This is a genomic window from Flavobacterium sp. CFBP9031 (assembly GCF_034044945.1).
Lineage (GTDB): Bacteria > Bacteroidota > Bacteroidia > Flavobacteriales > Flavobacteriaceae > Flavobacterium.
Genome location: NZ_JAXCWF010000007.1, coordinates 173,014 through 230,684, shown reverse-complemented (window position 1 = coordinate 230,684; position 57,671 = coordinate 173,014). Strand labels below are relative to the sequence as shown.

Annotated in this window: 29 protein-coding genes (2 of these 29 only partly in view); all 29 read right to left on the bottom strand. The window is 35.5% G+C overall.

What is annotated here, in order from left to right; genetic code table 11:
* Positions 1–375, bottom strand: partial view of a DUF4272 domain-containing protein gene (locus SOM12_RS13720; RefSeq protein WP_320493832.1) — the 5' end (the start) only. Its footprint begins 837 nt before the window's first position; 375 of the gene's 1,212 nt are visible here — the first part of the coding sequence; it begins with the start codon at positions 373–375; the stop codon falls past the left edge of the window.
* Between the two features lie 301 nt (positions 376–676).
* Positions 677–3,097: a sugar-binding domain-containing protein gene (locus SOM12_RS13715; protein ID WP_320493831.1), complete on the bottom strand. Its 2,421-nt coding sequence runs from the start codon at positions 3,095–3,097 to the stop codon at positions 677–679.
* A gap of 245 nt (positions 3,098–3,342) precedes the next feature.
* On the bottom strand, positions 3,343–6,870 hold the full coding sequence (locus SOM12_RS13710; RefSeq protein WP_320493830.1) for a malectin domain-containing carbohydrate-binding protein: 3,528 nt from the start codon (positions 6,868–6,870) through the stop codon (positions 3,343–3,345).
* 251 nt (positions 6,871–7,121) lie between these two features.
* Positions 7,122–9,851: an alpha-d-galacturonidase gene (locus SOM12_RS13705; RefSeq protein ID WP_320493829.1), complete on the bottom strand. Its 2,730-nt coding sequence runs from the start codon at positions 9,849–9,851 to the stop codon at positions 7,122–7,124.
* Positions 9,852–10,003: 152 nt separating this feature from the next.
* Entirely contained in the window at positions 10,004–10,888 is an 885-nt protein-coding gene (locus tag SOM12_RS13700; RefSeq protein WP_320493828.1) for a sugar phosphate isomerase/epimerase family protein, read from the bottom strand.
* 249 nt (positions 10,889–11,137) lie between these two features.
* Positions 11,138–12,283, bottom strand: coding sequence for a sialidase family protein (locus SOM12_RS13695; protein WP_320493827.1), 1,146 nt, complete (start codon positions 12,281–12,283; stop codon positions 11,138–11,140).
* A gap of 143 nt (positions 12,284–12,426) precedes the next feature.
* On the bottom strand, positions 12,427–15,174 hold the full coding sequence (locus SOM12_RS13690; RefSeq protein ID WP_320493826.1) for a glycoside hydrolase family 78 protein: 2,748 nt from the start codon (positions 15,172–15,174) through the stop codon (positions 12,427–12,429).
* A gap of 258 nt (positions 15,175–15,432) precedes the next feature.
* Positions 15,433–16,521 (bottom strand): hypothetical protein, encoded by a 1,089-nt coding sequence (locus SOM12_RS13685; RefSeq protein ID WP_320493825.1) that lies wholly within the window; start codon positions 16,519–16,521, stop codon positions 15,433–15,435.
* Positions 16,522–16,594: 73 nt separating this feature from the next.
* A complete protein-coding gene (locus SOM12_RS13680; RefSeq protein WP_320493824.1) occupies positions 16,595–18,163 on the bottom strand; it encodes an MGH1-like glycoside hydrolase domain-containing protein in 1,569 nt (522 codons plus the stop codon).
* 102 nt (positions 18,164–18,265) lie between these two features.
* A complete protein-coding gene (locus SOM12_RS13675; RefSeq protein ID WP_320493823.1) occupies positions 18,266–20,716 on the bottom strand; it encodes a glycoside hydrolase family 95 protein in 2,451 nt (816 codons plus the stop codon).
* Positions 20,717–20,951: 235 nt separating this feature from the next.
* Positions 20,952–22,370, bottom strand: coding sequence for an acetylxylan esterase (locus SOM12_RS13670; protein ID WP_320493822.1), 1,419 nt, complete (start codon positions 22,368–22,370; stop codon positions 20,952–20,954).
* A gap of 198 nt (positions 22,371–22,568) precedes the next feature.
* Positions 22,569–25,349 (bottom strand): glycoside hydrolase family 78 protein, encoded by a 2,781-nt coding sequence (locus SOM12_RS13665; protein ID WP_320493821.1) that lies wholly within the window; start codon positions 25,347–25,349, stop codon positions 22,569–22,571.
* A gap of 86 nt (positions 25,350–25,435) precedes the next feature.
* Positions 25,436–27,301 (bottom strand): six-hairpin glycosidase, encoded by a 1,866-nt coding sequence (locus SOM12_RS13660; protein WP_320493820.1) that lies wholly within the window; start codon positions 27,299–27,301, stop codon positions 25,436–25,438.
* Positions 27,302–27,443: 142 nt separating this feature from the next.
* Positions 27,444–28,361 (bottom strand): glycoside hydrolase family 43 protein, encoded by a 918-nt coding sequence (locus SOM12_RS13655; RefSeq protein WP_320493819.1) that lies wholly within the window; start codon positions 28,359–28,361, stop codon positions 27,444–27,446.
* A 61-nt stretch (positions 28,362–28,422) separates the two neighbouring features.
* Positions 28,423–29,991: a glycoside hydrolase family 28 protein gene (locus tag SOM12_RS13650; protein ID WP_320493818.1), complete on the bottom strand. Its 1,569-nt coding sequence runs from the start codon at positions 29,989–29,991 to the stop codon at positions 28,423–28,425.
* A 325-nt stretch (positions 29,992–30,316) separates the two neighbouring features.
* On the bottom strand, positions 30,317–31,723 hold the full coding sequence (locus SOM12_RS13645) for a glycoside hydrolase family 140 protein (RefSeq protein ID WP_320493817.1): 1,407 nt from the start codon (positions 31,721–31,723) through the stop codon (positions 30,317–30,319).
* A 265-nt stretch (positions 31,724–31,988) separates the two neighbouring features.
* Positions 31,989–35,141 (bottom strand): DUF6298 domain-containing protein, encoded by a 3,153-nt coding sequence (locus SOM12_RS13640; RefSeq protein ID WP_320493816.1) that lies wholly within the window; start codon positions 35,139–35,141, stop codon positions 31,989–31,991.
* 121 nt (positions 35,142–35,262) lie between these two features.
* Positions 35,263–36,969: a polysaccharide lyase gene (locus SOM12_RS13635; protein ID WP_320493815.1), complete on the bottom strand. Its 1,707-nt coding sequence runs from the start codon at positions 36,967–36,969 to the stop codon at positions 35,263–35,265.
* Positions 36,970–37,210: 241 nt separating this feature from the next.
* Complete coding sequence (locus SOM12_RS13630; RefSeq protein ID WP_320493814.1) at positions 37,211–37,879, bottom strand: DUF3826 domain-containing protein; 669 nt, start codon at positions 37,877–37,879, stop codon at positions 37,211–37,213.
* Between the two features lie 284 nt (positions 37,880–38,163).
* Entirely contained in the window at positions 38,164–39,876 is a 1,713-nt protein-coding gene (locus tag SOM12_RS13625; RefSeq protein WP_095930348.1) for a polysaccharide lyase, read from the bottom strand.
* Between the two features lie 102 nt (positions 39,877–39,978).
* A complete protein-coding gene (locus SOM12_RS13620; RefSeq protein ID WP_320493813.1) occupies positions 39,979–41,955 on the bottom strand; it encodes a RagB/SusD family nutrient uptake outer membrane protein in 1,977 nt (658 codons plus the stop codon).
* Positions 41,956–41,973: 18 nt separating this feature from the next.
* On the bottom strand, positions 41,974–45,366 hold the full coding sequence (locus tag SOM12_RS13615) for a SusC/RagA family TonB-linked outer membrane protein (protein WP_320493812.1): 3,393 nt from the start codon (positions 45,364–45,366) through the stop codon (positions 41,974–41,976).
* 666 nt (positions 45,367–46,032) lie between these two features.
* Positions 46,033–46,815, bottom strand: a complete 783-nt coding sequence (locus tag SOM12_RS13610) for a rhamnogalacturonan acetylesterase (RefSeq protein ID WP_320493811.1) — start codon at positions 46,813–46,815, stop codon at positions 46,033–46,035.
* 4 nt (positions 46,816–46,819) lie between these two features.
* Entirely contained in the window at positions 46,820–47,806 is a 987-nt protein-coding gene (locus SOM12_RS13605) for a pectinesterase family protein (RefSeq protein ID WP_320493810.1), read from the bottom strand.
* Between the two features lie 210 nt (positions 47,807–48,016).
* The gene (locus SOM12_RS13600; RefSeq protein WP_320493809.1) at positions 48,017–50,035 is read right to left on the bottom strand and encodes an aceric acid hydrolase; all 2,019 of its coding nucleotides are present in this window, start codon (positions 50,033–50,035) and stop codon (positions 48,017–48,019) included.
* A 231-nt stretch (positions 50,036–50,266) separates the two neighbouring features.
* On the bottom strand, positions 50,267–52,726 hold the full coding sequence (locus SOM12_RS13595; RefSeq protein WP_320493808.1) for a T9SS C-terminal target domain-containing protein: 2,460 nt from the start codon (positions 52,724–52,726) through the stop codon (positions 50,267–50,269).
* A 16-nt stretch (positions 52,727–52,742) separates the two neighbouring features.
* Positions 52,743–55,070, bottom strand: a complete 2,328-nt coding sequence (locus SOM12_RS13590; RefSeq protein ID WP_320493807.1) for a DUF5703 domain-containing protein — start codon at positions 55,068–55,070, stop codon at positions 52,743–52,745.
* A gap of 162 nt (positions 55,071–55,232) precedes the next feature.
* Entirely contained in the window at positions 55,233–56,657 is a 1,425-nt protein-coding gene (locus tag SOM12_RS13585) for a sialate O-acetylesterase (RefSeq protein WP_320493806.1), read from the bottom strand.
* Between the two features lie 149 nt (positions 56,658–56,806).
* Positions 56,807–57,671 carry the 3' end of a glycosyl hydrolase gene (locus SOM12_RS13580; protein WP_320493805.1) on the bottom strand. It continues 2,531 nt past the right edge of the window, so the window shows 865 of its 3,396 coding nt (coding positions 2,532–3,396); the start codon falls outside the window, past its right edge; the stop codon is at positions 56,807–56,809.

Sequence of the window (57,671 nt, the reverse complement as noted above, 5' to 3'; positions counted from 1 at the left end):
GGCTATAATAATGTCTAATTCTTTCAATTCTCCCTTGTCTTCACGAATCGAAAATTCAGAATTTAGTGTTTGTATTTTATGAAGAAATAATTCTTTTACCTTTTCATTTTCAGTAGGTAACGAATCTACAAAACCATACAAACCTTTCAAATTTGCAGTTAATTCAGAATCGTCTATTTGTGGAATTTGATAAGAAGGAATAGCTCTTTCTCTGTAAAAAATAGTTACTTTTTTTGATGGACTTAAAATTCCACCTTTCACTTCAAATTCAAGGTTTTCACCATTAGTAGAAAAAACACCTTTAGGTACATGAGAAAGAAATATTTGTTTGATTTTTTCCAGTCCTAAATGATGCGAATAAATTGTACAAATCATTTTTCGGCTTTTATGTTATTAGGGCAAATATAAGTTTAATTCTACAAGAATAATAAATATTCTAAATGAGCAAAAAACAAAAAATCCGCATCTATTTTGAAACGGATTTTGATTGTTTGTATTATTTCGCTCCTCTGGAGCTTTATTCTTATGTGAGACTCATTTTTCTATAAATATTTCGCTCTCCCAGAGCTAAAATTGAAATCGAATAATTATCTAAAACAAAGCTTCGGAGAAGCTTAATATTTATAGAAATCCACCTCATTACAGAATAAAAGCTCCAGCGGAGCGACATATAAAATTAATTAACATTTATCTGAATCGTTGAAACCGAAATTCCATTCCCTGCTGTCGCTTTCAACTTAATATTCTCTTTCTTCCCATTAGACTGGATAATCGCAATACATTTCCCATTAAACAATTTACAAAAATTAGCTTTAAACGAATCCAAATTGGCTTGATAACCATTATCAACACCAACTAATTTTCCTCCGCCAGAAACTTCAAAATTGATTAAATCCATGGCATTTGGAACTAAATTTCCGTCTTTATCAGTCATAGAGACGGTTACGTAAACCAAATCGTAAGTATCATTTTTGATTGCAGTTTTATCAGCTTGCAAATCTAATTTAGAAGCTTCTCCTGCAGTTCGGATTACTTTCTCTAAAACTACTTTTCCGTTCTTTCTTGAAACAGCTTTTAATGTTCCTGGTTCAAATTTTACACGCCAAAAAATATGCAAATCATCATTTTGTTTGGTTTTTTTTCCTAAAGATTTTCCGTTTAAGAATAATTCTACTTCATCAGCATTATTGTAATAGGCCCAAACTTCTACTTCTTGATCTTTTTTCCAGTTCCAATGCGGTAAAATATGCAGAACTGTTTTATTCGACCACTCGCTTTGATACATATAATAAACATCTTTTGGAAGTCCGGCTAAATCGACGATTCCGAAATAAGAACTTCTTGCAGGAAAAGGATACGGATCTGGTTCTCCGATATAATCAAAACCCGTCCAGATAAAAGTCCCTGCCATGAAATCCTGTTTTTTGATTGTTTTCCAGTTCTCTTCGTGGGTTGCTCCCCAATACGATTTTACCTGATCGTAAGCCGAAACGGTCCAATCTGCATTTCCGTCAAACGGAGCACCATGTTTTGTTGGCCAAGCTTTAATTCCGTCAGGAAAATCATAATGTCCACGCGTTTCTAAAGCCGAAACACTTTCGGATGCTAATATCTTTTGCCCTTTAAATTTCGTTGGAAAATCTTTATAATCTTCATGTTTGTAATTGAATCCCAAAAGATCCAAAGCTCCCGATTGGTAAATGAAGTTTTTCTCAATTACATTTTCCGTCAAAGCCGAAGTTACGGGACGAGTTGCGTCTAATGATTTTACTATTTTAGCCAATTCTCTGGTAATTGCAATTCCAGTCGAATCAAATTGTTCTCTGATTTCGTTTCCAATACTCCACATCATAACCGACGGATTATTACGGTCTCTTTTGATAAAATCTTCTAAATCCTGTTTGTGCCAAGCATCCCAATCTTTGTGGTAATCGTTGGTTACTTTTTTCTTTTTCCAAACGTCAAAAGCTTCGTCCTGAACGATGAACCCCATTTCGTCGCACAATTGCATCATTTCCAAAGAATGCGGATTATGAGACATTCTGATAGCGTTTGCTCCCATTTCTTTCATTAAAGCTAGTTTTCTGCGAACCGCATGAATGTTTTCTACCGCACCCAAAGCGCCATTATCGTGATGCAGACACACGCCGTAAATTTTAGTTGGAACTCCATTTAATGAAAATCCTTTTTCGGAATCAAAATTGAAATATCTAAATCCAAGCGGTGTTTCATAATTGTCAACCAATTTCGATTTCTCATACACTTTAGTGATAACTTTATACAAATACGGATTCTCTGTACTCCACAATTTTGGCTGTTTTACTTCTAAATCATGAAACTTTTTTTCTGATGTTTTAGCACCGATTTTTTCTGTTGAAGTATAATTGGCAACTTCTTTATTTTCTGCATTTACAATCGAAGTAACGAGTTTAAATTCTTTTTCCGAAGCATTATCATTATCAATGGTAACTTCTAAATGTATTTTTGATTTAACTGTCGAAACTTCAGGCGTAGTAACATAAGTTCCCCACTTTCCTACGTGAAGTTTTTCGCTTGCAACCAAACGTACATTTCTATAAATCCCTGAACCCGTGTACCATCTGGAATTGGGTTGAGCATCATTATCAACTTTTACTACAATAATATTTTCTTTTCCGAAGTTTAAATACTGCGTTAAATCATAACCAAAAGAAATATAACCATTTGGACGAATTCCTAAAGATTTTCCATTTATGAAAACTTCACTGTTTTTAAAAACACCGTCAAATTCAATCGAAACTGTTTTGTTTTTCCAATTCGCAGGAATTTTAAAAACTTTGCGATACCAGCCTTTTCCTGCCGGTAAAAATCCTTGTGCTTGTTTGGTTTTACTGTCTTTATCAAAAGTTCCTTCAATACTCCAATCGTGAGGTAATTGAAGGGTTCTCCAATCAGAAGCATTAAAATTGGCATTTATTGCTTCGGGATAATCTCCTAATTTGAAGTTCCAGTTTTTGTTAAAGTCTTCGACAATTCTGGCTTGTTTTTGTGCAAAAACTGATACCGAAAACAATAAGACAATTGTAATTTTTTGAAATATGTTTTTATGTTTTATCATAAATATGTTTTTTATTCTATCTTAATTTCTACTTCGTTTTTGTCAGGCTGAGCGAAGTCGAAGCCCACGCAAACTAAGTCGACAGTCTTTGTCGAGCTTCTTGTGGAGATTTCTCCTTCGTCGAAATGACAAACTAAACTTGGTATAAACTTTATGCGGGCTTCAATTTCGCTCAGCCTGACAAACCTACTAAACCTTTGTCACTTTGTTACTTTGTCACTTTACCTCTTTGAACTTCAAAAAACCTATTGAAATTCAAAATTATCCAACATTAATCCCTTCAAATCATCACCTTCCAACGTAATTTTATACGTTCCTGCATTAATATATCCTCCAGACGTTGTGTTTAAAATCTTCCATTTTTCTGGCGATGGAACAAACTCAATCGTATCGTTTCGCATTAAAATTCCGTATGCATCTTCCATTTTGAATTTAACTTTTAACGGCATTTCATTTCGATTCATAAAACGGAAACGCATTAAATAAATTCCAGCAACTCCTGGTTTAACTTCAAACTCGATGCTGTTGCTTGTCTTTTTTGTGAACTCAATATAATCGGCTTTTTTGAAATTTCCTTTTTCTATTCCGGTTCCTGTTGTTTTTGCTTTTTCGGCTTCAATGATTACGACAGGTCTTGAATCGTCTTTTTCGCCCATATCATAAGTTGGAACAACGACAATTGTAGAAATTGTTTCAGCATTATGAAAAAGAATTTTCTCGCCTTTCTTTATTTTTTTAGTGAAAACATCAAACGAAATTCCGTTGCTGTTCTTCGCTTTTTCTTCTATTTTTTTATAATCTGAAAGCTCTTTTAATGTCTTTGTTTTATCTTCAACTAAAAAATAAATAGTCGATTCTTCTTTAGCGGTAAACGATCCTTTATTTTTAGAATGAGATGAAAACTGTAAATAATCTGCTCCAAAAATTTCCGAAGGCAATTCGGTAAAAACAACATCAGAATCTGAATATTGTTTTGAATTAATATCCAGCCATGAAGCTATTCTGTTGATTTTTTCATAAGAATCTAAAACTAGATTTTGAATGTTTTTTGGAGATTCTGATGCTGGTCTTGCGTGAATATCCTTTGTCGCAATTGCAATTGCCGAGATAATCGCCTGCGAAGCTTTTACATTCGGGAACGAAATCACAATTTTTCCGTTTGTGCTTTTTACTTTGAATGTTTTCTTCAATGCATTGTCATGTCCTGCTTCTGCCCAAATATCAAAATCTTTTAAAACAACATTATCGTTGATGGCCACATCAAACAAACGCCAGCCTTTGCAGTCCATTCCGCCTCCAGTTCCGTACCAAGGTTCTGTAAAATACAATTCTACCAAATATTCTCCGCTTGGCACAGGAAATTCATAACGTAGTTTATCAACTCCGTATCTAAAACTTTGAAATAATTCAGGATCTTTTGTTCCGTTTATCGGATCGAAAGTCGTTCTTTGACTAGCAAAAAAGTCTGGAAGTTTTTCAAAATTATCGGTCCATGATAGCGAACCCCAAGTATTTTGTCCGTTTTTGTGCGTATCCGTAAACCACGTATTTCCAGCAGAATCAATTAGTTCAGAACCTCCGCAATTAACTCTATAAATATAATTATAACCGCTTTTAGCTTTTGTAATATCTGCTTTATTTGTTGTTAAAGCATCGAAATTTGGCGCTTTTGGCAGATTATTTAAAATGATATAATCTTTGGCAACCGCTTTTCCGTTTACATACCCAACGGCATATAAAACATTGTATTTAATGTCGACATTATTAAACTGAAAATGCTGTCCGATTCCTGGATTTTTTAGTTTTCCTAAAGAAGATTTATTTACATCGTTGAACAATTCTACTTCATCGCAATTTGAGTAAATATCGATTCCGTTTTTGATTCCAGTTGTTTCCCAACGACTTGGCCAGGTATGCGAAACGATATATACCATCGGATTAGTTTTGTTCGAAACATAATTGGCTCGGTACATATAAAAAGCATCCAGAGGTTCGCCCCAAATCGTAAAAAGTCCTTTATAATTGACTGGCCCAACTTTGTCAATATCTCTAAATCCTTCTCCGTTTTGTACACGTCCCGGATTTTCGTGCGAAGCAAAAAGCCAGTTGAATTGTCCTGCAATTTTATCTTTTACCGATTCTGCTTCACGAACTTTAATTTCCATTAATTGAGAAAAACGGTTTTCGCTTAAAATTCCTTTTTGGTCGAATTCGCCTTCTGTATGTAAATCGGCTGAACGCCATGCGCCGTATTCGCCGTTTAATAACTGAGTCGTCATTTCTAAATGGTATTTTAACGGATCTCCGCCATACGTTCCTGACCAGTTTTGAACGACATTCCAATCTGTTCCTTCTCCACCGTTACAAGTTGTTACGATTCTTTGCGAAGCTGATAACGGATCCATTTCGCGAATAATCTGTGTGCATTCTTCAGCAAATTCTTTCGGAATAGTGCTTTCATTCTGCAACCCCCACATGACAACTGATGGGCTGTTTCTGCGTTCTTTAATCCATTCTTTTAATAAGGATTTAAAGTTTTCTTTAAACTCAGGCGTATCGTACCAAATATGTGCCGAAAACTGACTCCAAAACAAGATTCCATTTTCGTCTAATTCTTTTTGATACAATAAATTATGAGGCTGGTGCGCTTCTCTAAAAGCATTAAATCCACCTGCTTTAATTTGCTCGATTCGAGAATGAATCATTTCATCTGAAAACGAATGGCTTTTTCCAATTAAGTGTTCGTATTCGCAAACGCCGTTTATGAAAACAGGTTCATCATTAATAAAAAAACGATTGTCTTTTCCGTCACGACTAACCGGCCAGCTTACCCAGCGAATTCCATAAGACGTTGCTAACTGATCGATTATTTTTCCGTTTTCGTAAACTGAAGTTACCAATTTATACAAATACGGATTGGATGGCGACCATAATTTCGGATTCTGAATCTCAGGAAGTGTCTGAGCTATTTCTTTTGTTTCTCCTGAATTGATTTTGTTATCGCTTTTTGTAATGACAACTTTCTTTCCTGAAGCATCCAAAAGAATATTTTCGATGGTTAAATTTCGCGGTGAAGTACTGTAATTCTTGATTTCGGTTGTAGTATGAAGAATTGCTTTTTGTTTTGAAACCGATTTATCATTCCAAATATGAACACCAAACGGCTGAATTCTAACATCGTTTGTAATTACCAAAGAAACTGGCCTGAAAATCCCCATTGGCTGAGAACCTTCTGAAAATCCCCATTCTCCAGAACAGCCACCGCAAACCCAAGGTAAATCGGCAATAAAGGATGGATGCGCTGCTTTTACTAAAATGATATTTTCTTTATCGAAAGAAACCGATTTTGTAATATCTAAGGTGAAAGTAGTTCTTCCGCCTTTGTGTTCGCCCACTTTTTTACCGTTTACCCAAACTGTGGCATACGAACTTACACCTTCAAAATAGAGAAAATGTTGTTTTGAACTCTCTTTTTTATCAAGTTTTAGCGTTTTTTTGTACCATGCAGTACCATGTAAATTTCCATGTTTTGTTCTTCTGAAACCATAATACTGATCCCAATTGTGAGGCACACTAACCTTTTGCCAATTGGAATCAGTTTTTGGATTTTCTACAAAATCTTCTTCTTTCAGCGGAAGATTATCCAGTATTACGGTTTCCCAAGACGAATTCAGCGAAATTTCTTTACGAAACTTCCCCGAATCTTTGCTCTGACTCCAAACAAAGCAAAGGCTTGAAAAAAAACAAAAAATAAAAAAAACTATTCTATTCATATTTTTAAAACCATATAAGTGATTATAAGGCTGTTTAAGTTATCTTGATAACAGACCTAACATGTTTTAAAAACCTGTTAGGTCTAATCACGTTTACTTCGAGCAAACCTGACGGGTTTTAAAAACCCGTCAGGTTTAACTTTACGTTTATTCGCGTGAGGGATTGAGGCGGTATCCTTTTATGAAGCGGAGCGGAATAAAAGATATAGCCGAAAGCCCGATTCGCCAAGGCGAACACGCCCAAATCATTCTTAATAAAACAACCAGTCAATAGCTGCTTTTTCTCCTGCATCAATATACCCAACATCACGTGGTGTTATGGTTTGATCTGCATCGATAAAACCTAAAATCAATACTTTTCCTTTTCCTAAATCTAATTTATTCTCTCCTGGCTGAAAAGTATAAGTATGAATGTTTACACGTGGTAAATCTTTTAAATTCATTGCACTTGCCAGAATCACTTCGGCTTGACCGTGCGCATTTCCTGCAGCATCGGTTTCTAAACTTGGCGGTAATAAAAATCTCTTCTGATCTGAATTGAAATACCCAACCACTAATTTAACCGCTTTTGTATTTCTAAACTTCAAATGTGTTCCTTTTTCGTTTTGATCATTTTCTACGAACGAGAATCCTTTTAGGTTTTGAAGTTCAGGAGCAATTTTAGTTAACTCAGAAATATCTGTTCCGTAGACTTTTGTTCCCGGTTTTACTAAATACGTTCCCGGTTTTTCGTCGATGAAAGTTACTTCAGCTGTTTTCCAAGGTTTCCCTTCTTTGGTTTCGATCTTACCATCTTTTGAAGATTTTAGCTTCTCAAGATTTCTTTTAAAATTAGCCAATTCACGCTCGTAATGCGGTAATAATTCAGCCCAAGTTTTGTTGTTTCCGTCGTCTCCTCCAATCGGAATTCGACGTTGAGCCGTCTGCATACTGTTGGCATAGTAATAGGTATCTTTTGTTAGTTTTACCAATAACTCATAGTATTCGATACTTTTTTCTAAATGAGGCATCGCTTTGTCTAAATCGGCAATATCGTTTGAATAACTGTATCTTAAAACCAATAGAGCAGCTTTTACTTTTTCTGAGAAGAAATCAGCAAACGCTTTATACGCATGAATATCATTTCTAAGGCGTTCAAATTCTTCTTTATCCTTGGTTACGCTGGCTTCAGCTTTGTCAATTGCTTCGACAGCCAATCTTCCGTGTTCGGTAATTTCGGCAATAATCTGAGTTGGAAGTTCGCCAGAATGTGGTTCTTTGTTCCATTCTTTTTTAGCATATTCCAAAAGCAATTCTCCTGCTGGTCCACAAGATTCATGGAATCCTGGATAAACTCTCCATTTTGACGGATTCACCAATTGGCTTTCGAACATTCCTAGCAATAAGGTTTGACGGTTTCCTTCTGTGATTCCGAAACGTCTTAAGGTTTTTGGCGCAATTTCTCCCGTTTCTTCGTAAGCTTTTAAAATATTATTTGCTGCTTCCTGAGTCGTTCCGAATTTCGCAGCTAAATCATTATCCCAAAATTTAACTTCTTCGTTTCGATCTCTTTTGCTGTCCCAAGCGTATCTTGCCCAAGCTTTGTACCAAATCCAGTCACGATCCATTTCTAATAAACGTTCTCCTGATTTTGTTTTATCTGCTGAATATGGCCAATCCCAATAAGATGCCTGCGGATATAAGTGTAATGCATTTGCTCCGTGAACGCTGTGCATCGCTTTTACTGTTTTTTGGATAAAATCTGGCGAACCATATCTAAAAGGTTCTAAATTGGCCAAAATATGAACATTCTCAATATGAATTGATTTAAGAGAACTCAACTGTTTATGCGTTTCTCCCCAAGGTCCGCCCGGCGTATAAGTCGTTAACGATTCTCCTGTATATTTACTTTCTGTGTAAAGGTTTTTGTATAATGGCAATGACTTTTCCATTACCAAAGGCCCATCTGTATCATGAGAACGAAGAATAATTGGCGGCTCGTCTGTTCTTCCCAATGCTTTTAATCCGTCCTGAACTCCTGGAATAATCGTTTTGGTAAACCATTCTACATCATCATCAATCGTGTTGATAGCTTCTCCTAAACAAACTAACAATCCCACGTTTGGATATTTTTCGATAAATGCAGCAATAGATTTTCTGGTGTAATCAGATAATAACGGTGTTATCGGTCTTGAACGATCCTGAGTTTTAATGTTATAGTGCTCTGCAAAAGGCTTAGAAACAATAATATTGTAAAACATCTGAATGACCCAAATTCCTCTTTTGTTCGCTTCGACCGTTAAGAATTTATAGATTTCTTCGTTCTTTTTGAAATCTTCGTCGCTTACCTCAACCGCAAATGGATATTCTTTCAATTTTACCAAAGAAGCAAAAGGGTGTCCGTTCCATAAATACAGCGAGTTCATGCGGTTTTCAACCAGCATATCTAAATATTTTACCCATAAAGCTTTATCGTAAAACCATGGAAAAGTTTCTGGCGTGTACGGATATTCATAAACATCGCGTCCTGGAAGATAAACCGGTTTTTGCATTCCGATGCAGGCTCCACGCAAAACCATTTCCGGACTGTCTTCAATATTAATTTCTGAAGGAAGTTTTCCTGAAGCTTTAATTTTATCTGTTAATTCCAAAGCTCCGTATAAAGTACCAGAAGCATCTGTTCCTTCAACATAAATTACATTATTTTGAGTACGAATCTGAAAACCTTCTTTCTTAGTTAATTTGCTATCATCGATTTTAACGCTTTTTGCATTTTTCTTCCAGAAATCAGTTCCTTTTTCTCCAATTACAATTATTTTATCTTTTGACTTTTTGAATTTATCAGAAGAAGTTACACTGAATCCTTTTGCTGAAAGTGTTTCAGATAATTTCTCTGCTCCAAATTTTGCTCGTGGCGAACTCGGATCACTAACAACAGTGATGTTTTGCGCTGTCGCGAAAGAGACATAAAAACATAAAAAAAGTAATTGTAAATATTTCATAGTATGCTGTTTTTGGGTATTCATTCTAAAAATAATCTGCTAAATCTGCCCGATCTGCGTGAAGAATATCTCTCGCAGATTTAGCAGACTCGGCAGATTTATAGTGAAAAAATGTGTTGTTTAACGATTACATATTGATCACTGTTTATTGTTTAATTCTGGAAAATCTTCTTCAAATAAGCTACGTTTGCGCCGTAATTGGCTTTTACATTATGCACTTGTGTCACGTCTCGAGAACGCTCTACAATTAGCCATCCACTCCATTTCATTTCATCCAAAGTTTGTTTGATTTTTGGCATATCGATCGCCTTGTCATTTTCCAACCAAAACTGATCCGTATTTGAAGCGTGAATCTGCGCTAAATATTTCTTACCTAATATTTTTAGCTCTGATGAAATATCTCTTTTATTATCTAAAGCATTAGCAAAGTTGAAAGAGCTTTTAATATATTTTGAACCTACTTCTTCTAAAAGTTTTTTCTCTTCAGTAGCACTTAAAGAAGTTTCAATTGCGATAACACCACCAATCTTCCCTACTTCCTTTCCTGCCCATTGCAATCTTTTAATCACTTCGGGACGTAATTCAGGATTCTTAACCAAATCGGTTTGAGTTCCTAATGGCAAATAAGCCACTTTTACTTTCAAGTTTTTCATAGCTTGAATGCAATCCGCAATCATTGGTGTAATTTCTCTGGTGGCAAAAGACTGTGCATAAAATCCAGACATTGCAATCGAGCTGATTCCAACTCCGGTTTCTTTCGATTTATCTAAGAATTTTTGTCTTTCAACTGGATCACCCAATTTGCTGTCAAAAGTGGGACGATTTCCTAAACCTCCCATATCCAGTTCGATTCCGTCAGCTTTTATTTCAGCAGCCAAACCAAAAGCCCCTAATTTTTGTCTTTTTAAAATCATCCAATCGCAAACTGCCACTTTATATTTTTGCTTTTTATTGGAAGACTGAGCCGTTGCACAGCTATTAAATGTTGTCGACATAACAACAAGCATTGCAATAAGTAAATTTCTTTTAGATTTCATGCTTATATTTTTTTTGCCACAGATTATAAAGGTTAAATAGATTAAAAAAAATCTGCTCGATCTGTTAAATCTGCGAGAAAAATTTAACTCTCGCAGATTGAGCAGATTTTGGAGATTAATTAGAAGAAAATCTTTCTAATCATTTTAATCTGTGGCTTTATATTTTTTTGCCACGAATTCCACGAATTTTCACGAATTAGTATTTTAAAAAATTTGTGGAAATTAGTGAAATTCGTGGCGAACTTTATTTTACTCTTCTTCAGCTTTTACTGCTGTTACCACTTTTCCTTCTTCGCCTGGCCAGATTCCGTTTTTAATTGGAAGTGCAACCAATTTACTTGGATCTACTTTTACATATTTCAGTTTTTCTCTTCTCCAAGTATACACAATATGCACCATTCCATCTGAACCTTGAATCATCGATGGATAAGAATATTGACTAATTTTTGAATCTTCTAAAACCAAAGCCGCGTTCCAGTGAATTCCGTCTTTAGAAACCGAAACGTTTAAAGGCGTTCTTGGTCCTTTTGCTTCTTTTCCCGGAGGAAGAACGTGATTGTAAACTAACAAATGTCTACCATCTTTTAACGTTACAGCATCGGTTCCTGAGTTGTTATTTGGAAGTCCGATTAACTCTACATCCGACCACGTTTTTCCGTTATCTTTAGAGAATGTGCTGAAAATAGCTCTATTTCTAGTTCTTCCAATAGCTTGGATGCTTCCGTCTTTATGAAATAAAATACTTGGCTGAATCGCATTGATTTTTTGTTTTCCTCTTGGAAGCGTATCGCCCATTACCCAAGTTTTTCCGAAATCTGGAGTAGATTCCATACGAAGTCTCCAACCGTCACCTTCAATACTTGACGGACATAATAAAGTTCCGTTGCTTAATAAAACTGGTTTATTTTTGATTGGCCCTAAGAAACCGTCTGGCATCTTTTGTGCTTCAGACCACGTTTTTCCGCCATCAGATGAAGTTCTGATTACACCCCACCATTCTGATGGTTTTGGTCCTATTTTGTAGAATAACATTAAATCGCCACCCGGAATTTGATATAAAACTGGGTTCCAAGTTGGTAATCTCGGCCCTTCTTTCATCACACCATCAGCCACTTTTACTCCTTCGTTCCAAGTGTCGCTTCCTTTTGGTTTAATGGCTACGTAGATACAAACATCAGGATTTCTTTCGTGCGTTCCGCCAAACCATGAGGCAACTAAATCACCATTTGTAGCTTCGACAATTGTAATGGCATGACAAGACGGATAAGGCGCTTTATCGTAAACAAATTGATCTACTAAAATTCCTTCTTTCCAAGTCTTTTTCTCTAAAGCCGATTTACAACTTCCTAAAAGGAAAAGTCCAAACAAGACAAATGCTAATTTTGTTATTTTCATTCTTAATTAAATTATGAATTATTTTTTTTGACTATAAATACATACCCCACATTTTTTTAGGTAAAAATATTTAATAAGTGTAAAAATAACACCAAAAAATTAACAATGTATCCTGTACTGTCCCGAATTATTAAAAATGTAGATTATTTAACGCTTATCGCAAAATTTCCTGACGAAAGTGTGACAATTATTTGATTTTTTTCTACAGAATAAGCGTAAGAAGTCTTATCCAGCTTCTGTTTATTGATTGAAACAGCTGAAATATCGCTTGCAGGAAGATACACAACTGCAGATGTATTTGCGGGAACGGTAATATTCCAAACTAAAGCCTTTTTATCTTTTTTCCAATCGCTTTTTATCAATCCGTAAATCGATTCATAAGAAGCATTTACATAAGTCAATCCAGCATTAAAATCTGGTTTCATAATAATTTCTTTGAAGCCTGGGGTTTCAGGATTGCTTTTGATTCCTGCCATATTTTCGTAATACCAAATCAGTAAATCGCCTAAAAGCATAACGTGATTTTGTGAATTCATTGCTGGATCTGCAGTGTTTCCGTTCCAAAGTTCCCAAATGGTTGTGGCTCCGTTTTCGACCATATAACCCCAGCTTGGATAGGTTTTGTTTGAGGCAAGTTTGAAAGCCAAATCGCCACGACCAAAATTAGTCAGCGTTCGCATCAAAAACTGTGTTCCGATAACGCCCGTACTTACATGACCGTTTTTAGTCACTTCCACTTCATGAACTAAATTTTCAAAAACTTTTTGCTGGAATTCTTCTGGAACCATTCCGAAAGTCAAAGGCAGTAAATTGGCTGTTACGGTATTATTAGCATAGTTGTTTTTGGCTGAATTAAAGTATTTAGCGTTAAATGCTTTTTTTATTCTCAAAGCTAATTCGTCATAATATTTGATATCATTTTGCGCATTGGCGATTACAGCAAATTTCTTCATGATATTTAAAAGCTGGTAATAAAACGCACTCGAAATCAATTCGCCGTCTGTTAAACGAGAAGGATCTTTCGAACGGATTAATTCCAACGATTCTGGCGGAACGCACCAATCGCCATATTTGTCTTTGGTCATGATATCATCAACCAAATAGTTTTCTTTCATATAATCCATCCATTTTTTCATCGACGGATATTGGTTTTCTACTACTTTTTTGTCTCCAAACTGCTGATACAACATATCCGCAACTGTAATATAAGTTCCCGGCCAAGTAACATTATCGCCATAATAACGCCAGAAAGCAGGCGCTACATCCGGAATTCCGCCATCAATGGTTTGTGAGTTTTTAATATCGTCCAACCATTTTGCGTATAATGTCTGATTATCAAACAAGAAACTTTCGCCGTAAGCTCCCGTTGTTCTATCTCCCAACCAAGGCTGACGCTCATTTCTCTGTGGGCAATCTATTGGCATTCCTTTATAATTACCGCTGATTCCCCACCACGCATTTTTAAAAATCTGATTCATAATTGGGTTCGAAGAATCAAAAGTTCCTGTTGTGGCAATGTCATCATAAACAACTTTTCCAACAAAGTTTTCTAAAGTCGGTTTTGTTTTGAAACCCGAAATTTCAACAAATCGAAATCCGTGAAAAATAAAACGAGGTTCCCAAACTTCTTCCCCTTCTCCTTTTAACGTATAAATATCAGTTGTTTTGGCATCACGCAGATTGGCGATGTATAATGAACCATCTGGCTGTAAAGATTCAGCAAATTTCATGGTGATTTTGTCTCCCGCATTTCCTTTTACTTTCAATTGTAACCAGCCCACCATATTTTGTCCCATATCTAAGATATAAGTTCCTTTTGATGTCTGTTTAATCGAAATAGGTTTTACTTCGCGTTTCACCTTCATATTCGCCGACATCTGTCCTTCGTAGAATCCGCCTGGTTCTTGAACATATTCTGCTGAAAGCCATTTTTTATCATTAAAATTAATGGCATTCCAGCCTTTCATTTCTTTGCGGGCGTCGTATTCTTCGCCGTCGTATTCGTTGTTGGATAAGATTGGTCCGTCAGTTGTAATTTTCCAAGTATCGTCAGTTCTAATAACATCTTTACTTCCATCAGTATATTCTACAAACAACTGCAAAGCCATTTTAGGGTAACCAAAAGTTTTGATTTTATAAGGTTTATAATCCTGACGCATCGTAAAAAAACGTCCGTTTCCTAAAATTGTTCCCAATGCATTTTTTCCTTCTTTCAATTGCGAAGTCACATCAAAAACATTGTATTTTACATTCTTCGTATAATCTGTCGGAACAGGTGCTAAGACTTGATCACCAATTTTATTTCCGTTAATGTATAACTCGTACAAGCCCATCCCCATGATATAAACCTTGGCACTTTTGACTTTCTTTTTTAAGTCAATTTCTTTTCTTAGATATCTCGCTGATAATCGAGAATATTGCGAGATACTATCTCCCGGAGAAGTTTTTTCATAGCCAATCCAGCGAGTTGATTTCCAATCGGCATACGTTAAAATCCCGATACTGAAATGTGCCTCTTTTGATTGAACTTCGCCTTTATTTGTAAAAACCGTTACTTTCCAATAAACATCTTGTCTGTCTTTTAGCTTTTTTCCGTTATAAATTACATTTACCGATTCATCGCTTTGTACTTTTCCGCTATCCCATAAATCTCCGTTTCCTGCATTTAGTTTATCTAAAGATGAAGAAGCTAAAATTTGATAATGAGTTTGTTTTACATCATTTACGCTTGCTTTTATTTTCCAGCTTAATCTTGGCCATAAAACGTCAATTCCTTCCGGATTGTTCAGCATTTCGCATTTTAAATCACTTATAATGATTTTGGTTTGGGCTTTCGCCGAAATGGTGAAAAGTGAAATGATTATTGTTAGATGTAAAAAAAACTTTTTCATGGTATTATTCTTAAGCTTTTGGCTTTATTTTTTTGCTTCTCGCAGATTTTGCAGATTTAGCAGATTATTTTACTCTATTTTTTAAATCTCCCAAATCTGCTAAATCTGCGGGAGTAAATGCTCATTTTTGTCATTTCGACGTAAGGAAAAATCTTCGTTAGCAGCTCGACAAAGATTGTCGATTTTGATTGTAGAGTTTCTTGCGAAGATTTCTCCTTACGTCGAAATGACAAACTAGATCCAGCTACTTTTAAAAAATTAAGGATTAATAAATCTTCTTAATTTATCCAATGTGCTTAAACTCTCAAAAGCAATTTTATTTTGTTCTAATAATTTACTTGTTTCCCATCGTATTTTCCATTCAGGATCTTTCAGCTTTTGTCTCAACTTCGATACTATAGTTGGATTACTCTTCAAAACCTGCTCATCAATCCAGTCAGTGAGAAATTCTAAAGCGTTAAAACGAGTTTCTACATTCTTATGATCCAAACCTTTTAATAATGTTTCCCTAACTCTGTCTGCATTATATGAACTTATATCCTCAACTAAAATCTCAAATAAAACAGGCGAAAGTTCTTTAATTTTATTTTGGTTTAATGCTATTTGATATACCCTGCTAAACTCGTTAGATAGAAAATCTGCCCATTTATCGATCTCTTCATCTTCACTTAGTGAATAATAAACAAAACTAACTTTATCAGACTGAGTAAAAAGTTGATTTTCACAGAAACGCTTTAATCCATCGAGATCTTTTACAGCTAATTTCTGAATATCTTTTATTGCTTCTTCTGAATCCTCATGTTCAAGATCATAATACTCATCTAAAGTTATGATCTGGTCAAAATTATGTATTGGTTTGTAAACTGTTTTATTTTCGCTCATAGTGCTTGGTGTAAATTTTGGAGTATACTTTTTTAGAAGTTCCTTAATTTCATATTCAGATACATCGTAATCATCTATTTTTATTTCGATTGTTTTCTGCTTATAAATAAAAGTGAGGTAAAACTCCTTATATGACAAATTGTACTTTGCCGTGTGTTCTGTTTTGGCAATAACTCTTGGAAATACAATATCTTTCCATTCATAAAAAATCTCATTTAGTTCTAATCCTTCTTGCGAGAATATTATTTTTTTATGAAAATTAAAGAGCGTCATTACCGCTTTTTTTCCATAAACGATAATAAATAAAATAGCAACAATTGGTAATACTAAATCGGTAAATTTAAATGTAATCTTTTCAACATTTATGAGTGATAAAAAGTAAATACCTAAAACCACAAATACCATATTCCATACAATATGAAATACACCACCTTTGATTGAATAATTTAATACTGTTTTCTCCAAATTTTATTCTTAACTAAAATAACTTGCATGACTATTAAACCGATAAGTTTTTAAAAACCTGTCGGATTTATAATTAGTTTGAAATCACACGCTCCAATCTTTCAGAAACTGCAATTTCTTTTCCGTTTTTAAAGATTCTGAAACCTTTTCCTTTTTTATATCTCTCTCCTGTTTTATCCCAAAGAATCGTAATAATATTGCCATGGTACAAAACGTTATCCAAACAAAACCAATCCCATTTCTCTTGCGGAATCAACGGATTTACTTCAATCTTCTCATCAGTTCTTGGGCGTAAACCAACCAAACCTGTAATCACTAAATCATTGAAAGTCGAATGATTATAATATCGGCTTCTTTCTCTGTCACCCATTAACCAATAGCCTGTTGTCTCATCTAAATACTCGCCAAGATAAGGTTTCCCTCTGTAATATTGCGATTGAACATACAATGACATTTGTTTGAAATAATCGGGTTTGGCTACAAAATTCTGATTGTAATTATTCAAAACATTCGCTAAAGCAGTTAACGTCTGCGAACTTGCAAATGGCCAAATCGCACCATCCCATTCGCAGGTTCCTGTTCCATGCGTTCTAAATCTTGGACTTCTTCTTTCAGCCGTTGTCAAACCAAATGGAGCCGAAAATCCTTTTTCATCTTTAATCTGTTCCCAAGCCTTTTCAAACCCTTTTCCTTTTTCAGGAAGATTAAAATACCACGGAATAAATCCGATCGCTTCTCTAACTTGTGCTAAAGTATCTTTTTCTGTTAAAGTTTCAAAGAACTCACTTTTCTTATTCCACAATTTCGTTTCAACTAATTGCTGCAAAATGTCAGCTTTAGCTTTAAATTTTGCTTCCACTTCCTTATCTCCTTTCAATTCAGCCATTTTAGAAATCGCTAACGCGTTGCCATACATATAACTGTTAATCGTTGGTCTTGCATTTTGTACTTTACGCCCACCACTTAAGGATTCTTCCATTCCATCTTTTACATCATGCTGCCAAAACAAACCATCTTTACGCTGACGATCTTTTTCCCAAACCGCATAATCCATAACCATGTCTGGGTACAAATTCAATAAGAATTTTTCATCTTTATTTACCAAATAACGATTATATAAAGCATCGGCTGTCCAACTGCTGAATTTATACAATTTGTTCATCGGTTTCCCATCATTTCCTCGATACCAAAGCTTCACATCCTGTTCAATGTATTTCGGATCATGAACCCATCTGAATTCGTTGATATGATGCCCCAAAGCACAACTAATCATATTGTATTTATCGGCATACGAACGATCTACCAAAAACTCTGTAATCGCAAATCCTTGTGGTGTATTTTTAATATGTTTACGAACGCTCCACCAACGGAAATAATAGATTTCCTCAAAATTCTGCTGTGGACATTCAAACAACGGAATATTCTTTTCCATCCAAGCCCAAGCACTATCATTCGGAATCGCAAATTTTAAATTCTCATCTTCCATCGTGTTGAAATAATCTACATAATGTTTGAAGTTTTTTTCTTTTAAAATAAACGATTTTCCTTTTTGGGATTCTACTGCACCAGATTTACAACCGCTGTTTATACAAGCGATTACAATTGAAAGTGTTATTATTTTATGTTTGAAATTTGTCAACATTTAAAATTCAGTCTTTTTAAAGTTAAACCATATAAGCAATATAAGTTCAATTAAGTTTTCCTTTATATTTTCTTATATCACTTATATGGTTTTAAAATATTTTTAATTCCCTGTAAAAGTATACGTCTGCCCTGCTTTCATATTCACATCGTAAATATTGTAAGTTGGCAACTGTACTTTAGACAATTTTGCTTCTTTAGAAATAATAGGTTTCTTCACTTCTACATCATAAAACAAAGGATTTGGATTTTTTCCTTTTGCTTTTTTAAGTGAAGAACCTTTTAGTGTATTCTCAACTTTCAATCGGCAATTCCCTCCTATTTTCGAATAGATTTTTAGCTCCGAAACTTTATTGTTTTTCCACGTCATATCGATTACAAATCCGCCTCTTGCAACTAGACCTTTAATACTTCCGTCTTTCCAGACAGTTGGTAAAGCAGGCAGTAAATGAATTGCATCTTCCTGACTCTGCATCAGCATTTCGGCAAAACCGGCTGTGCATCCAAAGTTACCATCAATTTGAAACGGCTGATGCGCATCCAACATATTCGGATACGTTCCGCCGCCTTTTCTTTGATCCGCTGTTACCAAATGTAATTGATCCTGAATCAATTTATAAGCATGATTTCCGTCTAATAATCTCGCCCATAGATTCACTTTCCATCCCATTGACCAGCCTGTAGATTCGTCTGTTCTGTAAATAAGCGATTGTTTAGCTGCTTCAAATAATTCAGGCGTTTTAATTGCCGAAATCTGATTGCTTGGATACAAGCCGTACAAATGCGAAACGTGTCTGTGATTGTCTTTCGGATTGTCCCAATCGTCCTGCCATTCCTGTAACTGATTGTGTTTACCCACTTTCATTGGAGGCATTTTAGCTAAAGCATCGCTCACTTTTTTGGCATAAGCAGCATCTGGCGAAACTAAAGCCGAAGCTTCGATAACATGTGTAAACAAATCAAAAACCAGCTGATTGTCCATTGTCGTTCCTGATGCAATTGTCGCTTTCCCTGTTCCGCCTGCGTGTGTGTTTTCAGGAGAACTTGACGGAACAACAACTAAATATTTTGTGTTCGGATCGATAACCATAAAATCCAAAAAGAAATCGGCTGCACCTTTCATAATCGGATAAATTTCTGCTAAATATTTTTTATCTCCTGTGTACAAATATCTTTCCCATAAATCCTGACAAACCCAAGCACCACCAGTTGGCCACATTCCCGAAGCAGCTGAATCTACTGGAGCAGTTACACGCCAAATATCGGTGTTGTGATGTAAAACCCAACCATTTGCATTGTACATCATTCTAGCTGTTTCTGCTCCTGTTACACTTAATTCTTTTGCCATTTGCACAAATGGTTCGTGCATTTCCTGTAAGTTGGTTACTTGTGCCGGCCAATAATTCATTTCGGCATTGATGTTTGTGGTGTATTTACTATCCCAAGGCGGAGTCACCATATCGTTCCAGATTCCTTGAAGATTTGCTGGCTGTCCGCCTGGCTGTGAACTGGAAATTAAAAGATAACGTCCAAATTGGAAATACAACGAAGCCAATTGCGGATCAAACTGTTTCGAAAAATCTCTAATTCTTTCGTTTGTAGGTTTCTTTAGTAATTCATTCGAACCTAAATCTAAAGTAACTCTGTTGAAGAATTTTTGGTAATAGTCAACATGCGCATTCTTTATGGTTTCAAAATCTTTGGTTTCCGCTTTAGCCAAATAGTCTTTACTTTTTGCAATTTCATCTCCTGAAATATCTTGATAGTTTTTGAAATTGGTTGCAATCGAAATGTATAAAGTCACTTCATCGGCTTTGTTGATGCTTAAAACGCCGTTGCTGGCATCGATTTCCCCGCCTTTATTTTTAGCAGTAAGTCTTCCTTGAAATTTTACTTTTCCTTTTACCCCTTCAAAGTTAGTTCCAACTCCCGAAAGTACAATCTGGTTTCCTTCTGTGGATGCAACTGTCTTATCAATTGGACTGTTCATAAAAACATTACAAGTAATCTGTCCCGGCTGACTTGCAGAGAGTTTCACTACAATTACCTGATCTGAAAATGCAGTTAGAATTTCTCTTGTAAATTCTACGCCGTTTACTTTGTATTTTACTTTTGCTGTCGCATTACTGATGTCTAAATCACGATAATAATCTGTATATTTTTGATGTCCTGCGAATGAAATATAAACGCTTCCAAAAGTCTGATACGGCATTCCGTCGTTGGTTTGCGACATAATATCTTTGGTAGCCAAATCCTGCGCTTCGTCAAATTTTTCATCAAAAATAAGCTGTCTTACTTTTGGCAAAGCCTCGATCGATTTAGAATGTGCATTACTGTTTGGAGAACCCGCCCAAATCGTCTCTTCGTTCAACTGCAAACGTTCTACTGCCGGATCACCAAAAACCATTGCGCCCAAACGTCCGTTACCCAAAGGCAAGGCTTCGTTCCAGATTGCAGCTGGTTTATCGTACCATAATTTTAGGTCGTTTTGAGCTGTTGCTGTAAAGGAAAAAATTCCAAAACAGATTGCCGTTATTTTAATTTTTAACTTCATAGTATATTTTTTTCTTGCCACGAATCACCAATTGCACCAATTTCTTTTTTAATTTTTATTTCAATTTCTCTATTTTTTTTGCCACAGATTAAAGGATTTCCATTGATTAAAAATCTGCCAGATCTGCTAAATCTGCGTGAAAAAAAATTACTCTCGCAGATTAAGCAGATTAAGGAGATAAAAAAATCCTTTTAATCATTTTAATCTGTGGCAAAAAAAATTCGTGAATTCGTGGCTATTTCTTAACCTCGTAAACTTTCAGATTTTTTTCTCCAAACATTCCATATAATTTGTTGATGTCTTTCAAAGCATTTGCAGGCAGTTTTTCTCCTTTATCTCCAAAGACAAACAACTTTTCTTTTGGTTCAATTACACAAGTCGATTCGTCGATTTCGCCTTTGTCGTTCTTCACTTTATTCAAATCTAAATTTAAATATTTTGCCATAAACGGATACAAAGCCATACGTTTCGAAATTCCGAAATCATGACCTTCTTTTGCAAAATGAGCATTTTCAACTAAATCTTTCTTTCCGTACAATTCGTATGTTCTTTGGATAAAAGGAAATTCTAATTCCGGAACAGCTAATGTCCAGTCTTTTCCGTCAGAAACAATCAATTGTGGTTTTGGAGCCATCATAGCTGAGATTTCGGCGTTGTTTGTTCCGTTTCCACAAAGATGAATTCCACGACCACTTTCGCATGGACAACCACCTGAGAAATGAGAAGAAACCATTACAACTGGAGCTGAAACTTTTACTCTGTCATCAATTGCGGCTAAAAACATCGTGTGTGATCCCCCACCAGAACCTCCAGTCACACCAACTCTTGACATATCAGCATTTTTTACCGTTGCCAAATAATCCAATAAACGAATTCCAGTTAAAACCTGAACTGTAGATGCAATACTGTTTCTATGCGTTTCTTCTGGGAATTGTAGTAACGATTCTCCCCAAGCAAATAAATCATACCCTACAACGATTGCTCCCATTTTGGCCATCATCGCACAACGGTACTGCTCGTCTTTTCTGTATCTTCCGTCGCCAAAATGCCCATCTGGTGTTAAGATAACAGCCGCTTTTTTATTTAGCGGATACGGTTTGTAAATCGATCCTGTTGCATAAACTCCAGGCAGAATTTCCAAAGCAATATTTTCGACACTGTAGTCTTTATAAATTCTCTTTGGAGTTAAAAGTGGTTTAGATTTTGGCGTAGGGGGCGCCTTATCCAAACCAAATGATTCAATCATACAAGCTTTTAACTCCGTTTTGCGTTTCTCCCATTCCTCTTTAGTCGAATAAAGGTTTTCTAAATAAAACAAACGTTCTTTTCCTTTATCGACTGAAACTTTATGGTTTTCATATTTACGAATAATGTAGGTTCCATCGGGTTGTTTGAAATACATCAATTCAAACGGCGCTAGAATATTAGTCAGCGAAAGAGGCAGATTTCCAGGTTCAATTCTCCAGTCGGCATAATCCAGTTCTTTTCCTTTTAATAAACCTCTATCATCATTGATTGTTACTTTAAAAAGAGTTTCAATCTTTTTCAGTGTTTCCGATACTGGCTTTCTAAAATTAGTATCAGAAGTGCTTTGTGCATTCGCAAATGTCAAAGCAAAAATGGAAACTATTAAGATGTATTTTAAATTTTTCATTATTACATTTTTTTGATTTGCCTCCTGATTTAACTGGAGGAAAACAAATTCATTTTTAAATGGGCTTTACCGAAATTATTTATTTGGGTAAAGCCTATTGACTTGTCTTATTTTGAACGTCCAGCTAAAGCAGGACGCAATTAATTTTTCTTTTTATGGAAAAAGGCTTAAACATTTTTACAAATTACTTTTTACATTTTACAATTTGCATTCGATTGTATAAATTCCAGATCCCAATTCCAAAACTGGCTTTTGGACTTTTTCATCAAAACCTGCTCTAACTCTTCTATTATCAATTTTTATTTCTGAATTTTTAGCAACCGGCAATTTTACTGTCGCAGTTGTATTCACTGGAATTTGAACTGTCAAAATAAATTTTCCGTCTTTCTTTTCCCAAGACGAAGCAATTTTTCCGTAAACCGATTGATAATCCGCTTTTGCAAAAGTCATATCGCCAACTACTTCTGGCTGAATAAAGAAATGTTTAAAACCCGGTTTTTCAGAATCTGACATAATTCCAGCTAAACTTTGATAAAACCATTCTTCGATTTGCCCTAACATAAAATGATTCCACGAATTTCCTTTTCTTGGATCCCATTGTTCGGTTAAAGTCGTTAAACCAAATTTAATCTGAAAACCATAACCCGGCGCATCATAATGATTGTGCATTCTGTACATAGTTTCGTTTTCGCCGTTTCTCGCCAAAGTCTGGAATAAATAACGATTTCCAACATCTCCCGTGGTCAAACGATCTCCCTTTTCTTTAATATCAGCTAATAGATTTTGCATTACAGCTTCTTTATACTGTGGTTCTACGATATCCATAAATATAGGAACGGCATTGCTAAACTGACTCTTTGTTCCGTATTGCTTGGTTTCTTCATTAAAAAACTCCTTGTTGAAAGCTATTTTAATCTCTGAAGCCAAAGCATTGTATTTCTCAAAATCTTCCGTTTTACCCAATAATTTTGATGCTTTTGCTACTAAATAAGCTCCATAATAATAGTGCGAAGTCGCTGAAAGTGCAATCGGACTATTTTTAGAATATCCAGCTGGATGTGTTCCGTAATCGTACCAATCTCCTAATCCGTGGGAAACGATATGGTTTGTTGCTTTCGTTCCTAAATAATCCACATAATTCTTCATTACAGGAAAATATTTCTCTAATAATGAAGCGTCGCCATAATATTCATAATACATCCAAGGCAGAATTACGCCTGTAACTCCCCATTCTGGAGAATCAGTAAAATCACCTCCAAAAATTACATATTCTGGAACGATTGTCGGAATTAATCCATTGTCTCTTTGTGAATCAGAAATATTCTGCATCGTTGCAGGAAGGAAAGTCTGAAGATTATAATTGAACATCAACCCCGGACCATTCAACTGAATTTCTTCCAGCCAGCCTAACTTTTCACGTTGCGGACAATCGGTAAAAACGCTTTGAAAATTACTTTTGATCGAATTATTTATCAATTCGTGTGTTTTATTGAAAATCTCATTCGAACAGGCAAAACTTCCAGCTTCTCCTGCCGAATTGTAAATAAAATTCGATTTTAAATCAACCAATGTTGGAAGATCTTTGTTCTTATCTTCTTTATAATTAATGTTTTCAATTTGAACATATTGATAACCGTAGAAACTGAATTTTGGCGTCCATTCTTCTGTTCCGTCTTCTTTTAAAGTGTAATCATAATAATAAGGTTTTCCAGATCTTCCCTGCGCGATTGTTCCTTCTTCATTTAAACCTTCAGCCACCCAAACACGAATCGTTTGTCCTCTTTTACCTTTTACTTTGATAGTTGGAAATCCTGAAAGATTCTGTCCCATATCAAAAACATAGAAATTTGGTTTCAGTTCTTTTACGGTTTTGACTTCGTATTGTTTCTGAATGGTAACTGGCGGAGCTGTCTGTGGTCTTAAAACTCCTTTTGGCGCTTCCTGAATCACGACTTTTTTCCAATCTCTATCTTTGAATCCTTTTCTGTTCCAACCTTTTTGCTCTAAGTTAGCATTGTAATCTTCTCCACCAAAAATACTGTTATAGGTAATCGGACTTTTGCTATATTTCCAAGTTCTATCTGATTTTATAATTTCTTCTGAACCGTCATTATACTTGATTTTCATTTTGAAGAATAAAGTCGGCGGACCAAAACTCACGAAGAATTTGGTATATCTTTCGGCCAACGTATTGTACATTCCGTTTCCTAAAAGAACACCAATTACGTTATCGCCTTTTTGAAATTCTTTGGCGCTTAATTCGTAAACATTGTAATTAACTGTTTTATCATAATCTGTCCACAAAGGTGCAAATTGGCTGTTACCCACTTTTTTCCCGTTGATCGTCAATTCGTAATGTCCTAAACCTGAAATGTAAACTACAGCTTCTTTGACTGCTTTTTCAACTTCGAAAGGTTTACGCAACATAATACTTCTTCTTGACAAAGAATCGGAAGCATTGATAAACGAGTTCTTTTTTTCTCTGTTAAATGTGGCTGTGTGGTAGTTTCTTCCTTCAGGCAAATGGCTATCGGCTTTTGTAATAGCACCAATCCAAGTCGGATTTAAATCTGATTCTAATGGAGCGGTTCTGAATGAAGCTGTTCTACTCCATTTTGAAACTTTCCCTGACTGATTCCAAACTTTCACTTTCCAGAAATATTTGGTTTCGCTTTTTAATGGTTTTCCATTATAAACGATATGCAGGTTTTTGTCGGTATTAACTCTTCCCGTATTCCAAATATCTCCATCATCATTATTTAGTTTTTCTTCGGAGGAAGCTACTAAAATTAAATAAGCGACTTGTGATGCATCGGATTCTTTTGAAACCAATTGCCAGCTTAATTTCGGCTGATTCTCGACAACTGCTAATGGGTTTTCGGCCATTTCTGTTGTTAAACGTACAGGCAGAATTTGTCCATTTGAAATGAATGTGATTAAAAAGCTAAGTCCTAATAATATGTTTTTGAAATTCTTCATTATTATTTGTTTGGATGCAGAATACTTATTCTTATTTTTTGTCATCCTGACGAAGGAAGGATGAGAAGATTACGGTTATTCTTTTTCTACAACTTTTTAGTTATCAGAGACTCGATATTAAATACTGCTTCAGGGATTAATTTTCCAGTTTGAGGCAGATCGTCGTAATCATCTGTGTCTGGCGCTGTGTCTGGATCTGGCGAATGTCTCTGTTCTCCTGTGCGGAACATAATTCGCTCGAAACCGTCTGTTGGCGCATAAAATATCTTTGTTGATTCTTTTCCATCGTTTACTTTTATAGTGTACTGACGGTTTTTAGCATCTAATTTAACTGTGATTGTATACGCTTTGTTTGCTTCGTATTTTGTAACCGAACTCAAACGCGCACCATTTTTTACCTTTAATTCTCCATCCGAATCAAAAATCAATCTTACCGATGGCAAGCCTTGTTTATTTTGGAACTCGACCTGCAATAAACCATGATTGTTTTGTTCTGGTTTTAATGTGAAAACGGCTTCCAATTTTGCTGTAAATGGTATTACTCTTTCGGCACGTGAATAATCAAAATAATCCTGATCTCTTAACGTCAGCCATTTTTTACCATCAGCTTTCTTTTCGATTTTTGTTGATGCCCAAGAAAGATCATAGGTATTCCATAGTTTTAGTTCTTGTCCGTCTGGAAGAGTATTGAAAACGTCATTTACATTTTCGGTAACCACCGAAGTAACAGGAACGGGAATCGATGCTACCCAAATATCTTCTTTGTTCATACTGTAACCCACCCAGATTTTTCCATCTGGCGGAGTTCCATTCTTTTCTGTGATTCCACGAACGTATTGCGGACCTGCTGATTTATAATTTCCACCGTAACGCATTGGACTTACTTCGCCATGAACCAATAATAGATCTTTATAATTCAATCCGTCGTCACTTGTCGAAATCGCCAATGGCCAGCGATATTCTGACGGATTATAAAGTGTCGCATAACGATTGTCTGAAGTTTTTTGTCCCCAGATTTTAGCATTGCTGTTTACAAATCCTGGCGCACGTAATGGCATATAATCCCAAGATTTTCCTCCGTCTCTACTGATTGAAGTTAAAGCATGTTTCCATAAACCCACTACATTTCCGTTTGGCAAATGGTAATAACTAAATGCTTTGTATGGTTTCTGTAACGGAATCAATTCATCGTCACGATCGGCTTCTTCAACCCATTGCTGTAAAACCAAAGGTTCTGATAAAATTTCTTCGCAGGCTTTTTTCAAACCCTTGTCTTTTGATGCGGTGTAAAATGGAAATTTCGATTTCGATTTGTCCCAAGTTTTATTATATCTGATGAAATAAATTTCGCCAAAACTTCCGTCTTTCTTGATTTCACGAATTACACGTCCAATTCCTTTTCCGTCGTTTGGATCGTCTTTTTCATCCATTGCGATTCCGTAATATGCCAAAGCAAAAAGTCGTTTGTCTTTTGACGTATAAAAGCCCATCCTTTGATGCATGATCGCATCCAGATTTTTGGCAACGCCTTCAACGCCTTCCTTTTTCCATCCGTCAGGAATACGGTAAATCGGGAAAATCACTTCTGGTTTTGTCCACGTTACGCCGTCTTTAGAAGTCATTAATAAAGTCTGACTTGGCGGAATATGTTCGCCAGATGGGTCGCTCAAATAATGCAGATAAAAGGTGCTGTTCCAATACGCCATCATCGGCTGGTGGTTGTATGTCCATCCAAAACCATCCGCTTTTTCTGGATGTTCACGGCTTGCACGCATGATTTGCGTAGCGTGAACTCCAACCGCTGGACTTAACATTCCGTGATGGTAATCGATGTTTGAAAGTGTTTTGCCAACATAACGAACTGTGTCGTTCTGTGCATTTACAGCCGTGCAAGCCAAAAGGATTGTGGCTGTTGTAATGATGTTGGTTCTTATGTTTTGGAAAGCAATCATTTTATATTTTTTTGTTTCACGCAGATTAGGCAGATTTTAGCTGATTTGCGCAGATTTAATTTTAATCTTTCTGATTTTATACAGATTAAAAAATCTGCTTGATCTGCTTAAATCATTTTAAATCTGCGTGAAATTTTTCTAATTATTTCTTTTCAATTAATCCCTTTAAAACGTCCGCAGAGATTGTTGTAATCGTTCCGTGTTTGTGTCCTTCGGGAAGACTTATTTTGGAGGATACATCTTCAAAATGAACAAAATCTGTTGTGCTTAACGCTTTATAATTTTTTGAACCATAATTGTCATAATATAACAACCAGTTTTTACCAACTTTCACTACTGTCGGACCTTCTGATAAATATTCTGTCAACGGTTCAGAACTCTTTTCAAACGGACCTAAAGGCGATTTCCCGAAAGCTATTTTTATGTTTCGCATTGGTCTTGTATTGTCTTTCAAAACCAAAACATAATCTTTTTTTCCTTTTTTGACAATCACACAGTCAATTACGCTGAAACCTGGATCGTAATATAATTTTGTATCCGAAAAAGTTTTAAAATCTTTTGTCGTTACGTAATACATTCTGTGGTTATTTTTCTCCTCTTCTACTCCTTTTGGATATCTAAATGGAATTGTTGATGCCCAGATAATTATGTATTCTTTTCTGACATCATCATAAAAAATCTCAGGTGCCCAAACATTTACTACTTCTGGTTCGTTTTTCATTACTGGAATATATTGTTGTTTCGACCAATGAATTAGGTCTTTTGAGCTTGAGTAACCGAAACCGTTTCCACCTTTCCAATCTGTTGTCCAAACCATGTGATAGGTTCCGTCTGCACCTTTTGTGATTGACGGATCACGCATAATTTTACTGGCTCCGATTTCGGGTTTTAAAAATGATCCTTCTAAACCTTTCCAATTGTAACCGTCTTCGCTGTACGCCAGATACAAACCTTCTGTTGCGGGTTCTCTAAACGAGGTAAAAAGATATAATTCTTTCTTTTTCTGCGAATAACTAATTGCAAAAAGTGAAAGGGTTACTATGATGAATATTTTTTTCATGTTATGTTCCGTTTAAACTTTGTCAAAGTTTGAAACTTTGACAAAGTTGGCTCACCGATTTTTATTCTGTAATTGCTTTTTTATCTAAAGAAGCGCCTTTTTTGATTTTCGTTGTAACGTTATTTAAAACATTATTTTTCAGGAAAATGTTTTTAGTGTCTTTTCCATCCGCTTCGATAAAAATATCGGTTGGATTGAATGGAAAATTATTGTTGATCAACGCATTCGAAACATTATCTAATTTGATAACCGGAACGCCTTTTATTGGTGTTGAAGATCCAACATTATCTAAAATGATGTTTTTTGAATCTGATATTTTGAAAGACGAACCAACGGTTGCATTTACTTTTACATCGTGAAATTCAACATCTGTTGCCGTGCTCACAGTAAAACCTTCTTTTCCATCCATATTGATGTTGGAGAAAGTGATGTTTTGAATTGGCATTTCGGTAATTCCCAGAATCTGTCCCGCTTTGTTTACGTTTGAAGCCGTAATATTGCTCATGTGAATGTTTCTGAAAATCGGCGTTTTCTCGGTTACAGGTTCAACTTGCGTTCCCTTATCGTAAAAAAGGCTCAAAACTATTGCTTCTTCTTTGATATTTTTCATGACGATATTATCGACACGAATATCTTCTACAACTCCGCCTCTTCCACGAGCCGATTTGATACGGATTCCACGATCTGTTCCATCAAAAACACAATTTGAAATCGTGATCTTTTTGATTCCACCCGACATTTCACTTCCAATAACCACTCCACCGTGACCGCTTAACATGGTACAGTTTGTAATGGTTACGTTTTCTGTTGCTTTTCCGTATTTACGTCCGTCGCCATCTCTTCCTGATTTGATCGTGATACAATCGTCTCCAACACTGATGTGACAGTTTGAAATATGAACATTCGTGCAAGAAGAAGGATTGATTCCGTCTGTATTTGGTGAATGCGGATTAAAAATCGAAATTCCCGTTACGGTTACATTATCACAGAATTCAGGATTAATCGTCCAGAAAGGTGAATTTTGAAAGGTTACGCCTTCGATCAAAATATTTTTGCAGTTGTAAGCCTGAAAAAAAGAAGGTCTGAAGAATTTCTTATCAACCGTTCTTTTGTAATATGGTTCTGTGTAAAGGCCTTTATTTTGCTCTTCCCACATGGTTTGATATTTGGTTGGAGGAAGTGGTTCTTTAGCAGTTTCAATTCGATACACTTCATTCCACCAAGCTTTTCCTTGTCCGTCTATTACGCCTCTTCCTGTAATGGTGATATTTTGAACATCTTTTGCGTAAAATAAAGGCTGGAAACTTTTCATTACGATTCCTTCGTAACGCATTTCTACATAAGGAAGGAAATCATCGAAGTTCTCTGAAAACTTTAAAAGTGCTCCTGAATCTAAGTGAATTGTAATATTGCTTCTTAATGTTAGAGCTCCTGTTAAATATTCTCCAGCAGGAAAAAAGATCGTTCCTCCACCATTTTTAGATGCTTTTTCAATTGCATTCTGAATGGCTTGTGTGCATTTTATTCCTTTGTTGTTTCCTCCTTCTTTTAAGATGTTTAACCAGCCGTCGTTAGCGAAAGCGGTGTTTAATCCAGTTATGAAGCAGAGTATTATTAATATGTTTTTCATAGTTGTGTTGTTTTTTTCTCTCGCAGATTTGGCAGATTGTGCAGATTTTTTTTTTGCCCCTGATTTAACAGATTAAAAAGATTTTTATCTGCTTGATCTGTAAGCCGAGCGACAGCGAACAGGCGAAGCAAATCTGCGAGAGTATTATATTCTCATTTTTTGTCATTTCGACGTAAGGAGAAATCCTCGTTAGTAGCTCCGCATGGTTGAGCAACTTTGTAGAGTTTCTTGCGAAGATTTCTCCTTCGTCGAAATGACAAGATTGTGGATAACCCGTGATTATTCACGAATTGCATTTCACTAATTACTTTTTACTTTTCACTAATCACTTAGTAGATTTCAAAATCAAAACCCAATCATTACCATCTTCTTTTTTACCTTCTGGCTGAAAATTTTGAGTTCCTTTATTATCAAATGTTCCGATTTTGGTTTTCTTACCATTTCTTGGATTGTACCAAGTTGCTTCGAATTTATCTCCAGTAATTTTTCCTAGTTTTACTTCTATTATTCTTCCGTTATAAGTGTATAATAAAGCGTATTTTTCTCCTCTTATAGCCGGAATATAATCGTATTTTTCTCCTTGGTTAACCACTAATGAAATATCTGGAACTCCTTCTAAAAATGGTACTTCTTCCATTAATTTCTTAATATAAATCATTTGTTTTGCTCCAGGAGCATTGATGGCTGATGTCCATAATTCTTTGTTTCCGTACGCTGGTTTATCTCCTTTTCTGAACATTTGCATTACAGCGTTATGTCCGTATGTGTAACCTGCACCGCCTGAAAGTACTGACCAATATCCGTAACGACGTACATCGCTTGCTGTCCATTTTGGCTGTAGAGTATCGTGCAAACCGTGTGGAATTCCTTCGTACGATGGTTCTCCGTCAAGTGTTGGTTTTGTCGGTTTTAATTCGAAATCTCTTAGGACAAATTTGTAATTGTCTTCTTTGAAATTCGTTTTGATTGAATCCTGATCGTATCTTCTGTGTCCTGATTGGAACATATTGAAATCTAACCATTTTTCGTTATGGAAATTCTCTGAAGAATCGGTTCTTCCAAATGGGTGGAAAGTCACTAACTGGTTTGGATTGTTGGTTTTTAAAGTATTTCCGATGGCATTCCAGATATCCTGAAATTCATTTCCGTGTGTGTCTCCACCGTTTAACCAAATTACGTTGGTTCTGTTTTTATATCGGTTAGCTAAGAACTTAGCATATTCAATTGCCTGCTCTTTGCTTACTTTATTTCCTTTTGAAACGTTGGTTCCCCAAACTGGAACCATTGCTAAGTAAATTCCGTTTTTCTGAGCCACATCTAAAGTGTAATCTACATGATCCCAATAATCGTATTGCTTTGCATCTTTGAAATCATTTCCTGCTGTAATTAGGGGTTTTGAAACGTCTTCGTTAATTAAAGCGGCGTCACCATACACATTAACGGCATTTATATTGTGTAAAACCATTACCTGAACGACATTGAATCCTTTGTCTTTTCGATCTTTGAAATATTTCTCTACTCCTGCTCTGTCTAGTTTCCCGAATGCAAGCCAGCCTGTATCGCCCAGCCAGAAAAAGGGTTTTTCGTTTTCGGTAACAAAATAATGCTGATTTTTAGATACTTTGATTTCAGGCAGAGATGCTTTTGTTTTTGCAGATTGCGAAAATCCGCTTTGTGCTGTTAACATAAAGCTTATACAAAGAGCGTATAAAGATTTAATTTTCAGATTCATTTTGGTTTGTTTTTGAATTTATGTTTTTTAGGTTTGTTTGCCACGAATTACACGAATTTTCACTAATTTTTATTCTGCTTGTGTTTATTGTTTCACGCAGATTTCTCAGATTTTGGCTGATCTACGCAGATCAAAATTTAAAAATCTGTTGAATCTGCTTTTATCTTTTTTAAATCTGCGTGAAAAATTTACTCTCGCAGATCTTTCAGATTGAGCAGATTTAATTCAAAATTAAATTCGTGCTAATTCGTGGCAAACCCTTCTTTTATTTTTTCACTACAAAAAGCACTTTTTCATTTATTTCAGCTTGTGGAATTGTTACTTGTTTTCCTCCGCTGATGTTGGCTTTTTTCGTTATATTTCCTGTTGTTGCATTGATGGCAAATACTTCAAATGTTCCTTTTTCGTTTGATAAATCGATTGTGATATCTTGCTCGTTTTTCAAGTAAAAAAGATAGCTTTTTCCCTTGTTTTCTAATTTCCAAATATTATCTGAAAACGAATTTCCTTCAACTAATTTCATTTCGCTTAAAGCGATATAAAACTGTGGCAGTTCAATTTTTGGAATGTTTGGCATTGAAGCTCCCGCCATTAAAGCCGGCCATCCAAATCTTGACGAACCATCTGTTGAATATAATATCACTTTTTCTGGATATTTTTCTCGGTATTCACGAACGGCACGATAAACCTGATTGTCTGTTTCTTTTCCGGTTTTTAGTTTTCGGGCGTGCTGTCTTGGCGCTAAATTAACGCCTCCTTGCGGTGCATAAGCAGAACCGTCTTCTTTGTAATACCAATAACGAATGTCAATTACATCAACGGTTTTTACTCTTTTAGCATCATTTAAAATCGCATCTTGTACATCTTTTGTAGCACTTAATCCAATTAATCCTTTTTTACCAGTTTCGTCTTTCCAATTTTGGGCTTGGTCTAACCAGAATTCCATAAAATGTAACGGACCTGTATACTCGGCACTTGTTAACTGGATTACGTTACTGTTTTCCTGAAAGTTCTCGAATGATTTTCTGATGAAACCTTCGTGTAATTTTCTTCTTTGCGCATTCGTAATATCATAAAACTGCTCTGCCATAAAAATACGTTTGTCTCCTGCGTAAGGCGGTGGCTCAGGAAATCCTGTACTGTTAATATTATTTGCTGAACGCCAAGGTGAACTTGCCCAATGCGCTCCGGCTTCTAAAATATTATGCTGAAAATATTGTTGATTGATTAACAGTTGTCCGTTTGGTTCTGCCAGCGTTGCAAACTGCGCTAAACGGCTCCAATACCAATCATTGAATTTTGTTAAATCGTATTTGCTTAAATGATCCCAAGCGAAATCTTTTCCGCTTCTGGCGAAAGGTTGTTCGTAAAACGGTGGCCAAACGTCATCATCAATTCGGCGAACACGTTCGTGATCGTCCATTCTTCTGTCGTACCATAAACCGTAATTGTGTTCTAAGGCAACGATATTGTTTTTAGTTAAATAATCTAGCGTTTCTTGTACTTTATCCGTCAATCCGTTTCCTGTTCTTCCTGGTACAAAACGCGTGATGTGCGGTGTTGATTTGTTTACGAAATCATCGGTTAAATCTCCTCTCCACCAAGCAACGTTGGTTTGTTTTCCTGCAATTACTTTTCCTTCAAAAGTTAACCAGCCATTTTCTGTAGTTACTTTTGAAGTTGATTTTTCTGTTTTATTTGAAGCAACTTTTAAATCATTTGCATTTTTTAAACCTTTACTTTCTGTATTTATTGGATTTGCTTTTGAAGCTTCTGCAATCCATTCTTGTAAACTTTTTGCGGTTGTAGCAGCATTTTTAGTCAATTCTGCAGCGACTTCTAAACTTGGACTTGAAGATGGTTCTGAACCTAAATCGTAAATAAATGGCTGAACTGGAAGTTTTCCTAATCTAGCTTCTAACTGCGTGTAGAATAAACTTCTTGGACTGATGTGTCCGTTAACGTCTTTCCAATGTCCGTTTCCTCCAAATTGCCCCCAAACTCCAAAAGCCCAGTTTTGTGCTGTTGGCGGGCTGTAACATTCTACTTTTGAAGCCGATGATTCCCAGATTACAGAATTAGCTGCTGTCCATCCAGCGCCTCTTCCGCCTTGTTCTCTGTTATTGTAGCTTAATGCTTTTCCGTCGATATTGGCAATGTCAAATAAAACTCCAGTTGCCCAGCTTCCAATTGCGCCACTGTTTTCGAATGGCAAATGTGATTCGCATTGAACGAAGGCATTTGGACCAGTTGTTCCGAATCCGCCCACAGCGAAATCATGATATCCAAATTCTGAATAACAGCGCTGGAATAAAGTCTGCTGGCCTTCCGTATAAAAGGTATGTCTTCTGAATGAAGCGATTTCTGAAATTGGTTCTGTCGCAATACAATCTTCAACCGTAATTTGCTGACTTGTTTTTAAAATCGTAACGGCTCCGCCTGCAAAGTGTTTGAAATTAACTTGTTTAACCCAAGCGTTTCTCGTGTTTTCAATGCTGATGGCCTGCCATCTATGTTCTTCATCTTTTAAATTTGAAAGATTGTAAGTTGATTTTATTAAGATATTTTCGATTCCTGTATTTTCGATTCTTCCTGACCATGAATAAATGGTAACTTTTGAAGTTCCTAAAACATCATCCAAAGACATAGTGATTGGTGCATTTACAGTTACTTCGTTTCCGTTAATTTTGGTTACGACACGATTCCAAGTTGTTATCCAATCGCCTTTTTTCCATCCAATCCAAGAAGTTTCTCCACCGAAATCCTGCATGTTTACTTCTTTAATGAAATTATCCGTTAAAGGTTTGCTGATTTCGATTTCATCGCCAACTTTTAATTTTGCTGTATTTTTTAATTGAATTTTCTGAGTTCCAAGTGGTGTGTATCCGTTAGCGAATTCAAATGAATCTTTGTATACTTTATCGTTTACACCTAAAATTCTAATTAAAGCTTCTCTTTCTAATCCGGTTCCTAAAAGTACAGTTCCATTTTCGGCATTGCCATTTCCTCTTAAAACTACTCCCGATTTCCTAATGTATAATGTTCCGCTGATTTTGAAAGTTCCTTTGTCTAACAAAACTGCTCCGCGAAATCCTGATTTATCTGGTTTTAATGAACCTACATAATCAATTGCATTTTGGATTTTCTGAGTTGCGTCTTCTTCTTGTCTAGAAACAAAAATTTTGTTTTCTAAATTCGGAATTGCAACTTCAGAGTTTCGATATCCTGCAAAAGAAAAATCTGGGATTTGGTTTCCTTGATTATCTGTTGTAAAAGAAAGTTTTCCCTCTTTGGTTTTTATTATGTCTGGGAAATTGTTTTGGGCTGTGATGTTTATACTGAAAAGCATCGCCAAACCAGACAAAACTATTTTATCTTTTTGAAGGGAGATTGTATTTTTTAACTGGATAAAATTCACCTTATTATTTTTTAGAAATGTTTAGAATATAGAAAATAGAGTAAAGAATATAGATTTCTTCAAAGCTAAATCATTTTTTCTAATGTCTATTTTCTATATTCTTTACTCTATTTTCTAACTCTTATTGCAACAATGATTTCAGCTTCGCTAATGTATCCGTATTATTTTCGATTTTCGTCCAATCTGTTTTACTGTTTGGATCGATACCGTTAAAATATTTTTCGATGTTCGTATATCCGTCTCCGTTTGCATCTTTGTTAGCATCTGAAGCATCATTTGGGTTTAAACCAAATTTCTTTTCCCAAGCATCTGGAATTCCATCATTGTCTGAATCTTTATAGGCTTTTCCTTTGTAAGTTGGATAGCCGCCAACTTGGTCAGGATGTGTTATGATTCCTTTTTTATATGAATCAGCTGGTAATCTTCTTTTGATATATTCTTTTCCGATATTATTTTCTAAACCGTCTTTTACTTCGATTTTTCCAGTTTTAACTTGTTTGATAATTCTTTCATCAACCGCATCTCTTTTCGGAATTGTAGCTCCAACATTCGTCAAAACAAAATCATAAGCTTCTTCTGCCGACATGATATTGAATTTTGGCATTGAGAAAGGTTTTGGCTGTTTAATAGCTGCTAAAAATTCTTTTGTTTCTGCTTCTGGAAGGTTTTCCAATTGTACACCGCCATTCCAATTGTCTGCCGTAACTTCTGGAGAACCAACAATAAAGTTTCCTGAAACATAGGCTCTTCCGTATTGTTTTGGTTCAATATATCCAGATTCAGGTTTTACAATTCTATGTGCAATAGGCTCGTTTTGCGGCGTTATTGGACCTGGTTTGAAATAATTGTTGATGATGTTCAGCATCGAACGATAATCACCACCATCAAGAGTACGATTCCACCAATTGAATACTACGTTATTTACAAAATTAAAGTCGCCATACATTCCGATAGAAGCATTTCTAGAAATATTATCTGCCCATAAGTTGCGCATAAAAGTGCTATTTAATCCGCCGATTGTACTTCCGAAAGCGTGATTGTACGTATCTAAACCTTCTGATGAAATGGTGTTTTGAATCGTGATATTACAAGCCGGTAATTTTTCTAGTTTTGATTTTGCATTAGCTGCAAACTGATGTCTGTACAAAGAGATATTTTCGTCTAGTCCCCAACTTACAGAGCAGTGATCTACAATAATATTTCCCATTGGATTTCCGCCCAAAGCATCGTCTCTTCTTGTTACTTCGGTTGCACCACGTCTGAAACGCATGTGTCTGATGATAACGTCATGTGTATCAATTTCTAAAGTCTCTCCCGCAATACAAATTCCGTCACCCGGAGCCGTTTGTCCGGCAATGGTCACGTAAGGCGCACGCATGCTGATTCTTTTTTTCAATTGAATAATTCCTGAAACGTTGAAAACAATTGTTCTCGCTCCAACCGCTTCGCAGGCTTCACGGAAAGTTCCTTTTCCGCTGTCTTCTAAACTAGTAACCACAAATATTTTTCCGCCACGTCCACCTTGTGTGTAGGCTCCACCTCCTTCAGCACCTGGAAAGGCAGGAATATCTGCAAAAACAAAATCTTTAGGATACGAAGCCCAAGGCAAATATGGTTTTCCTTGTTTTGCTTCTTCTTTGATTATATGAAGATTAGCATTCCAGATTTCGCTCAGCCTTTTTTCTTCATCAGCTAAAATAGCATCTGCTTTTTCCTGAACAGGTTTTGGAATTACAGGATATTGGGCATACGCCGATGAAACAAGTGAACAAAATGACAACGCCATAAATGTTCTCTTTAAAGTATGGTTTGGGAAAATATTTTGCATTGAATTGTGTGTGGTTGTAGTTAATAGTAGTTAGTTTTTTAGTGATTAGCTATTAGTAATTAGCTTTTAGTAATTAGCTTTTAGTAATTAGCTTTTAGTAATTAGCTTTTAGTAATTAGTGATTAGCTTTTGTGTTGAGTTTTTAGTTCTTAGCAATTAGCATTTTTAATATTATTATAATTCTTAAATAACTAAATATATGACCACTAGCTACTAAGAACTAATCACTAATTACTAAAGACTAATTCTTCGCTTTCTCTCTTTGCTCAACACGTTCATGCCAATCTTTACTTTCTTTATTAAGATCGTAACCTTGTTTTGATAAATAGTTGTTGATTCTTCCTTTGTATTTACCAAACCAGCCGTGTTTTTCTTTAGATGAACCTGCATCCATTGCATGTTCTCTCGCTTCAACTAAAGCTTTGTAGATATAGTCTTTTTGTTCTGCTGTTAAATTTGGAAGCATATCATTGTAACCTGCAACTGTAATAGGAAGCACTCCATAAGTCATTCCGTCTTTAACTTCAGTAATTTTATCTTCTGATAATTCTTTACTTAATTTTTTGATGTAAGATTTATGCAGTTTTGCAATTGATTCGTCAGCTTTTGCTTTCAGTTTATCAATCTTTTCGTTTTGCTTTTCTTTTGCTAAAGAAGCATCTTCTTTTACTTTTTTGATTTCAGCGTCTCTTCCGTCCTGAATTTCAGTTAGATCTCTAAATTGCTGCGCGATGATATTTGAAACTGCTTTTTCTTTTGCTTCGTTTTTCAAATCTAATTTGGTAACGATTTTTGCAGCTCTTTCGTTGGTAACTTTTACATATTCAGGATCTAAATGCTGTTGTGCATTTAAACTTGAAAATGCAAAAACCAGAGATAATAAACTAGCATTTATTTTATTTAGTGCCATTCTTTTTCTTTTTAGTGAAGTTTTAAACTCAATCATAAGGCCAACGGCCTTTAAGCAACACCATAGGATAACATCCTATGACTCACAATCATGTAGGCATAGCCCTGAAAGGGCGTAAGCCTTTGTCCATATTTCATTAATTGCTTTCGCCCTTTCAGGGCTTTTTTTGCTTCCATTCTATTATACAAAGGACGTTGTCCTTTGTTGTTGCTTTGAGCCTTTCAGGCTTTTTTTGAAAACATTCCTGTTTACTTTAAAACAGGAATGTTTTCAAAAATTGTTCCTTATTTTAAATCTAATAAAGGTCTAACTAATGTTTCTTTGTTATTAGCCAAATCTTTCCAGTCTACTTTTATCGCAGGATTTACACCGTTGATGTAATCTTCGATATTGGTATATCCATCTCCATTTAAATCTCCTTGAGCATCAGATGGATCATTCGGATTTAAACCGTATTTTTTCTCCCATGCATCTGGCATTCCGTCTTTGTCAGTATCTACATAAGGTTTTCCTTTGTATTCTGGATATCCGCCAACTTGAGAAATGTCGGTAATGATTCCTTTTTTATAAGAATCCATCGGTAAACGTCTGTGTTCGAATTGGTAGAAAGTCTTTTTCTCTAATCCTTTTGCATATTCTGGAACTCCAGTTTTTACAGTTCTTACAATTCTTTCGTCCACTTTATCTCTAATTGGCAGTGTTGCTCCAACATTTTTAAGAACAAATTCATATGCTTCATCTGCTTTCATGAATGGACGAAACCATGGCATCGGAAAAGGCTTAGCTGCTTTCATTTTAGCAAAATATTCTTTTGCTTCATCGTAAGTCATTAATTCCCCTTTTTTATTCTCTAGCTGAATTCCACCATCCCAGTTATCTTTAGTCACTTTCTCGTTTCCGTCAATAACATTTCCGTTTACGTAAGCTCTTCCGAAAACCACATAAGGCAATTTACTTCTTCCCGATTCTGGTTTTAAAATTCTATAGCTGATTGGCTGCGTCAAATCGGTTACAGGACCTGGCTTGTAGAAGTTGTTGATGATGTTGTAATTAGCCGTATAATCTCCACCATCTGTAGATCTGTTATACCAGTTGAAAACTACGTTATTTACGAAGTTGAAAATTCCATTCCAACCGATAGAAGGGTTTCTTCCTGCATTGTTAGCCCACATATTTCTCATGAAAGAACAATTTTCTCCACCTAAAGTACTTCCGAAAGCGTGATTATAAGTATCAAGAGCTTCTCCAAATAAACTGTTTTGGATCGTGATATTTACCGTTCCAACTTTAATATCTGGGTAACCTGGTCCTGGATTGTACATGTGTCTGTAGATTGACATGTTTTCGTCTAATCCCCAAGTTGCAGAAACGTGATCGATCATGATGTTTCCAACAGGATTTCCTCCGATAGCATCGTCACGACGACCTACGAAAGTTTCTCCGCGACGGAAACGTACGTGTCTGATAATTACGTCATGCGTATCAATCCAAGTTGATTCTCCAGCGATACAAACACCATCGCCAGGAGCTGTTTGTCCTGCAATTGTAATGTAAGGCGCACGAATAATCAACGGACTTTTTAATCTAATAATTCCAGCAACGTTAAATACCACGATTCTCGCTCCACCTTGTTCGCAAGCTTCACGTAAAGTTCCTGGTCCGCGATCTTCTAGACTTGTGACTGTATACACTTTTCCGCCACGACCTCCAAAAGTGTACATTCCACCACCTTCAGCACCTGGAAAAGCAGGAATTTCTGCCTGAGGTAAATCGGTTGGTCTAGCTGCCCACGGGATATATGGTTTTCCTTGTTTTGCTTCTTCTTCAATAACAACTAAAGCTTTTGTCCAAGCTTCATCAGAAAGTCTTTGAGCTTCTTCTTTAATTGCTTTTTCTTGAGCCTGAACTTCTGGACTTATCTTCGGATATTGGGCAAAACATTTTGCACTTCCTAAAAAAAGCAGAGATGATGCGATAAATAATGCGGAATTTTTCATGTTAATTTCTAGTTGTGGTAATTCTTTTTAAACAAATCACCTGTATCTTTTGACGAATACAGGTGAAAAGCTTTGTAATATTTCTGTTTTTTTAATAAAAATCTATTCTTGATAATTGAAAGTACCTAGTCCACCAAAGTTATCATTCCAACCAATAGTTTGTAATAGCCAAGGATTTGCAGTTAAAGCCGTTGTATTTAAACCATTAATATAATAGTTAGGATTGAATTTGATATTAACCGGAGCTCCATTAAAGTTATCCATAGGCGTAACCAATGCTGTACGGATAAAGTTTGTATTATAAAATGTTGCCAACGTTGCTAATTGAGCTTGGAAATTTGCCGCATCTGGATCTGCTACTACATTTGCACGAGCACTAGTCAAAGGGTCTGTAGTTGCCGAAGATGTTGCCACTCTATATTGTAAAAAGTTACCAGTACGTTTTGTTCCGTTAATTGGTGTTAAACCTAATTTACTTACAGTACCTCCTGTAACTCCAGGCAATACTTCGTTATCATATAACATCCATCTTTGAACATCCCAAAAACGTTTTCCTTCATAAGCTAATTCTACTCTACGCTCATATAAAACGGCTTCAATTGCTTGATACTTGTCAGAAAGGGTTCCAATTCCGTAATTGTTTGCTGAAGGAATACCAACACGATTTCTAATTCTTCCTAAATAAGCTATAGTATTACTAGTTTGACCTAAAGCAGCATAACATTCTGCAATGTTTAATAATAATTCAGCATAACGATATTCATAAATATCTGTACCAGAATACTGGAAGTTTGTTTCTTTACTAGCCGCAGTATTCGTCATTTTTCTTACGAATGCTGGACTTGATATTGCAGTATTCCCATCTGAAAACCCTGCTTTATTTGAACCATCTAACCAACGGTAAGCCCAAAGAACACTATTTGGAGTTTCTTTGCTTCCCCATTTAGAACCAGAGAAGGCAAAAGTTCTGTAAAATCTAGGATCTCTATTTACGAAGAAAGTAAAATCATTGTAACCGTTTGCGGCAGTTGGTCTACTACCATTTGCCATCGGGAATAAATCAATCATTTCTTTTGGAGCAGCAACTCCTCCACCTGTTCCACCTAAACTCAATAAACGGATTCCTTTTTCCCAAGAGTTATTAATTGCTTGAGAAGTAACACCAAATCCGCAAAGTTGCACTGTGATTGCTTCTGAACAGAAAGCATTATCAATCAAGAACATTTGTTCCCATTGTTTTGCAGTGCTTCCATATAATCCGTAACCATCGGCAGTCAATTGAGCTTCTGCTTCTAATCCTGCTTTCAAAGCCGCTTCCCAACGTTCGTTTGAACCGTCCCAATTTTTATTAAATAAAGGGCTTGCAAATGTTAAAAGTACTCTAGATTTCTGAGCCATCGCAGCTCCTTTAGTAAAACGTCCGTAAGCTGCAGCTCCCCAGTTACTAGGTAATAAACTTGCTGCCATGTCTAAATCGCTAACGATTTGCGCTACAACTTCAGAAACTTTTGCTCTAGGTAACTGAATTGCAGCATCAGTAGCCGATGCATCTTGAACAGTTGTTACAATAGGAACTCCTCCATAAACACGCATTAGATCAAAATACTGCATGGCACGCATGTAATACATCTGCCCTTTTGCTTGATCACGGAATGTTTTATCCAAATTTGAACCTTTTACATCAATGTCTTCTAAAAAGGCATTACATTCTCTAATTCTGTTGTATGGATGGTTATTGATACTAGTTGCCAATTTAGCTCCATAATAACCACTTGCATCAGCTGAGTTTATAAGTGTTTTGTTCGGATTGATAAAATCTTGTGTTCCACCTAACTCTTCTGTCAATCTTGAATTTGCATCTGTATAAGAACCAATAATTGTAGCAGTTGGTGACTTATAAGCATTATAAAAATCATAATATTGATTGTCTACATAGGCTTGTGCACGCTCTTGTGTTTGGTAGAATGTATCATCGTAAAAGCCATAACCTTTCTTATCCTTTAGAAAATCATCACTACAAGAAGCAGCACCTACAGCAAGCAATAGTGATAGTGTTATATATTTAAATGGTGTTTTCATAGTTTCTTTTAATTTTGATTAGAATGATACGTTAAAATTAAGCGACCAAGTTCTAAGTGTAGGATAATTTACAGAAGAATTATCATACATATTTCTATAATGATCTGGATAAGGATTGTATAAATCCCAAAGATTATTACCTGTTACTCCCAGCGTTATAGCAGCAATTTTTGTATCTGCAAAAACTTTCTTAGGGATGTCATAGTTAAGACTTAAGTTTCGAACAAAACAACGGAAAGTGTTTAGCTGCCAGAAATCTGATGGACTAGACATATAGGTCCATTGTGCTACGTTTGGATATTTACCATTTGGATTATCCTCAGCATCATACATATCTCTCCAGAAACTCTCACGAGACCACATATTGTTTGCAGATGATGTACCTTGATTTACTAAGTCTACAAAATTAGCTCCTCCCCAAGAAGTTGCGATTTGAGTTCTCAAAGAGAATCCATCATATTTAAATCCTAAATTGGTTGTAAAACCATAAGTTCTACTGCTGTTAGCCAATTTCACATAATCATTCTCTTTCATGATTTGTCCGTCTGCTGGCGCTAATGTTCCATCTGGATTAAGTTGTCCAGCAACATCTTGATAAGCCAAAGATCCTTTTCTCATTCCAGAAACAGAGTTGATATCGAAATATCTTGGCACTCCTCCAACTGCTGTAGCACGCTCTGTTAAATAAGCCCAGTAATTTGCAATATCTTCATCTGTACGTAAAATACCATCTCCTGTTGAAGTTCCTTTCCAAACTGCAAATCCCCATACTGGATTAAATGATGAATATCCTACACGTGTCGTATTACTTGACGGAACAAGATTTCCTTGATCTGGATATTTTTTGATTTCATTATTATTGTAGCTAAAGTTGATTCCAACATTATAACTCATGTTACTTTTTATCTTATCACTCCAGTTAATAGCAAATTCATGTCCCCATGCGTCAATTTGACCATAGTTTTGTTCAGCATAAGCTCCTCCTACAGAGATTGGCACACCTACAGCACTGCTCATGTCTGTTAACATATCTGTATTTTTATCGTAATAAAAATCATAAGTAAAGTTTAATCTGTTTTTCAACAAATTAATATCAAGTCCAATGTTGTTTTTTATAGTAGTGTCCCATGTTACATTTCTATTTGGATTTACTCTAGGAGTCAAACCATTTCCATTAAATCCACCACCACTCGTTGCTGTACCAGGTCCAAACTGAAAACCTTTGTCTACGATAAGATCATAATATTGCTCCCATCTCCAAGGCTGAATATTATCTTTTCCTGTTTTACCAATAGAGTAACGAATTTTAAAGAAGTCAACCCAAGGCAATCCTTTTTCAAACCAATTTTCTTTAGACATTACCCAACCCACTTGAACAGATGGGAAAGTTCCCCAATAATTCTCTGGTGCAAATTTTGTCGAAGCATCACTACGTAAAATAAACTGGAATAAATATTTTTGTTTAAAGCTATAATTTAAACGTCCAAAGTAAGATAACGTTCCTCCTTCAACTTTTGTAGCCTGGCTATTAGAAAGGCTTAATGTACCAGCTGTACGATAATCTCCTAAATAATCTTTACCTGTTTGCTCATAAGCCAAACGTGTAAATGTATTGTATACTTCAGAAGCTTCACCACCTACCATGGCTCCAATTTGATGATCTCCAAAAGTTCTGTCATAGTTAATCATGAAATCTCCTTGAGTACTTTTACCGTCTGTATTGTTATAATACACTCTCGAGTTTCTTACATTCGTCTCTAAAATATAACTACCTGTTGGATTTGTTGTTGCATTATAAAAACTAGGATTAGCAGCACTTGCTAAGTGTTTGTCTTGAAGTTGATAATCTCTAATTCTAACTAAATCATAAGGCAATTGAATTTGCTCTGTGTAAGCTGAACTTTGATTTCTTGAATACGTAACTTTGAAAGATAATCCTTTAACTGCAGCCAATTTATAATTTAAGGAAGCATTTACATTGAATGTATTATCATCGGTAACTTGATGTGAACCATTATTTAAATTGGCAAAATAGTTCCATCCTGCAATATTATTGTTTGCATTTGCGCTTCCGAAGTTTTTGTTTGAATTTGGAAATGGAGAAACATAATAATTTTTACCATCTACATTTGTTTCCCAAGGCACGTGTTGTGGCATGTGTAACAAGAATCCGTAATCTGCCTGTTCTCCACCAGCAGCAGAAGCATAACTACCATCACTAATATTTGATGATGCTTTAGTGAATGATTTATCAACTGTTCCAACGTTTCCAGAAACAGAAGCAGAAAAATCTAAATTCTTAGCAATTTTCGCGTTGATACCTGTACGGAAGTTCCATTTATCATATTTTTGATTTCCTAAGTTTGCATCTTGTGTCAAATAAGTTGCCCCTGCAAAATAGGTAATATCTTCAGTACCTCCACTCACATTAAAAGAGTGTTTTTGCTGAATAGCTGGTTTCCAAGCTTCTTTTAGCCAGTTATAATTTAAACCTTTCATTTGCTCCAATTCTGCATCCGAATAGATAGTAGCTGGATCAATAACAGCCGGTGCAGCTACTCTAGATTTAAAAAATCTGTTGCTAAAAACTCCAAATTCGTAAGCATCCAATACTTTACTATGGCTCACTGCATCATTTATTGCAAATTGGCTATTGTATGAAAACTTTGCTTTACCAGCTTTACCACGTTTTGTTTTTACAACAATTGCTCCTTGTGAAGCACGCGAACCGTAAATTGCAGCAGAACCATCTTTTAATACCGTAATACTTTCAATCTCAGAAGGATCTAATCTGTTGAATTGCTCCAATGTAGGCTTACCATTACTTGGATCAACCTGAATCATATCGTCAATAATGATTAGAGGAGTGCTAAAACCTCCATCTTTAGATAAACTAAAAGTTTGACGGATTTGAACACTTCCTGCATCACCAGGACGACCAGTACCACTCGTAACAGTAACACCAGGAACTAATCCTTTTAATGCGTCAGATAAATTGGTTACAGGTAAATCCATTAAGTCATCTGCCTTAATAGTAGCAATCGCTCCTGTAAGTTCTTTTTTCTTCTGACTACCGTAACCAACTACAACAATATTTTCTAATTGATTAAAATCGTCTTCCATTTTTGCATTAACAATAGAACGATTATTAAGAGGAATTTCTATTTTCTTCATTCCGATGAAAGAAAATACTAATGTCCCTCCGCTTTTAACTTTAATTTGATACTTTCCATTGTAATCTGTTGTCACTGAATTTTTGGTAGATTTTTCAGTTACGTTAACTCCAGGTAATAGTCCACCTAAATTGTCTGTAACGGTTCCCGTTACTGTAACTTGATTTTGAGCATAACTCAATACACTCATCAGTGCAAACAAAAGAAAACTACATCTTTTTATAAGTGCTTGTTTCATAAATGTTTTTTTTGGTTAGGTTATTAATTGTTAGTTAGTCATGTTTAATGCGTTTCGTATATTGACAAAATTTTTCTTAATGGGATATTAAATTAATTTTATTAAATGTTTAAAACACATTTATTTTAATATTCCAAAAATATGACGATGACACATTAGAACCGTCCTGCTCTATCCTGTTTTAATCATGTTATTTCAAAAAAAAACACTCAAAAAAAACAATATTAATAAAAAACGAATGGAAAAAATAGACGAACCCAAATATTTAAGACAAATGTTTGCTTATAACAAAATTTAAAAACTCATTTTGACTAAAAAACAATAAGATTGTTATCAAAAATAAACATATAGTATATATTCTGCAAAACTAATTACTATCACTACTGATAAATAATAGCTTAGAAAATACTAATTTTTACGAAAACGATAGAGATAAATACTCTAAGTATATTTTTTTCAGATTAAAAAACTTACAAAAGCAAATACAGGATACCTACAGGGTACTCCAAAAAAAACCTTAATTTATTTTACTAAAAAAAAATATTTTTAAACGTAAATTCTGACCAACAAATTGCAAATAGCTTTTTTTCTAATTTTTGATTGATGGAAAGCAAAAAAAAGCCCGCTAAATCCAATCATTAGCGGGCTTACCTTCTTTTTTTAAATTTATAATTTCTTCATTGCGTTAAAAACCAATTGAGCAACTTCAATTCCGCCCTGAGTTTGGAAATGGGTATTGTCTTTTTGTCCCTCTGGAAAAGCAGGAAACTTACCCGCTTCAAAATTCATAAAGTAATTCGTAGTGACATATTCATGACCTTTTGAAGAGAAGAAATTCATCGAAAGTTCATTCAGATCAATATATTTTACCTTCAATTCCTTTGCAACCTCAATAGCAGCTTGCGGATAATCCCCATGAACATTACTTAATTTCCCATCTTTCCAAGGATAATTTCTAGCAACTGGAGTAAGCACAATTGGTGTCGCGCCTTTTTCTTTGGTCTGATTAATAAAAAGTCGAAGAAACTCTTTGTAACCTTCAATATTTACATAACGTTCTGTTTTCTCTACAGAAGCATCATTATGACCAAACTGCATCATGACAACATCTCCCTTTTGAAGAGATTGGTAAACCGAAGACCAACGCCCTTCCTGAAAAAAAGTTCTTGTACTTCTTCCTCCTTTAGCACGGTCATCTACTTTTACTTCTTTGGCAGAACCTAAAACATTCTTTACCAGTTTTAAACTGTCTTTTTGAAAAAAAGGCTGAAAAACTTGTCCCCAACCTACTTGCGGAAATTTTTTAGTTTTATAATTTTCTTCTAACGAATAATCGGCAACGGTAGAATCTCCAATTAAATAAATGGTCGTTACTTTCGACTTAAAACTAAAAGCGCTCAGTATTAAAACCGAGCACAATGTTATTGTAAAAAATCTAAACTTTTTCATGAGTTTATTTTTTTGGATTCCATCCGTTAAAAACTAAATCTATATTATATTTCTGTACATCCTCTTTTTTTAACTGATGCGACCAAGAAACACGTTGAGACAATTCTTTGGCACTCGAGCCTTTACTTCCATATTCGGCATAATAAGCGGTTTTATCCTTATCTGGAAATCGAGTATCAATCCATGCATTCCAACCTTCTGGCATAATGTGCGAACCTAAATCAGTATTAATTAAAACCGTTTGTGCATAAGGTCTCCAAGGTCTTCCCAGAAATACTTTATCTACCGATTTGTCTTTTACGGTAAGCTTACAATCAACAAAAACAAAACCGTAAGCTTGTCCCTGCGGAGTTGAAGCCGCTGTAATATAGGAATTGACTAAACTTTCAATCGTACATTTATAAAAATAAGCCGAAGCAGCGCCGAAGATAAAATCGGTTGTACCATTAATAAAACAGTTTTCAAAATAAGTTCGAGTATTTCCTTCCGACAAATAAAGTGTATCCTGATTTCCTAAAAGATTACAGTTTTTCACAATAACCCTGTCGCTCTTTATATGAAGTGCAACCGCCTGTCCTACTCTTCCTGCTGTATTTTCGACAGTTAGATTTTCAAGCGTACAATCGTTTCCTTTAATCATGAAAGAATACGAAGTTCCTGTTCCAAATTCTTTTTTACCCGACGGATCTGGTTCACGAAGCGGTTTCCCTGAATAATCATCAAATGAAATAATCGTCTTATTTCTATCCGTCCCTTTTAAAGTAATGAACGTTTTAGAAACCGGAATTTCCAATTTCTCAATATACTTCCCTGGCTTTATAGTAATTACAACTCTTTTTTCTGAATTGTCTTTCACATTATTTACCGCTTCCTGAATGGTTTTAAAATCTCCAGAACCATCTTGAGCCACGGTCAATGCCAATTTATTATCGAGTGTTTGGGCTGATAGGGAAATTGTTGTTATTAAAAACAGAGTTAGAATGTATTTCATATGTTTTTTAATAGTTTACTTATTGATCTATTTTTTTGTCATTTCGACCGTAGGGAGAAATCTCCGCAAGTAGCTCGACAAAGATTAGCGATTAATAATGTGGAGCTACTTGCGGAGATTCCTCGTTCCTCGGAATGACAAACTGTTGGGTTAAAATCCGTTTAAATCCGCGTTTTGCCAAGGGCAATCCGTTTCATCCGCGTCCAAAACTTAATGCGACATCCAAACCGTCATTTCGCCTTTTCCTTTATTTCCCCATGCAAAATAAGGAATTAATTTTATTGGAACCGCTGTTGCATCTTTGGAAGAAAGTGGTTTGTACAACGTTTTATTCCAAGAATTATTCGAATTTATAACAGCTTCTGCATCAATGCTTACTAAATTTCTATTATTCAATATAAAATTGTTAGTCGTAAATTTAGATTTCAAATTTAAAGCCACATCATTTACACTTATTTTCGAAGGAAGCTGATCTGATTCTAAACAATATACCAAAGGTCCTCTTTTTACAGCGACCTGATTTTTAACTTCTTCAACCAACGGATTGGCTTCCATTAATTCAACTGGCATTGGCAAGTTCAATTCGATAACATCTCCTTTCTTCCATTTTTGATTTAATTTCAAATAAGTTCCTGAAACTATTTTATCTGTAATTTTAGAATTGTTAACCGAAACTTCAGCATTCTGACTCCAGCCTGGAATTCTTAAAAAGAAGTTCTGTAAATCTTTTGGAGCTTTTACAATTTTGAGCGTTATTTTTCCGTCCCACGGATAATTGGTTTGCTGTTCGATTTCGATTTCTTCTCCATTTAAAGATTTTGTTTTCAATTGATTACTTCCGTATAAATTTACATACAAACCTTCTTTCGAAATATTGTAAGCATAATTTCCAACTTCGGCAATTGTTCTGGTCACGTTTGGCGCACAGCAATTTGATAAGGCAATATAGCCTTCACGCTCATTCCCCCAACGCTGATGAAACGGCAAATCGTTAGAAACATTCAGCGGATTGTTATACAAGAATTTTTCTCCTTCTAAATCCATCCCCGAAAGCACACTATTGTATAATGCTAATTCTACAATATCAGCATATTTCGCGTCTCCCGTAATTTGAAGCATTCTCCAATTCCATAACACATTTCCAATATTGGCGCAGGTTTCGGTATGAGCCGTTGCATTTGGCAACTGAAAAGGTCTTCCGTATGCCTGATGAATTTTCTGCACTACAGTTGGATCATACGAAGTTCCGTCTGGAGAAACGCCGTCATATAAAGAACCGCAACCTCCAGTAATGTACATTTTACGATACGTTACATCATCCCAAATTGATTCTAAATTGTCTAATAATTTCTTTTCTCCTGTTTCTGCATACAAATCGGCAACTCCGGCGTAAAGGTAATTTGCTCTTACGGCGTGACCCATTGCGGTTGTCTGCTGTCTAAACGGAATTCGATCCTGATTGTCATCGGTTCCGTCATTTGTAGTTCCGCGAATATCTATAAGATTATTGGCTAATTCCAGATATTTCGGATTTTTAGTCGTTCTGTACATTTCGACAATTCCCATATAATGAGACGGACAAATCGCATTTCGAGCTAATTCTGGTGAAGCTTTTTTATAGAAATCATACAAGAAATCGGCAACACCTTTTGCAATATTCAGGAAGTTTGTTTTTCCTGTGGCACGATAATGTATGCAAGCTGCAGTCATTAAATGTCCCATATTGTATTTCTCAAAACCCAATTGTTTTTTCACTTCTTCTGGGCCTAAAGTTCCCCAGCGCTCATCGATTAAAACTGGCGTATGGATATAACCATCTTTGCGCTGTACTTTCGCGAAAAGCGCAATAGCTTTATCCATTTCGGTATCCAGTTTTTTATCTTTTGTAACGGCATACGTTGCCGCCATTCCTTCAAAAATCTTATAGAAATCACCATCATGAAACGAAGGTCCTTTGAAAGTTCCTTTGCTTAAACCTGCAGCAATTTCGAAGTTTTTATAAGCATGCGAAACTTCATCATTATGATACAAATCCCACATATACGGCAATGTATTTTTGGTTTCTACATCAAATTGTTCTTTCCAAAAACCGTTTGTCCATTTTACATCTTGTAGGCCAACGCTTTGCAGTTTCGAATACGGACTTTCTGAATTCGCAACCAAACCTTTGTTCTGCGCAAAGATTACAGTTGAAAGCAATAGAGATGATATGATGATGTTCTTTTTCATTTTGATATAAATTTAATCTGCTGGATCTGCTAAATCTGCGAGAGTTTAAATTTTTTTCGCAGATTTATCAGATTGCGCTGATTTATTTTTTTCTTTTAATCTATTATAATCTCCTAATCTGTTTTTTTTCACGCAGATTTTGCAGATTTTAGCAGATATTTATTGATTTTTATTCTTTAAAAAAATCTGCGCAGATCTGCCTAAATCAGCCAAAATCTGCGTGAAACTTTTCTAGTTTACAAAGAAATTAATGGTTCTGCTCATTGAATCTCCGTCTGCATCTTTTACCGTTAGGACGAAAGAAGCAAATCCTTTTTCAACAGTTGTAAACTGAATTTCTTTTCCTTTTAAAACTACTTTTCCATTTTTAAGCTCTGAGAAAGTATACACAGGTTTCTTTTCATAACCTTTGAAATAATCTGCAGCGTTTAAAGTTTTTTTATCTTTTAAATTCACAAAATAATGAGGCTGAGCCAACCAGTCTAAATAATTATCCAACTGTGTAAATCCATCTTTATCAGTATCTTGATTTGCATCTGAGAAATCTCCAGCTGGTGAATTTTCGTTTAACCCAAAAGCTTTTTCCCACCAGTTTGGCAAACCGTCATGATCTGTATCCCAATCTGCTGGACGAGTTTCTGAAACAAAATTTGGCCATCCGCCTGCATCTTGTTCGTTATCAATCATACCTCCCAAACCGCTTTTACTTCCCTTATAAGTAAAAGTTCCTTTTAAAGTTTCATTAATAATTCGGTTATCATGTTTGTCAAAAAACGGCTGATTGGCTCCAACATCAGAAAGTACATCTTTATACGCCGCTTTAGCTGATTGCGTTTTTACATACGAAGGAAAAAATGGTTTGTCAACAAAAGTTTCATATTCTACTTTCTCTTTATTGGTTGTCGTAAATTTTCTTCCTTTATCCTGAGATTTTTCATCAAAATAACCTGGCATAACATTTCCGTCAAAATAATAGCGCTGCATACCTTTTCCAACGCCTTCATGCTGTGCATTCAGCGCCACAAAAATTGCTGTTGAAGCTCCTGGTTTATAATAATTATTTACAAAATTTACCTCGTTTGCACCACCGTCAGTTGCTCTTTTCCCCCAATTGTACACCACATTATTTGTGATATCCAATCTTCCAGTGTAAAATCCGTCACCACTTAAACCACCGCCAATACTCCAGTTACGTCCGTAATTGTGAGCCAATAAGTTATGATGAAAACTTCCGATATCGCCGCCAATTGTTGCTGCATAACCGTGCATTTTTCCAGCTTCATATTTACCGTGTCCAGCAACATTTAACGCCTCAGAAATTAAAGTTCGCTGTAACGTAATGTGATGCGCTCCACGTGAACTAAACGACTCATCAATTGTCCAGCTTATCGAGCAATGATCGATAATACTATAATCTGCACCCGTTAATCCCATTCCATCGAATGTTCTCCCTCCGCCGATACGAACTTTTAGAAATCTCATAACACCATCATTTCCTGTCAAGCCTATTGGAGCTCTGCTAATCGTAATTCCTTCGCCTGGGGCAGTTTGTCCCGCAATAGTGATATACGGCTGATTTGCCACTAATCTCGATTCTAGTTTTATATTTCCAGAAACATTAAAAACAATCGTTCTCGGTCCAATTTCTTGATTGATAGCATCACGTAAACTTCCTGGTCCATCATCATTTAAATTCGTTACTTCAATTACTTTACCGCCACGTCCCCCAACTGCGTAACGTCCGTAACCTTCTGCACCTGGAAATGCCAATTGAGCCGGTTTAAATGACCAAACATTTCCTAATGTAACTTCGCCATTATTATCTACTTCATCTACTCTCCAGTAATAGGTTGTTCCTGAATATAAATCAGAAACTGAATACGATTTGTCAGTCAGTTTTCCTTTAAATTCTTTTGAAGATTCAGTAGCATTTTCTACTGCATTTTTATCTTCACCAAAATACAATTTATGAGAGGCCACATTTTTTACAGCATCCCATTTTAGAGTTAAAGTTTTGCCCACTTCAACATGTTCATCTCTATTTTTAGGTTCTGGAGTACGAGCCTGATTCATCAAATTTGGCGTATCAATTTCAAAACCGTTAATCACAATCTGTTTTACAATATCAGGATTGGAAGTTGGGTCAATTTCAAAACGAACGATTACGTCTTTGCCCTTTTCGGCATTAAAAGCAATATAAGCCATCGAAGCATCAATTTTAGCATTGGCTCTCTGACTCGCATTTACGGTTTCCTGAAGTTTTCCGTTTACATAGATTTTAATTGGAGAAAAAGTTTTTCCTGTAATCACATCAAAGGCGTTATGGAAAGTTAAAAGTGTATGTTTTCCCGCTTTCAACCCACTGATTTTCAATTCTAAATTTTCAGCCGTAACCAATCCATCACTTCCTAATCTATTGTAATGCGGAGCACTCATTCCGACTTTGTACCATTTTGAAGTAAAATTTCCTTTTAACTTAAAAGACACATTATTAAATGATTTTTCGGCTTCTTTTCCTTCATTAATTACCCACGAATCATAACTCGGATCATGAACTTCTTCTAGTCTTCTTTGAAAAAAATCAAAGTCCACTTTTACAATTTGTTTATCAGTATTTGCGACTGATTGTGCCTGCCCATTTGTGGTCAAAAGCATGGACAAAACAGCACCGCTTATTAATTTCTTTATCATTTTTGCTTGGTAATAGTTAGTTTAATTTCGTTTTCTCTGCTTCAGATTTTCCTAATAGATTTATAATGTCTTTTTCTCTTTCTTTTGGAATTACTTTTAAAACCTTCAATTCTCCATTTAAAAGTTCGGCTTCAATTGTTGTATTTTGTTTCGCGTGTAATTTAAAGTGAACGTTCCAATCTTTTGGCCATGCTGGGAAAAGATAGATTTTCCCGTTTGCTTCCTGCAAAAGCATTTCCTGCATACCAATCATTCCCGATCCGCCCCAATTATGATCTGGAACCCAGTCAAATCCAGGACCCCAAAAAGCTGGAAAACGTCTTTCTGAATTGGCCATTTTTAGCGTATTATATTTTGCTGCTTCTTCGGTTAATCCTAAACGAGCCGAAAAAATATTGTCTTGTTTCCATCCAATATGACTTCTGAATTTTAAAGCATCAGAATCGTATTTCCATGTATTTAAAGCTGTTTCTAAATCTGGTTTCCCAACACCGCAAATTCCCCACGGATAAACGGGATACAATTGCGGAACTTCAGAATTATTTACTCTTTCCCATGTTTTGGCAGGAAGTAAAACTTTGTGATTTTCGATTTGTCCAAAATTTAAAGGCGGAATTCTCGTTTGAAATGCTTTTAAATATTCAACGTCTTCTTTTGACAACTGATTTCCTGAAAGGTTTAAAAGGTTTTCTGTAATAACTTGCAAAGCCGAAATCGTGCTATTCGAATTATTGGTCATTTTATAAGTTTCAGCAGCTGAACCTGGAAAAAGAACTAATTTTCCGTTTCCATCCAATGCTTTTCTTCCTCTTTGTTTGGCTAAATATTGATAATGTTCATCAAAAAAACGAAGACAGCTTATAATGAATTGATTGTATTTCTGAATATCTTCTCCAGCATATTCTTTCTGCTGCAACATCATTTGACAGAATTCCAAAACGGTATCCCATTCGTATTCCAGCCAAGCATTATATTCCATTCCCGGATCGTAATCTGCGGGACGTTTCCATTCGTATTCTGCTGGATTTGGGAGTCCAAAATTTTCTAATTGTTCTGTGAATGATGCTCCGTTATGATTCCAATATATTTTCGAGCGCAATTCAGCATTTTTCTGCAAACTCAAATAATAATCCAGTTGCGATTTCATCATATCAAAATCACCGCTTTTTACCATCGGAAAATAAACCAATCGCTGATTTTGAGCCGTCATTGTTCCTCCTCCCCAATTTCTGAAATCAGGAGTAAAGTTCAAGTCTTTATTGGTGAAAACAGGATCAACCGTAAAAAGTCCGCCGTTAAATTTTGTTGGATATTTTCCATACGCATTACATCCGAGCATATAACGAAACAACTGATAATTTTGTCCGATTTGATAAACCGAATCTTTCGCAGTCGATCGATTTTTTTGAATAAAAATAAAACTGCGGTTCCAGAAATTATTCCACCATTTTTGAGTGTTTTTTTCAGCTTGTTTTGCTGTGTTTTTATTTTGAGAAATCAAACTTTTTAATCCATTATCCCAAGTAGAAAAATCAGATTGGTTCGTGTTTAAATAAATTTCTAAAGAATGTTTTTTCGATGGTTTTATGCTTGATAAATTAAAACCTTTAAAATCAGTTGACTGGTATTTACCTAAGTAAGTTCCGTTTGGTTTTAAATTTTCGCCTTTCATAAATCCGCCGAAAGTCAGATTCGCAATCGGGTTCAACATTTGGGCTTTAACCGATTCCATTTTCTGCTGTTTTACGGCTACATCAAAAACAGTATTTTCTCTATTTTTATGATAAAATTTGACACCATTATTTTCAAAAGCAATTGAATCTTTAAAATTGACAAGATCGCCCTGAGGAGCCCACTTATAAGAATTGGCGTTATTTTCTTTTCCTTGTGAAATACGGTTTTGATGACGCCAGCTTTCATAAGACGCTGTCATTTTCAATGGATTTTTACTTTCTAAATCAACATGAATTATTGGTTTAAAAACATCCACCCAAAGCTTGATTTTAGTATCATTCTGTCCAACTAAAACATAACCGTCTTTTAGTTTTAATTCCTGATGAAAACCTTCTTTTGCCTCAAACGGATTCGGACTCAAACTTACTTTTACTCTCCCTAATTTCAATAAAGTATTATGTTCATCGAAAGTACCACTTCGTGAAAAATAGAAATACAAATCACCTTTCTCTACCCAGACATTCATGCCAATATCACCGCCTCCCAAAGGCATCGATTCTGATGAATTGTTGCTTTGTTTTGTCCAAACCTGATTGTAATTATCAAGTGTAGGGATTTGCGCTTTAATACAAAGCGTGGTGAAGAGAAGTATGTATTTAATGTATTTCAATTTTATCTGTTTTTTTTTTAGTCTTACTTGTCATTCTGAGGAACGAAGAATCACACTAGAAACTTCGCATAGAATGTCTTAAATCTTTGTCGATTTACGAGTGTGATTCTTCGTTTCTCAGAATGACAAACTACGTGTCAATTCACAATTCACAATTCATAATTACCATTCATCCGTTCTAAACGAAGAAACCGGCAAACCGCCTGCGCTAAACAATTCCGCTTTCGCGAAATCTTTCCATAAATATCGAACTGAAACTGGATTCTTAACTTTATCTGAAGTCAGAACCACCGATTTTCTTCTTACAACTGTTTTAGCTGGATAAAAGACTTTATCTGCTCCTGCGATTTCAAAACCTAAAACTTCTTTATCGTAAGACGTAATTCCGTTTGCAACATCATCAAAAGAAACGGTTACATCTCCATCTTTTATTTCCACCGATTTGTATTTCGGACTTTCGAATTCAAAACCTTCAATTCCGTACGTTCTTGCCAAAGCCTGAAAAGCCAAACGGTTTCCTCCTTTTTCTTTGTCCATCGGGTGAATGTTATTTTCTTCTCCAACATCCATTAAAACTGCCATTGCTGAATTCGGAATTTCCTTTGAAGCCTTTAACTGCGCTTCTCTCAAATAAGCCGAATTGTATTTTTCTAAATAATCTTTTGGATGAAATGAAGCATAATTAAACGGTGCAATCTGAGCATAGTAAAACGGAAAATCTCCTTGTTTCCATAAAGCTCTCCAACTTGAAACCATTTTCTTCATTAAAGCAGTATATTCAGAAGCTCTTTCATAATTCGATTCTCCCTGATACCAGATACATCCCTTAATTCCGTAACCAATTACAGGCGAAAGCATTCCGTTAAATAAAGTAGTCGGAACACGATTTGGATCTTTTGCCAATTCTTCTTTTGTGGTCGGAATTTTAGCGCTTGCAAAATCTTTCAGCATTTCCTGATTCATCCATGCTTCCATGCTCGAACCTCCGTACGAAACATGAATCAACCCAACCGGAACATTTAAAACTTCCTGTAAAAGCGATCCAAAATACCAAGCCGTTGCACTAAAATTGGAAGTTGATTTTGGAGAAGCTTCTTCCCATTTTCCTTCAAAATCTTGCAATGGTTCTAAAACTGTCGCTCTTGGAATTGTGATTAAACGAATATTTTTATTAGTTGATCTTACGATAATTTCATTTCCATTTTTTACTGGCTGTCCTTGAAATCCTTTTAAAGGCATTTCCATATTCGATTGTCCAGAACAAAGCCAAACTTCTCCAAGCAAAACATTTTTGATGGTCACTTTTTCATTTCCTTCTGAAACTTCAATCGTGTATGGTCCACCAAAAGAAACAGTTTGTAGTTCTGTTTTCCATTTTCCTGAAGCATCTGCTTTTACTTTATAGATTTTAGAATCCCAACTAGTTTTAATTACGACGTTAGCGTTCTTTTCTGCCCAGCCCCAGATTGGTGCGTTTGATTTTTGCTGTAATATCATATTGTCTGTAAACAATGCAGGCAGTTTTATTTTAGCATTGATTTGAAGACTCGCTAAAATCGTTAATAATGCAATAATTGATTTTTTCATTTTTTATTTATTTTTTGCCACAGATTAAAGGATTATTAATTTTAGTTATGTCAGGCTGAGCGAAGTCGAAGCCCGATTCCAATTGAAGCGCCCTTCGACTTCGCTCAGGGTGACAATCCAAATAATCATTTTAATCTGTGACTAAATTTTTATTCATTTTTCTCTTTCAAAATCATAACCGGCCCAAATAACCCTGCTTTCAACAATGGTTCTCCCTCCAAACGAAACGGCGCTGTTGTCCATGTTAATCTCTCTTCTTTTGGCAACTTTTGATCGCCAATTAATTTGTTTGCCCACGTATTTGTAACTTTTATTTCTATTGAATTTTTTCCTTTTTGCAAAGCTTTTGAAATATCAGTTTTGAAAGGGAAAGTCCAAAGCGTTCCACAATCTCTTCCGTTGATTTTGATTTCGGCGATATTTGAAATTTTACCTAAATACAACCAAGTTTTATTGCTATCTTTTCTTTTCCAGATAAACTCTTTTTTGTAAATAACAGTTCCTGAATAATACTTAATCTGATCATTATCTGAAGTGCTCCAATCAAAAAGTTTATTGGTTTTCACCACTTCTTTCGGACCTTTAAATTCTGCATCAAATTGTAATTCCCAATTTTCATCTAAAGTCTGAACTTTTTCAAATTCAGAAGATTTTCCTTTTACTAAAACTTCTTTTGTTTCGTTTTTAAAAATCACAAAACCAGATTCATTTGCATCTAAAGTTATTGATACAATTGTTCTTCCGTTTTTTATATTCCAATTGACTAAAGCCGAAGTTTGATCTGTCACAGGATTATACCATTGTGGAACTTTCCCAGCTATTCTGAAAGAAGCATCAAATGTTCTTTTTTCATTCTTTTGATTCGAAAGAAAATATAAATCTTCACTTTCTGCTTTTCGGTGTGCGTATGCAATAGTTTCTGAATCTATTCTGTTTAAATTTGGAAAATAAACATCTTGAGTGATTCCAATGGAAGCAAAATCATTTCCTAAATATGGTAACTTGATAACTGTT

Coding starts and splice junctions, on each gene's coding strand:
- SOM12_RS13655 (WP_320493819.1), bottom strand. CDS start 28,361: ATGAAAAAAATATTCATCATAGTAACCCTTTCACTTTTTGCAATTAGT.
- SOM12_RS13635 (WP_320493815.1), bottom strand. CDS start 36,969: ATGCAAAATATTTTCCCAAACCATACTTTAAAGAGAACATTTATGGCG.
- SOM12_RS13615 (WP_320493812.1), bottom strand. CDS start 45,366: ATGAAACAAGCACTTATAAAAAGATGTAGTTTTCTTTTGTTTGCACTG.
- SOM12_RS13690 (WP_320493826.1), bottom strand. CDS start 15,174: ATGAAAAAGTTTTTTTTACATCTAACAATAATCATTTCACTTTTCACC.
- SOM12_RS13600 (WP_320493809.1), bottom strand. CDS start 50,035: ATGAAAAAGAACATCATCATATCATCTCTATTGCTTTCAACTGTAATC.
- SOM12_RS13695 (WP_320493827.1), bottom strand. CDS start 12,283: ATGAAAATAACAAAATTAGCATTTGTCTTGTTTGGACTTTTCCTTTTA.
- SOM12_RS13700 (WP_320493828.1), bottom strand. CDS start 10,888: ATGAAATCTAAAAGAAATTTACTTATTGCAATGCTTGTTGTTATGTCG.
- SOM12_RS13605 (WP_320493810.1), bottom strand. CDS start 47,806: ATGAAATACATTCTAACTCTGTTTTTAATAACAACAATTTCCCTATCA.
- SOM12_RS13710 (WP_320493830.1), bottom strand. CDS start 6,870: ATGAATAGAATAGTTTTTTTTATTTTTTGTTTTTTTTCAAGCCTTTGC.
- SOM12_RS13680 (WP_320493824.1), bottom strand. CDS start 18,163: ATGTTGACAAATTTCAAACATAAAATAATAACACTTTCAATTGTAATC.
- SOM12_RS13675 (WP_320493823.1), bottom strand. CDS start 20,716: ATGAAGTTAAAAATTAAAATAACGGCAATCTGTTTTGGAATTTTTTCC.
- SOM12_RS13595 (WP_320493808.1), bottom strand. CDS start 52,726: ATGATAAAGAAATTAATAAGCGGTGCTGTTTTGTCCATGCTTTTGACC.
- SOM12_RS13585 (WP_320493806.1), bottom strand. CDS start 56,657: ATGAAAAAATCAATTATTGCATTATTAACGATTTTAGCGAGTCTTCAA.
- SOM12_RS13715 (WP_320493831.1), bottom strand. CDS start 3,097: ATGATAAAACATAAAAACATATTTCAAAAAATTACAATTGTCTTATTG.
- SOM12_RS13650 (WP_320493818.1), bottom strand. CDS start 29,991: ATGAAAAACATATTAATAATACTCTGCTTCATAACTGGATTAAACACC.
- SOM12_RS13645 (WP_320493817.1), bottom strand. CDS start 31,723: ATGAATCTGAAAATTAAATCTTTATACGCTCTTTGTATAAGCTTTATG.
- SOM12_RS13620 (WP_320493813.1), bottom strand. CDS start 41,955: ATGAAAACACCATTTAAATATATAACACTATCACTATTGCTTGCTGTA.
- SOM12_RS13670 (WP_320493822.1), bottom strand. CDS start 22,370: ATGAAAAATTTAAAATACATCTTAATAGTTTCCATTTTTGCTTTGACA.
- SOM12_RS13625 (WP_095930348.1), bottom strand. CDS start 39,876: ATGAAAAATTCCGCATTATTTATCGCATCATCTCTGCTTTTTTTAGGA.
- SOM12_RS13665 (WP_320493821.1), bottom strand. CDS start 25,349: ATGAAGAATTTCAAAAACATATTATTAGGACTTAGCTTTTTAATCACA.
- SOM12_RS13630 (WP_320493814.1), bottom strand. CDS start 37,879: ATGGCACTAAATAAAATAAATGCTAGTTTATTATCTCTGGTTTTTGCA.
- SOM12_RS13660 (WP_320493820.1), bottom strand. CDS start 27,301: ATGATTGCTTTCCAAAACATAAGAACCAACATCATTACAACAGCCACA.
- SOM12_RS13705 (WP_320493829.1), bottom strand. CDS start 9,851: ATGAAATATTTACAATTACTTTTTTTATGTTTTTATGTCTCTTTCGCG.
- SOM12_RS13610 (WP_320493811.1), bottom strand. CDS start 46,815: ATGAAAAAGTTTAGATTTTTTACAATAACATTGTGCTCGGTTTTAATA.